The 57,671-nt window shown below is 70.3% G+C and carries 45 protein-coding genes (2 of these 45 cut by a window edge); 18 read left to right on the forward strand and 27 right to left on the reverse strand.

The window, feature by feature from the left end; translation table 11 throughout:
• The 4 genes from mfd to QZ749_RS09065 form a co-directional block, all read right to left on the reverse strand.
• On the reverse strand, positions 1-2,753 hold the 5' portion of the coding sequence (gene mfd, locus QZ749_RS09050) for a transcription-repair coupling factor (RefSeq protein WP_296945662.1). It extends 706 nt beyond the left edge of the window; only the first 2,753 of its 3,459 coding nucleotides appear in the window; the start codon lies at positions 2,751-2,753; its stop codon lies off the left edge, out of view.
• Between the two features lie 104 nt (positions 2,754-2,857).
• Positions 2,858-3,871, reverse strand: coding sequence for an HDOD domain-containing protein (locus QZ749_RS09055; RefSeq protein WP_296945664.1), 1,014 nt, complete (start codon positions 3,869-3,871; stop codon positions 2,858-2,860).
• 130 nt (positions 3,872-4,001) lie between these two features.
• Positions 4,002-4,355 carry a hypothetical protein gene (locus QZ749_RS09060; RefSeq protein ID WP_296945666.1) on the reverse strand — a complete coding sequence of 118 codons (354 nt, stop codon included), beginning with the start codon at positions 4,353-4,355 and terminating at the stop codon, positions 4,002-4,004.
• A gap of 169 nt (positions 4,356-4,524) precedes the next feature.
• A complete protein-coding gene (locus tag QZ749_RS09065) occupies positions 4,525-6,903 on the reverse strand; it encodes a penicillin-binding protein 1A (RefSeq protein WP_296945667.1) in 2,379 nt (792 codons plus the stop codon).
• Positions 6,904-7,097: 194 nt separating this feature from the next.
• Between QZ749_RS09065 and QZ749_RS09070 the strand changes: the two genes are divergently transcribed.
• On the forward strand, positions 7,098-9,353 hold the full coding sequence (locus tag QZ749_RS09070; protein ID WP_296945668.1) for an OPT family oligopeptide transporter: 2,256 nt from the start codon (positions 7,098-7,100) through the stop codon (positions 9,351-9,353).
• A 96-nt stretch (positions 9,354-9,449) separates the two neighbouring features.
• Here QZ749_RS09070 and QZ749_RS09075 read toward each other — a convergent pair whose 3' ends face one another.
• A complete protein-coding gene (locus tag QZ749_RS09075) occupies positions 9,450-10,379 on the reverse strand; it encodes an NAD-dependent epimerase/dehydratase family protein (protein WP_296945669.1) in 930 nt (309 codons plus the stop codon).
• A 145-nt stretch (positions 10,380-10,524) separates the two neighbouring features.
• On the opposite strand from QZ749_RS09075, the gene QZ749_RS09080 reads away from it, so the two are divergent.
• Positions 10,525-11,418, forward strand: coding sequence for a LysR substrate-binding domain-containing protein (locus QZ749_RS09080; RefSeq protein WP_296945671.1), 894 nt, complete (start codon positions 10,525-10,527; stop codon positions 11,416-11,418).
• A 54-nt stretch (positions 11,419-11,472) separates the two neighbouring features.
• Here the strand turns inward: QZ749_RS09080 and QZ749_RS09085 are convergent, their stop codons facing one another.
• The gene (locus QZ749_RS09085; RefSeq protein WP_296945673.1) at positions 11,473-12,975 is read right to left on the reverse strand and encodes a peptide MFS transporter; all 1,503 of its coding nucleotides are present in this window, start codon (positions 12,973-12,975) and stop codon (positions 11,473-11,475) included.
• A gap of 238 nt (positions 12,976-13,213) precedes the next feature.
• On the opposite strand from QZ749_RS09085, the gene ppnN reads away from it, so the two are divergent.
• Positions 13,214-14,584, forward strand: a complete 1,371-nt coding sequence (gene ppnN, locus QZ749_RS09090) for a nucleotide 5'-monophosphate nucleosidase PpnN (RefSeq protein ID WP_296945674.1) — start codon at positions 13,214-13,216, stop codon at positions 14,582-14,584.
• Between the two features lie 122 nt (positions 14,585-14,706).
• Here ppnN and lysS read toward each other — a convergent pair whose 3' ends face one another.
• From lysS to prfB, 3 genes are all read right to left on the reverse strand, one after another.
• On the reverse strand, positions 14,707-16,260 hold the full coding sequence (gene lysS / locus QZ749_RS09095; protein WP_296945676.1) for a lysine--tRNA ligase: 1,554 nt from the start codon (positions 16,258-16,260) through the stop codon (positions 14,707-14,709).
• Between the two features lie 27 nt (positions 16,261-16,287).
• Positions 16,288-16,956, reverse strand: coding sequence for an HAD family phosphatase (locus QZ749_RS09100; protein WP_296945678.1), 669 nt, complete (start codon positions 16,954-16,956; stop codon positions 16,288-16,290).
• A gap of 28 nt (positions 16,957-16,984) precedes the next feature.
• Positions 16,985-18,089 (reverse strand): peptide chain release factor 2 gene (gene prfB, locus QZ749_RS09105; protein WP_296945680.1). Its coding sequence is split into 2 segments (ribosomal slippage): positions 16,985-18,007 and positions 18,009-18,089, totalling 1,104 coding nucleotides; the frame shifts between segments, so codons are not numbered across the junction.
• 168 nt (positions 18,090-18,257) lie between these two features.
• Between prfB and QZ749_RS09110 the strand changes: the two genes are divergently transcribed.
• Both QZ749_RS09110 and QZ749_RS09115 read left to right on the forward strand, forming a co-directional pair.
• Positions 18,258-20,300, forward strand: a complete 2,043-nt coding sequence (locus tag QZ749_RS09110; RefSeq protein WP_296945682.1) for a bifunctional 2',3'-cyclic-nucleotide 2'-phosphodiesterase/3'-nucleotidase — start codon at positions 18,258-18,260, stop codon at positions 20,298-20,300.
• The gene (locus QZ749_RS09115) at positions 20,297-20,734 is read left to right on the forward strand and encodes a hypothetical protein (protein ID WP_296945684.1); all 438 of its coding nucleotides are present in this window, start codon (positions 20,297-20,299) and stop codon (positions 20,732-20,734) included. Before QZ749_RS09110 ends, QZ749_RS09115 begins: the two co-directional genes overlap by 4 nt.
• Before the next feature lie 10 nt (positions 20,735-20,744).
• Here QZ749_RS09115 and QZ749_RS09120 read toward each other — a convergent pair whose 3' ends face one another.
• Positions 20,745-21,488 carry a GAF domain-containing protein gene (locus QZ749_RS09120; protein WP_296945685.1) on the reverse strand — a complete coding sequence of 248 codons (744 nt, stop codon included), beginning with the start codon at positions 21,486-21,488 and terminating at the stop codon, positions 20,745-20,747.
• Positions 21,489-21,758: 270 nt separating this feature from the next.
• Here QZ749_RS09120 and QZ749_RS09125 point away from each other — a divergent pair, with 270 nt between their 5' ends.
• The gene (locus tag QZ749_RS09125) at positions 21,759-23,339 is read left to right on the forward strand and encodes a methyl-accepting chemotaxis protein (RefSeq protein ID WP_296945687.1); all 1,581 of its coding nucleotides are present in this window, start codon (positions 21,759-21,761) and stop codon (positions 23,337-23,339) included.
• Positions 23,340-23,367: 28 nt separating this feature from the next.
• Here QZ749_RS09125 and QZ749_RS09130 read toward each other — a convergent pair whose 3' ends face one another.
• The 5 genes from QZ749_RS09130 to QZ749_RS09150 all read right to left on the reverse strand — a co-directional run bounded on the left by QZ749_RS09130 (position 23,368) and on the right by QZ749_RS09150 (position 27,696).
• On the reverse strand, positions 23,368-23,688 hold the full coding sequence (locus QZ749_RS09130; protein ID WP_373896809.1) for a DUF2288 domain-containing protein: 321 nt from the start codon (positions 23,686-23,688) through the stop codon (positions 23,368-23,370).
• A gap of 24 nt (positions 23,689-23,712) precedes the next feature.
• Entirely contained in the window at positions 23,713-24,396 is a 684-nt protein-coding gene (locus QZ749_RS09135) for an RES family NAD+ phosphorylase (RefSeq protein WP_296945689.1), read from the reverse strand.
• A complete protein-coding gene (locus tag QZ749_RS09140) occupies positions 24,397-24,834 on the reverse strand; it encodes an antitoxin Xre/MbcA/ParS toxin-binding domain-containing protein (RefSeq protein ID WP_296945692.1) in 438 nt (145 codons plus the stop codon).
• Positions 24,835-24,925: 91 nt separating this feature from the next.
• Positions 24,926-26,575, reverse strand: a complete 1,650-nt coding sequence (recJ, locus tag QZ749_RS09145) for a single-stranded-DNA-specific exonuclease RecJ (protein ID WP_296945921.1) — start codon at positions 26,573-26,575, stop codon at positions 24,926-24,928.
• A gap of 44 nt (positions 26,576-26,619) precedes the next feature.
• Complete coding sequence (locus tag QZ749_RS09150; protein WP_296945693.1) at positions 26,620-27,696, reverse strand: hypothetical protein; 1,077 nt, start codon at positions 27,694-27,696, stop codon at positions 26,620-26,622.
• A 148-nt stretch (positions 27,697-27,844) separates the two neighbouring features.
• Between QZ749_RS09150 and QZ749_RS09155 the strand changes: the two genes are divergently transcribed.
• The 7 genes from QZ749_RS09155 to QZ749_RS09185 all read left to right on the forward strand — a co-directional run bounded on the left by QZ749_RS09155 (position 27,845) and on the right by QZ749_RS09185 (position 39,825).
• On the forward strand, positions 27,845-29,110 hold the full coding sequence (locus tag QZ749_RS09155; RefSeq protein WP_296945694.1) for a lipoprotein-releasing ABC transporter permease subunit: 1,266 nt from the start codon (positions 27,845-27,847) through the stop codon (positions 29,108-29,110).
• Entirely contained in the window at positions 29,103-29,852 is a 750-nt protein-coding gene (lolD, locus tag QZ749_RS09160) for a lipoprotein-releasing ABC transporter ATP-binding protein LolD (protein WP_296945695.1), read from the forward strand. The genes QZ749_RS09155 and lolD overlap by 8 nt, the downstream gene beginning before the upstream one ends.
• Before the next feature lie 11 nt (positions 29,853-29,863).
• Positions 29,864-30,664, forward strand: coding sequence for a TatD family hydrolase (locus QZ749_RS09165; protein ID WP_296945697.1), 801 nt, complete (start codon positions 29,864-29,866; stop codon positions 30,662-30,664).
• 180 nt (positions 30,665-30,844) lie between these two features.
• Entirely contained in the window at positions 30,845-33,799 is a 2,955-nt protein-coding gene (locus QZ749_RS09170; RefSeq protein WP_296945699.1) for a type VI secretion system Vgr family protein, read from the forward strand.
• 51 nt (positions 33,800-33,850) lie between these two features.
• Positions 33,851-35,521 (forward strand): triacylglycerol lipase, encoded by a 1,671-nt coding sequence (locus QZ749_RS09175; protein WP_296945701.1) that lies wholly within the window; start codon positions 33,851-33,853, stop codon positions 35,519-35,521.
• Positions 35,522-35,789: 268 nt separating this feature from the next.
• Positions 35,790-37,397, forward strand: coding sequence for a T6SS immunity protein Tli4 family protein (locus tag QZ749_RS09180; protein WP_296945702.1), 1,608 nt, complete (start codon positions 35,790-35,792; stop codon positions 37,395-37,397).
• Positions 37,398-37,404: 7 nt separating this feature from the next.
• Positions 37,405-39,825, forward strand: coding sequence for a DNA internalization-related competence protein ComEC/Rec2 (locus QZ749_RS09185; RefSeq protein WP_296945703.1), 2,421 nt, complete (start codon positions 37,405-37,407; stop codon positions 39,823-39,825).
• A gap of 160 nt (positions 39,826-39,985) precedes the next feature.
• Here QZ749_RS09185 and QZ749_RS09190 read toward each other — a convergent pair whose 3' ends face one another.
• On the reverse strand, positions 39,986-41,473 hold the full coding sequence (locus tag QZ749_RS09190; protein ID WP_296945704.1) for a cell wall metabolism sensor histidine kinase WalK: 1,488 nt from the start codon (positions 41,471-41,473) through the stop codon (positions 39,986-39,988).
• A 2-nt stretch (positions 41,474-41,475) separates the two neighbouring features.
• The gene (locus QZ749_RS09195; protein WP_296945706.1) at positions 41,476-42,162 is read right to left on the reverse strand and encodes a response regulator transcription factor; all 687 of its coding nucleotides are present in this window, start codon (positions 42,160-42,162) and stop codon (positions 41,476-41,478) included.
• Positions 42,163-42,297: 135 nt separating this feature from the next.
• Between QZ749_RS09195 and QZ749_RS09200 the strand changes: the two genes are divergently transcribed.
• The 4 genes from QZ749_RS09200 (at position 42,298) to dcd (ending at position 44,808) form a co-directional block, all read left to right on the forward strand.
• Entirely contained in the window at positions 42,298-42,867 is a 570-nt protein-coding gene (locus tag QZ749_RS09200) for a Spy/CpxP family protein refolding chaperone (RefSeq protein WP_296945708.1), read from the forward strand.
• A gap of 40 nt (positions 42,868-42,907) precedes the next feature.
• Positions 42,908-43,264 carry a hypothetical protein gene (locus QZ749_RS09205; protein ID WP_296945710.1) on the forward strand — a complete coding sequence of 119 codons (357 nt, stop codon included), beginning with the start codon at positions 42,908-42,910 and terminating at the stop codon, positions 43,262-43,264.
• A gap of 66 nt (positions 43,265-43,330) precedes the next feature.
• Positions 43,331-44,167, forward strand: a complete 837-nt coding sequence (locus QZ749_RS09210; protein WP_296945712.1) for an alpha/beta fold hydrolase — start codon at positions 43,331-43,333, stop codon at positions 44,165-44,167.
• A 74-nt stretch (positions 44,168-44,241) separates the two neighbouring features.
• Positions 44,242-44,808, forward strand: a complete 567-nt coding sequence (gene dcd / locus QZ749_RS09215; protein WP_296945714.1) for a dCTP deaminase — start codon at positions 44,242-44,244, stop codon at positions 44,806-44,808.
• A 223-nt stretch (positions 44,809-45,031) separates the two neighbouring features.
• Here the strand turns inward: dcd and QZ749_RS09220 are convergent, their stop codons facing one another.
• The 3 genes from QZ749_RS09220 to QZ749_RS09230 form a co-directional block, all read right to left on the reverse strand.
• Positions 45,032-45,853 (reverse strand): small-conductance mechanosensitive ion channel, encoded by an 822-nt coding sequence (locus QZ749_RS09220; protein ID WP_296945716.1) that lies wholly within the window; start codon positions 45,851-45,853, stop codon positions 45,032-45,034.
• A gap of 118 nt (positions 45,854-45,971) precedes the next feature.
• Positions 45,972-46,349, reverse strand: coding sequence for a lysozyme inhibitor LprI family protein (locus QZ749_RS09225; protein ID WP_296945718.1), 378 nt, complete (start codon positions 46,347-46,349; stop codon positions 45,972-45,974).
• A gap of 70 nt (positions 46,350-46,419) precedes the next feature.
• Positions 46,420-48,675 carry an arginine/lysine/ornithine decarboxylase gene (locus QZ749_RS09230; RefSeq protein ID WP_296945720.1) on the reverse strand — a complete coding sequence of 752 codons (2,256 nt, stop codon included), beginning with the start codon at positions 48,673-48,675 and terminating at the stop codon, positions 46,420-46,422.
• Positions 48,676-48,968: 293 nt separating this feature from the next.
• Here QZ749_RS09230 and QZ749_RS09235 point away from each other — a divergent pair, with 293 nt between their 5' ends.
• A complete protein-coding gene (locus tag QZ749_RS09235) occupies positions 48,969-49,448 on the forward strand; it encodes a hypothetical protein (RefSeq protein WP_296945722.1) in 480 nt (159 codons plus the stop codon).
• On the opposite strand, the gene QZ749_RS09240 is transcribed toward QZ749_RS09235, so the two are convergent.
• The 7 genes from QZ749_RS09240 to QZ749_RS09270 all read right to left on the reverse strand — a co-directional run.
• A complete protein-coding gene (locus QZ749_RS09240; protein ID WP_296945724.1) occupies positions 49,441-49,935 on the reverse strand; it encodes a dihydrofolate reductase in 495 nt (164 codons plus the stop codon). The genes QZ749_RS09235 and QZ749_RS09240 overlap by 8 nt on opposite strands.
• A 25-nt stretch (positions 49,936-49,960) precedes the next feature.
• On the reverse strand, positions 49,961-50,755 hold the full coding sequence (locus tag QZ749_RS09245) for a thymidylate synthase (protein WP_296945726.1): 795 nt from the start codon (positions 50,753-50,755) through the stop codon (positions 49,961-49,963).
• A gap of 35 nt (positions 50,756-50,790) precedes the next feature.
• Positions 50,791-51,873, reverse strand: a complete 1,083-nt coding sequence (locus tag QZ749_RS09250) for a low specificity L-threonine aldolase (RefSeq protein ID WP_296945728.1) — start codon at positions 51,871-51,873, stop codon at positions 50,791-50,793.
• Positions 51,874-51,941: 68 nt separating this feature from the next.
• Positions 51,942-53,957, reverse strand: coding sequence for a methyl-accepting chemotaxis protein (locus tag QZ749_RS09255; RefSeq protein WP_296945730.1), 2,016 nt, complete (start codon positions 53,955-53,957; stop codon positions 51,942-51,944).
• Positions 53,958-54,077: 120 nt separating this feature from the next.
• The gene (locus tag QZ749_RS09260; RefSeq protein ID WP_296945732.1) at positions 54,078-55,943 is read right to left on the reverse strand and encodes an ABC transporter transmembrane domain-containing protein; all 1,866 of its coding nucleotides are present in this window, start codon (positions 55,941-55,943) and stop codon (positions 54,078-54,080) included.
• A 22-nt stretch (positions 55,944-55,965) separates the two neighbouring features.
• Positions 55,966-57,060 carry a carotenoid 1,2-hydratase gene (locus tag QZ749_RS09265; RefSeq protein WP_296945733.1) on the reverse strand — a complete coding sequence of 365 codons (1,095 nt, stop codon included), beginning with the start codon at positions 57,058-57,060 and terminating at the stop codon, positions 55,966-55,968.
• On the reverse strand, positions 57,060-57,671 hold the 3' portion of the coding sequence (locus QZ749_RS09270) for an FtsX-like permease family protein (RefSeq protein ID WP_296945735.1). 1,950 nt of this gene lie beyond the right edge of the window; 612 of the gene's 2,562 nt are visible here — the last part of the coding sequence; its start codon lies beyond the right edge, outside the window; its stop codon occupies positions 57,060-57,062. The genes QZ749_RS09265 and QZ749_RS09270 overlap by 1 nt, the downstream gene beginning before the upstream one ends.

Below are 57,671 nucleotides of genomic sequence, written 5' to 3' on the forward strand. Positions count from 1 at the left end.
TGGTGGTGCGAGCGGCCCACGCGCCCGCGCAGCTGGTGCAGCTGCGCCAGGCCGAACTTGTCGGCGCGGTGCATGATGATGGTGTTCGCGGTGGGCACGTCGATGCCGGTCTCGATGATCGTCGTGCACAGCAGGATGTTGAAGCGCTGGGCCACGAAGTCGCGCATCACCCGTTCGAGGTCGCGCTCGTGCATCTGGCCGTGCGCCACGCCGATGCGCGCCTCGGGCAGCAGCTCGCGCAGCATCGCCAGGCGGTTCTCGATCGTCTCGACCTCGTTGTGCAGGAAGTAGATCTGGCCGCCGCGCTTGAGTTCGCGCAGGCAGGCTTCGCGGATCACGGAGCCGTCCTCGCTGCGCACGAAGGTCTTGATGGCCAGGCGCTTCTGCGGCGCCGTGGCGATGACGGAAAAGTCGCGCAGGCCCTCCAGCGCCATGCCCAGCGTGCGCGGGATCGGCGTGGCGGTCAGCGTCAGCACGTCGACCTCGGCGCGCAGCGCCTTCAGCGCTTCCTTCTGGCGCACGCCGAAGCGGTGTTCCTCGTCGATGATGACGAGGCCCAGCCGGGTGAACTTGACGTCGGGCGACAGCAGCTTGTGGGTGCCGATCACGATGTCGACGGTGCCGTCGGCCATGCCCTTGATCGCGTTGTTGATCTCCTTGCCGGTCCGAAAACGCGACAGTTCCGCGATCTTCACGGGCCAGTCGGCGAAGCGGTCGCTGAACGTCTGCGCGTGCTGCTCGGCCAGCAGCGTGGTCGGCGCCAGGATCGCCACCTGCTTGCCGCCCATGACGGCGATGAAGGCGGCGCGCAGGGCGACTTCGGTCTTGCCGAAGCCGACGTCGCCGCATACCAGGCGGTCCATCGGGCGGCCCGAGGTCATGTCCTGGATGACGGCGGCGATGGCCGCGCGCTGGTCCGGCGTCTCGTCGAAGCCGAAGCTCTGCGCGAAGTTCTCGTAGTCGACGCTCGCGTATTCGAAGGCATGGCCCTGGCGCGCGGCGCGGCGCGCGTACAGGTTGAGCAGCTCGGCGGCGGTGTCGCGCACCTGCTCGGCCGCCTTCCTCTTGGCCTTGTCCCACTGGCCGGAACCGAGCGCGTGCAGCGGCGCGTCCTCGGGCGAGGCGCCGGAGTAGCGCGAGATCACGTGCAGCTGCGACACCGGCACATACAGTTTCGACTCTTTCGCGTATTCCAGGTGCAGGAACTCGGTCTCGCCTTCGCCCAGGTCCATGCTCATCAGGCCCATGTAGCGGCCGATGCCGTGGTTGATGTGCACGACCGGGTCGCCCACCTTCAGCTCGGACAGGTCGCGCACCATCGACTCGACCTGGGTCGTCGCTTCCTGCTTCTTGCGGCCGGCGCGCTTGCCGCCGCCAGCGTACAGCTCGGTCTCGGTGATGAACACCAGGCGCCCGCAGGACGCGTCCATCAGCTCGAAGCCGGCCTGCAGCGGGGCCACGCCCAGCAGCGCGCGCGCATCCGCCGCGCACACGCCGGCATAGCCCTCGACCGGCGCCAGTGCCAGCTTGTATTCGTTGAAGTACTGCTGCAGCGTCTCGCGCCGGCCGGCCGACTCGGCGCAGATCATCACCCTGGTGCCCGGCTCGGCGGCGGCGCGCGCGAGGTAGGCGCGCAGGTTCGCCAGCGGGTCGTCCAGGCGGCGGTTGACGGCCACGTCGGGCAGCGGCGCGGACAGCGCCGACGCCCCGGCCTGGGGATCGCGCGCGATGGCCCAGCGGCCGTGGCGCTTGGCGTGCGAGAAGAACTGCTCGGCGCCGAGGAAGATCTCCTTCGGCTCCAGCACCGGGCGTTCGCGGTCGCTCTTGAGGAACCGGTAGCGCGAGTCGGTGTCGACCCAGAAGCGCTGGATCGCCTCGTCGATGTCGCCCACCAGCGCCAGCGCGGCGTCGTCGGGCAGGTAGTCGAACAGCGTGGCCGTCGCGTCGAAGAACAGCGGCAGGTAGTATTCGATGCCGGCCGAGGCGATGCCGTTGCCGATGTCCTTGTAGATCGTCGAGCGGCTCGGGTCGCCCTCGAAGCGTTCGCGCCAGCGGCCGCGGAACGCGGTGCGCGCCGGCTCGTCCATCGGGAATTCGCGGCCCGGCAGCATGCGCACCTCCTTCACCGGATACAGCGAGCGCTGGGTGTCGGCGTCGAAGGTGCGGATGGTCTCGATCTCGTCGCCGAACAGGTCGATGCGGTAGGGCAGCGCGGAACCCATCGGGAACAGGTCGATCAGGCCGCCGCGCACCGAGTATTCGCCCGGCGACATCACCTGCGAGACGTGGCTGTAGCCGGCCAGCGTGAGCTGGGCCTTGAGCTTTGCCTCGTCCAGGCTTTCGCCCTGGCGGAAGAAGAAGGTGTAGGCGGCCAGGAAGGACGGCGGGGCCAGGCGCACCAGCGCCGTGGTGGCCGGCACCACCAGCACGTCGCAGTGGCCGTTGCGGATCTCGTGCAGCGTGGCCAGGCGCTCCGACACCAGGTCCTGGTGCGGCGAGAACGCGTCGTAGGGCAGGGTTTCCCAGTCCGGCAGCAGGTGGCAGGCCAGCTTGCCCTCGGCGAACCAGGGGATTTCCTCGAGCAGGCGCTGGCCGTCGCCGGCGCTGGCGACGACCACCGTCAGCATGCGCTTGTCCGCCTTCAGGGCCTGGGCGGCGAGGGCGAGGGCATAGGCGTCGCTCGAGCCGTGCAGGTGCGGCAGGGCGAAACGGGTTCCGGGTTTGGGGAGGTGCTTGTTGAGATCGAAAGGCATTGACGCGCGCTGTCCAGAATCGGGAAGACCGGGATCCATTATAGACGAACGGCGTGCCCGGGCGCGGGCGCGCGCGTGGCGCGGACCGGGCGGGGCGGGTCCGTTCAGGCGGCGTCGTCGCCGAGCCGTCCGAACACGTGCGCCTGCGCCGCCGGCAGCGTGGCCAGGCGGGCGTCGTCGGCCCCCAGCGCGCCGGCGTCGAACAGCAGGCGCAGCTTGGCGAGGCGGTCGGCCTGGCCCAGCGCCTCGGCCAGCGGCCGGGTGCCGGCGCGGCCGGCGCGCACGATGGCGCCGGCCACCGGCGCGGGCAGTTCCCAGTGCTGGGCGATGCGCGCCGACAGCGCGCGCGCGCCGTCCAGCGCCGCGGCGGCGAAGGCCACGTCCTGCGGTACGCCGGACGTGCCCAGGAAGCGGTCGAACAGGCGGAACGCGACCACCAGGCCGACGTCGTGCATCAATCCCGCCAGGTAGGCTTCGAACGGGTCGGCGCCCAGGCCCGGCGCCAGCAGCCCGGCGACGCGCGCGCAGCGCTCGGAATGGCGCCAGACCTGGGGCGCCACCCGGTTGGCGCAGGCCCCGGCGCGCATGCCGATCACCGGACGGAAGGCGGCGCGCGCGATCAGCATGCGCAGGCCGTTCTGGCCCAGCACCATGACGGCGGCGTCGATCGAGCGCACCGGGCTGGCCGGACGGTAGAAGGGGCTGTTGGCTTCGCGGATCGTCTCGGCCAGCAGCGCCGGGTCGCGCGCCACCTGGCGCGCCAGCTCGCCGCTGGACACGCCCTCGTCGCGCAGGCTGCGCAGCAGGCGCGGAATGACCTCGGGCACGCGCGGCACCATGTCGGCGGCGGCGCCGGGCGCCGTGGCCAGGCGCGCCACCGCGTCCAGCGCGCGCTGGCGCGCGGCGTCGGTCGGCTCGCCGGCGACGTCCTGGGTGAGCCAGCGCCAGAACGCGGCGTCCAGCACGCGCCGGGCGGCGCCGGCGGCGTCCTCATCGCCAGCGCCGATGGCGGCGCCGGCGCCACTGGCAGCGGCAGCGGCAGCGGACGCGGCAACGGCAGTAGCGGCGCCCGGCGCCGCCGCGGCGCCGCCGAACAGCCGCGCTAACCAGTTCTTCATCGTGGGCCAGGCCTCGCTGCAGTGGACATGCCCGCATTCTACCAAGGCGCCGGCCGGCCGATGCCACGAACGCCACGCGGCGGCAAGCGCTTGCGCGCCTGCCGCCGCGTGGCGTTCACGTCGCTACCGCTCAGCGGGTGCCGGGCGGGTTGGATGCCGGGGCGTTCGGGTCGGTGGTCTGCGTGCTGCCGGTGCCGACGGCCGAGGTGCCGGTCGGCGCCGAACTCGACGTGCCGGAGGCGCCATTGCCCGAGGTACCCATGGTGCCCGACTGGCTGGTGCCGGTGGCGCTGGAACCGGCATAGCCGTTGTTGTTCCAGCTCTGCGCGCTGCCCTGGCCGCTGCCGGTGGTGCCCATCGAGCTGCCCTCGGTGCCGGACGCGGAGCTGCCGCTCATCGTGTCGGTGCTGGTGTCGGTGGTGCTGCAGGCCGCGAGGCTGAACGCCATGATGCCGCCGATGAGAATGCCTTGATAGGTTTTCATGGTTCTCTCCTGTTGGTGGGTAAGACCATGATGGCGCCGATGGCGCGCAATCCAAATAGGATGAGTGCGGCAACGCTTGTAGGACCAGGCGGACGGACAGGCGCGACGCGGGGCGGTCGCCGCGCTTCCCGTCGCCCCGGCCTGCGCCGGGATGACGGGGAGGCGAGGCTCAGAACAGGCTGTTCGGCGCCGGCTGCTGCTGGGCGCCCGGCAACTGGCCCGGCGGCGCCGTGCCGTCGGCCGGGGCGGCGGGCGCGTTCGGGTCGACCTGCTGGTCGAGGTCGACACCGCTGAACGCCGGCGAGTCGGCGTATTCGGCGTACACCCAGTCGTCGTTCTCGCGCACCAGCCCTTCCGGTTCGGCGCGCACGGTTTCCGGCCGCCTGGCGACGGCCACGCGCATGTAGTCGATCCAGATCGGCAGCGCCAGCGTGGCGCCGAACTCGCGCCCGCCCAGCGAACGCGGGTCGTCGTAGCCCATCCACGCGACCGCCACCACGTTGCCGGCATACCCCGAGAACCAGCCGTCGACGGCGTCGCTGGTGGTGCCGGTCTTGCCGGCGATGTCGCCGCGGCCGAGCGCCTTGGTGGCGGCCGCGCCGGTGCCGTAGCGGGTCACGTCGCGCAGCATGCTGTCGGTGACGTAGGCGTTGCGCGCGTCCAGCACGCGGCTTTCCTCGGTGCGCGCGGGCGGCTTGGTTTCCTGGATCACCTTGCCGTTGGCATCCTCGATGCGCGCGATCAGGTAGGGCTGCACCGCGTAGCCGCCGTTGGCGAACACGGCGTAGGCGCCGGCCATCTGCAGGGGCGTCACCGCGCCCGTGCCCAGCGCCAGCGTGTAGTTCTTGGGCTGGCGGTTCAGGTCGAAGCCGAAGCGGCCCAGGTATTCGTGGGCGAACGGCACCGATACCGCGCGCAGCAGGCGCACCGACGGCACGTTCTTCGATTCGGCCAGCGCGCGCCGCATCGTGATCGGGCCGTCCCACTTGAAGTCGTCGTTCTGCGGCGACCAGGTCTTGCCGGCGTCCTCGCCCGCCATGTCGAGCGGCGCGTCGAGGATGCGCGTGGCCGGCGAGTAGCCCTTCTCGATGGCGGCCGAGTAGATGAACGGCTTCATGCCCGAACCGGGCTGGCGCCAGGCCTGCGTGACGTGGTTGAATTTCTGGAAGTTGTAGTCGAAGCCGCCCACCAGCGCGTGGTAGGCGCCGGTATCGGCGTCGATGGCGACGAAGGCCGCCGCCACCTGCGGCACCTGGGTGACCGACCAGCCGCCCTTGGCGTCGCGGGCGACGCGGATCACGGCGCCCGGCGCCAGCTTCAGTGCCTCCCTGGCGTTGGCGGCCAGGCCGGCGGCCGCGAACTTCAGGCCGGCGCCGGACAGGTCGACCACGTCGCCGTCGATGGTCTCGACGCGCACGCTCTTGCCGGAAACCTGCAGCACCACGGCCGGGATCAGGCCGTCGCTGACGGGGCGCCGGGCCAGCGCGTCGTTGATGGCGTCCTCGCGTTCCTGGGCGTCGGACGGCAGGTCGATGCGGCCTTCCGGGCCGCGCCAGCCGTGGCGCTGGTCGTAGGCGATGACGTTGCGGCGCACCGAGGCGTAGGCGGCGTCCTGTTCGTTCTTCAGGATGGTCGTGTAGACCTTGATGCCCTTGGTGTAGGCGTCTTCCTTGAACTGGCTGTAGACCACCTGGCGCGCGAGTTCCGCCACGTATTCGGCGTGCGAGTCGAATTCCTGGCCGCGCGTGTTCACGCGCAGCGGCTCGGCCATCGCGGCCTGGTACTGCGATTCGCTGATGTAGTCGAGCGCGCGCATGCGGCCCAGCACCTGGTGCTGGCGCTCGCGCGCCCGCTTCGGGTTCACCGCCGGGTTGTGGCGCGACGGGTTCTGCGGCAGGCCGGCCAGCATCGCCATCTCGGCGATCGACAGCTGGTCGAGGCGCTTGCCGAAATAGGTGCGCGCGGCGCTCGAGAAGCCGTAGGCGCGCTGCCCCAGGTAGATCTGGTTCATGTACAGCTCGAGGATCTCGTCCTTCGACAGCGCCGCCTCGATCTTGTAGGCGAGCGCGATCTCGTTGATCTTGCGCGACAGGCGCTTCTCGCGCGACAGGAAGAAGTTGCGCGCCACCTGCATCGTGATGGTGGAGGCGCCGCCCGAGCCGAAGCCGCCGCGCAGGTTGGCGCCGACGGCGCCGAGCAGGCGCCGGTAGTCGATCGCGCCGTGCTCGTAGAAGCGCGCGTCCTCGATCGCCAGCAGCGATTTCTTCATCAGCGCCGGGATCTTGTCGATGGGGACGAAATCGCGGTGCTCCTCGCCGAACTCGCCGATCAGGACGTTGTCGGCGCTGTAGATGCGCAGCGGGATCTTGGGCCGGTAGTCGGTGACGGCGTCGAGCGCGGGCACGTTCGGCATCACGCGCAGCATGACGTAGCCGACGGCGCCGGCCACGGCCAGCACGACGAGGACGAGGACGACGGCGAGCGCCGCGAGGAGGAAACCGCGCTGGCCGCGGTGGCGCGGGAGCGCCGGCTTGCTGGATTTTGCCAAAACTGGACTCTCTGGATGCGGCCCCACGGGCCGGGAAATGCCTGGGATTGCCCGCCAGGGACGGGTGGTGGGGGCGATTATAATCCGCTTTGCTTCCACTACGGCATGTGCGATAGTCTTGCTTCCAGGACTCGCGGCATTGTCCGTCGGGTCGCTTCCCACGATACCTCGACGCCACTCCCCGAAGGACATCCATGCCGTACGATCCCCAGCCTCCCGCCTTCAAGCCGTACATACCGGCGTCCGCGCACCTGCCCGAGATGACGCTGCGCGCGCTGGTGATGGGCACCGTGCTGGGCATGATCTTCGGGGCGTCCTCGCTGTACCTGGTGCTGAAGGTCGGCCTGACGGTGAGCGCGTCGATCCCGGTGGCCGTCATCGCCATCACCCTGTTCGGCATGGCCGGCAAGGCCGGGGGACGCGAATCGACGATCCTCGAGAACAGCATCACCCAGACGGCCGGCTCGGCCGGCGAGTCGCTGGCGTTCGGCCTGGGCGTGACCATGCCGGCCATCATGATCCTCGGCTTCGACCTGGAGATCTCGCGCGTGATGCTGGTGGGCGTGCTGGGCGGCCTGCTGGGCATCCTGATGATGATCCCGATGCGCCGCACGATGATCGTCGACCAGCACCGCGAGCTGAAGTACCCGGAGGGCACGGCCTGCGCCGAGGTGCTCAAGGCCGCCGCCACCGAGACCTCGCGCGCGGCCGCGGGCGAGGTGCGCGCCGCGGGGTCGGACGAGGCGCTGGCGGCGCGCCGGCGCGCCTTCATCATCTTCGGCGGCTTCGGGCTGGGGCTGCTCTACAAGATCCTGAACATCTCGCTGAAGCTGTGGAAGGACACCGTCAACTTCGTGTTCGGCGCGCCGCTCAAGGCCGGTTCGGCCGGGGCCGAGATTTCGCCGGAACTGCTGGGCGTGGGCTACATCATCGGTCCGCGCATCGCGCTGACGATGGCGGCCGGCGGGGTGCTGTCCTACCTTCTCCTGATCCCGATGATCAAGTTCTTCGGCGAGCAGCTGGCGGTGCCGCTGGCGCCGGGCACGATGCTGATCCGCGACATGGGACCGGACGACATCCGCAGCGCCTACGTGCTGTACATCGGCGCCGGCGCGGTCGCGGCGGGCGGGTTGATCAGCCTGGTGCGCTCGCTGCCGACGATCTGGAACGGCCTGAAGGGCGGGCTCGCCGGCCTCGGCAAGGCCAGCGGCGCCGACACGTCGCTGCGCACCGAGCAGGACATCCCGTTCAAGTGGGTGGCGATCGGCTGCCTGGGCATCATCGCCGCGATCACCTTCGCCACGCCGCTGCACATGAACCTGCTGGGCGCGCTGCTGATCCTCGTGTTCGGCTTCCTGTTCTCGACGGTGTCGTCGCGCCTGACCGGCGAAGTGGGTTCCTCGTCGAACCCGATCTCGGGCATGGCCGTGGCCACGCTGCTGTTCACCTGCCTGATCTTCCTCGTGATGGGCTGGACCGGCGGGCGCTACTACGTGACGGCGCTGTCGGTCGGCGCCATCGTCTGCATCGCCGCCAGCAACGCCGGCACCACCTCGCAGGACCTCAAGACCGGCTACCTGGTCGGCGCCACGCCGCGCCTGCAGCAGTACGCGATCCTGGCCGGCGCCTTCGCCTCGGCGCTGGTCCTGGGCCCGATCCTGCTCAAGCTGAACGACGCGGGCACCGTCTACGTGCCGGCCGCCCAGGTGGCGCCGGGGCTGCGCGTGGACGCCGCGGCGCTGACCCAGACCGCCCGGCTGCAGGGGCCGCAGGCGGCGTCCGACCAGGCCACCTACAAGGTCTGGCAGAAGACCGACGGCGCCGGCGGCCCGCCCGGCAAGTACCTGGTGCGCGCCGACGGTTCGCTGGCCTACCTGGTCGACCCGGGCATCAACGGCCAGTACCACACGCGCCCGGACGGCACCGAGGTCAAGAAATACGATGCGCCCAAGGCCGTCTTGATGTCCTACATCATCAAGGGCATCCTCGACCAGCAGCTGCCGTGGACGCTGGTGCTGTTCGGCGTGATGATCTCGGTGGTGCTGGAAATGGCCGGCATCCAGGCGCTGGCGTTCTCGGTGGGCGTGTACCTGCCGCTGTTGTCGACGCTGCCCATCGCGATCGGCGGCCTGATCCGCTGGCTGGTGGACCGCCGCAACGACAGGCTGCCGCAGTACGCGAACCTGGACGCGGAACAGCGCCAGGCCGCGGGCGACCGCAGCGCCGGCACGCTGCTGGCCTCCGGCTACATCGCCGGCGGCGCGCTGGCCGGCATCGTCATCGCCATCACGGCCGGCGTGCTGACGGACTTCGACAATGCGATGGGCCGGTGGGCGCAAGCCGCCAATCCCTTCTTTGCGGGGGTGGATGCGGACCTGCTGTCGATCCTGCCGTATGCGGCGATCTGCGTGCTGCTGTACTGGGTGGGGAGGGAGACCGCGAAACGGTAGCCTGGAAGCCGTCGCCCCGGCGCAGGCCGGGGTCCAAGTGTAACGCCAGCAGCAATCAGGCCCCGGCCTGCGCCGGGGCGACGAGGCGTACGCCGTTCAGACGAACGCCAGGTCGTGCTGCCTGATGGTGTCGTCGATCCAGTCGTCCACGTGGCCGAAGCGGTAGCCGAGCGCCCTGGCGCGCGTCGTGTCGAGCACCATCGGTCCCGGCAGGTCGAACGGCGACAGGCGGCCCGGCGCCGGCGGCGGCTGCACGCGGCGCATGGCGACGCGGGTGTCCAGCACGGCGCCGACGCGCTCGTACAGCCGGTACGCCGACAGCGCGCCGTCGCTGGCCGCGTTGACCGGGCCGGTGAAGTCCTGGAAGCCGGCCCAGGCCAGGAAGTCGGCGGCGGACTGCAGCGGCATGAACGACTGCACCGCGCCCGCGTCGGCGTACGCCAGCGTGCCGCCGACGCGCGCCAGTTCGACGTAATGGGCGAGGCGGCCGGTGAAGTCTTCGGGGCCGGCCAGCACGTGGGCCAGGCGCGGCACGACCAGCGGCAGCGAGCCGTCGCGCGCCAGGTAGGCCTCGGCCTGCACCTTGCCGGCGACGTAGCACTCGGTGGCGCGGCACGGGTCGTGCCACGGATAGGCGGTGTCGATCGGCTGGGCGGCGACGGCCAGGTCGTCTTCGCGGATCGGCCGGGCGGCGTCGACGCCGAGCGTGCGGTAGGCGTCGATGGTCGAGGTCATCACGTAGCGCCCGACCCGTCCGGCGAAGGTGCGCACGGCGATCGCCGCGTCCAGCGGGTTGTAGCACATCTGGTCGAACACGACGTCCCACGGGCCGGCCTGGGCGAAGGCCTTGCGCATCGCCGTCTCGTTGCGGCGGTCGACGCGGATGCGCGCGATGCGCGCGCCGAACGGATCGGGCGCGTAGCCGCGCGTGGCGATCGTCACGCGATGACCGGCGCGCAGCAGGCGCTGCACCAGCAGGCGTCCGATGAAGCGGGTGCCGCCGATCACCAGGATGGTCTTGGACATGCGTTTTCCTTGGGCTTGGCCGCCCGGCCATGGGGCGGGCTTGCACGGTCTTGGTGAATCCTGCTATTTTCCATGCCCGTTGCAAATCCTTCAAACAAGAAAAATATGGGTTTATGAATAAGAAAAACTTATGCATGGAGGCGGCGTGAAGCCGCTGCGCAGCCTCTCGGGCCTGCTCGATTTCGAGGCGGCGGCGCGCTGGGGCAGCTTCAAGCTGGCGGCGCAGGAGCTGCACAAGACGCCGGCCGCCGTCAGCCTGCAGGTCAAGCAACTCGAGGAAGCGCTGTGCTTCGCCCTGTTCGTGCGCCATCCGCGCCACATCGCGCTGACGGCCAAGGGCCAGGAACTGGCGATCGCCGTCGGCCGCATGCTGGGCGAGCTGCGCGCCAAGGTGGCGGCGCTGCAGCGCGGCGACGAGGAAGCGGTGCTGCGCATCTCGACCACGCACTCGTTCGCCATCAAGTGGCTGGTGCCGCGCATGCCGCGCTTCACCAAGCTGCACCCGGAACTGGAGCTGCGCCTCGATTCCAACGACGCCCAGGTCGACATCGAGGACGACGCCGTCGACGTGGCGATCCGCTACGGCCCGGTCAGGGACGGCGACCCGGCGCTGCTGTTCCGCGAGCGCCTGGTGCCGGTCTACAGCCCCGACCTGCTGGCGCCCGGCGAGCCGGAGCCGGGCCTGGCCGACCTGGGTCGGTTCCCGCTCCTGTGCGAGCGCACGCCGGAAGCCTGGCTGCAGCTGCTGCAGGAAAACCGGGCATTGAAGGGCAAGTACGATTTCTCCCGCGTGTTCACGCACTGGGGCGTGCTGGCGCAGGCGGCGGTGGCGGGGCAGGGGATCGCGCTGGTGCCGTACGGGATCGCGTTCCAGGACATCCTGGCCGGCAGCCTGCGCGTGCTGCCGTGCCGCAGCGCGCCGTTCGGCAACGGCTACCGGTTGCTGGTCAACCCGCACAAGGAGGGGATGACCAAGGTGCAGCACTTCCGCGACTGGATCCGCGCCGAGATGGAGGCGATGCGCAGGACGCTGCCGTGAGCGGAAACGACGACGGCGGCCCGCGGGCCGCCGTCGTGCACGTCGCGGGGAGGTTTACTTCACGCCGTGCATCAGCTTCTGGATCAGCGGCGCGATCAGGAACAGGATCACGCCCGAGCCGATCAGGGCCCAGAAGCCGAAGGTGTAGCCCGACAGCGCGGACGCCGTGGTCATGCCCGATTCGCCCGACACGTGGCTGGCGAAGATGCCCGACAGGTTGTTGCCGATGCCGGTGGACAGGAACCAGCCGCCCATGCCCAGGCCGACCAGGCGCGTCGGCGCCAGCTTGGTCACCATCGACAGGCCGATCGGCGACAGGCACAGTTCGCCGATCGACTGGATCACGTAGACCATGAACAGGGTCCAGAACGGGATCTTGCTGTCCGGGCCGACCAGGCTCGTCAGGGCGAACATCAGCAGCAGGAAGGCCAGGCCGTTGAACAGCAGGCCCAGGCCGAACTTGCGCGGGATCGACGGGTTCTTGCTGCCCATCCCGACCCACACGGCGGCGACGATCGGCGCGCACACGATGATGGCGATCGAGTTCACCGACTGGAACCAGCCGGTCGGGAAGATCCAGCCGCCGAAGTCGCGGCGCACGATGTTCTCGGCCAGGAAGGTGAACGAGCTGCCGGCCTGTTCGAAGAAGCACCAGAACATCACGTTGAAGAAGAAGATGATCAGCATGGCGATGGTCTTGTCGCGCGCGACCTTGCCGTTGCGGATGCCTTCGACCAGCAGCATCAGGGCCAGGCCGATGAACAGCACCGTCAGGATGATCTGCAGGGTGGCGGCGCCCAGCTTGAGCAGGAAGTACACCACGGGGATCACGAGCAGCGAGCCGATCACGACGCCCGCCAGGCGCGCCGGGCTGGCCAGCTCGCCGACCGGCGCGCCGATGCCCTTCAGGCCCTTGCGGCCGATCTGGAACCAGACCAGCGACAGCAGCATGCCGATGCCGGCGGCGAAGAACACGACCTTGTAGGCCGGCACGCCGGTGGAGCCGGCCATCGACTCGGCCAGCAGGCCGGTAAGGATCGGGGCGATGAACGCGCCGCTGTTGATGCCCATGTAGAAGATGGTGAAGCCGGAATCGCGGCGCTGGTCGCTGATGCCGTACAGCTGGCCGACCATGGTCGAGATGTTCGGCTTGAACATGCCGTTGCCGACGATGATGGTCGCAAGGCCCAGCTTGAACACGTCCTGGTTCGGGATCGTGATGGCGAACAGGCCGGCGGCCATGAAGGCCGCGCCGACCAGGATCGCGCGCTGGTAGCCGATCACGCGGTCGGCGATGTAGCCGCCGAAGACGGCGCCGGCATACACCAGCGCGAGGTAGGAACCGTAGGTGAGGTTGGCGTCGGCCTGGCCCACGCCGCTGCCGCCGTAGAACTGGGCGACGATGTAGAGCACGAGGGCCCAGCGGATGCCGTAGAACGCGAAGCGCTCCCAGAACTCGGTCATGAACAGCATCCACAGGGGCGCCGGGTGGCCCATGATCTGCCTGAATTCCGGGATCGCCTTGTCGCCGGTGGTTGAAGTCGCTGCACCGCTCATGCGGTTCCTCCCCAAATCGTTTTATAAGAATGGTCTCGTCGGCGTTATCCGTGCTGGGTAAGGACGGTTGGCCGATAGCGACGCATTTTAGTGGAAATCGACGCCGGTCTGGCAACTTTTTCCCGCTCATCCGTAAGAGTGCATGCGGCGCGCCGAAAGGGGACGCAAACTCGGCCCGGTTGTCGTATATTGGTGCGGCAGTAGCACCGATAGACAGTAGAAAAAAGGAATGCGAACCATGACTTACGACGTTGTCGATACCCTGATATCCCCGGAAGGCCGGCTCGAAGTGCTGTCGAAGGCGGAGGTGGCGAAGCTGCTCGACACCAGCCAGGGCGGCTTGTACCAGGTGTTCCGCCAGTGCGCGCTGGCCGTGCTGAACTCCGGCAGTTCGATCGACGACGGCAAGGAGCTGCTCGAACGCTACAAGGACTTCGACATCAAGGTGATCCAGCGCGAGCGCGGCATCAAGCTCGACATCCGCAGCGCGCCGGCCCATGCCTTCGTCGACGGCAAGATGATCAAGGGGATCCACGAGCACCTGTTCTCGGTCCTGCGCGACATCGTCTACGTGAGCTTCGAGGTCACCGACAACCCGCGCTTCGACCTGAACCGCCCCGAAGGCATCACCGACGCCGTCTTCCACATCCTGCGCAACGCCAACGTGATCCGGCCGCAGAACAACCCGAACCTGGTGGTGTGCTGGGGCGGGCACTCGATCAACTCGGTCGAGTACGACTACTCCAAGAAGGTCGGCTACCAGCTCGGCCTGCGCGAACTGGACATCTGCACCGGCTGCGGCCCCGGCGCCATGAAGGGCCCGATGAAGGGCGCCACCATCGGCCACTCCAAGCAGCGCCTGCAGAACGGTCGCTACCTGGGCATCTCGGAGCCGGGCATCATCGCCGCCGAGTCGCCCAACCCGATCGTCAACGACCTGGTGATCATGCCGGACATCGAGAAGCGCCTGGAGGCGTTCGTGCGCACCGGCCACGGCATCGTCGTGTTCCCGGGCGGCGCCGGCACGGCCGAGGAGATCCTGTACATCCTCGGCATCCTGCTCCATCCGGACAATGCCGAGCTGCCGTTCCCGCTGGTGTTCACCGGCCCCTCGACCTCGCGCGAATACTTCGAGCGCATCGACGGTTTCATCCGCGCCACCCTGGGCGAGGCGGCCACCAGGCGCTACAAGATCATCGTCGACGACCCGGCCGCCGTCGCGCAGGAGATGCACACCGGGATCCGCCAGGTGCGCGAGTTCCGCAAGGCGCGCAGCGACGCCTACTACTTCAACTGGGGCATCCGGATCGACCAGGAGTTCCAGCGCCCGTTCAAGCCGACCCACGAGAACATGCGCGCGCTGTCGCTGCACAAGGACCAGCCGGTGCACCTGCTGGCGGCCCAGCTGCGGCGCGCGTTCTCCGGGATCGTGGCCGGCAACGTCAAGGAAGAAGGCATCCGCGCGATCGAGAAGCACGGCAAGTTCGAGATCCACGGCGAGAGCGGGATGATGGCGCACCTGGACGAGCTGCTGCAGTCCTTCGTCGAGCAGAGCCGCATGAAGTTGCCGGGCAAGGTGTACGTGCCGTGTTACCGCGTGGTGCGGTGAGACGCCACGGGAACGCATGGTGGGAACGGCGTGCCCACCCTGCGCGCAGGACATGAAAAAAGGCGCCAGCGGCGCCTTTTTCGTCGGGTGCGCACCCCGTGCGCACCGCCGGCCCGCGAGGGTCAGTCTTCTTTGCGCAGGTGCGGGAACAGCAGCACGTCGCGGATGTTCGGCGAGTCGGTGATGATCATCATCAGGCGGTCGATGCCGATGCCGCAGCCGCCCGCCGGCGGCATGCCGTATTCCAGCGCGCGGATGTAGTCGGCGTCGTAGTACATCGCCTCGTCGTCGCCGGCTTCCTTGGCGTCGACCTGGGCCAGGAAGCGGGCCGACTGGTCTTCGGGGTCGTTCAGCTCGGAGAAGCCGTTGGCGATCTCGCGGCCCACCATGAACAGCTCGAAGCGCTCGGTGATGCCCTCGCGGGTGTCCGACGCGCGCGCCAGCGGCGACACTTCGACCGGGTAGTCGATGATGAAGGTCGGCTCCCACAGCTGCGCCTCGGCGGTTTCCTCGAACAGGGCCAGCTGCAGCGCGCCCAGGCCCACGTGGGCCAGCGGCTTGACGCCGAACTTCAGCAGTTCCTCGCGCAGGAAGGCGGGGTCGTTCAACTGCTGCTCGGTGTAGCCCGGCGCGTACTTGTCGATCGCCTGGACGATGGTCAGGCGCTGGAACGGCTTGCCCAGGTCCAGCGCGCGGCCGCCGTAGGTGAGTTCGGCGGTGCCGTGGGCGTCGACCGCGGCCTGGCGGATCACGGCTTCGGTGAAGTCCATGATCCACTGGTAGTCGGTGTAGGCCGCGTAGAATTCCATCATCGTGAATTCCGGGTTGTGACGGATCGACACGCCTTCGTTGCGGAAGTTGCGGTTGATCTCGAACACGCGGTCGAAGCCGCCGACGACCAGGCGCTTCAGGTACAGTTCCGGCGCGATGCGCAGGTACATCTGCATGTCAAGCGCATTGTGGTGGGTGATGAAGGGCTTGGCCGCGGCGCCGCCCGGGATCGGGTGCAGCATCGGGGTTTCCACCTCCATGAACTGGTGCTCCTGCATGAAGCGGCGGATCGAGGCCATGGCGGCGGTGCGCGCCTTGAACGTGCGGCGGGTTTCCTCGCTGACGATCAGGTCGACGTAGCGCTGGCGGTACTTGGTCTCCTGGTCCGCCAGGCCGTGGAACTTGTCCGGTAGCGGACGCAGCGCCTTGGTGATCAGGCGCAGCTTGCTCACCTTGACGGTCAGCTCGTCGGTCTTGGTCTTGAACAGGGTGCCCTCGACGCCCAGGATGTCGCCCAGGTCGTAGCTGCGCAGCGCTTCCATCGCTGCCTCGCCGGTATGGTCCAGCGTGACGTAGATCTGGATGCGGCCGTCGGCGCGCGGGCCGGACGCGTCCTGCAGCGTGGCGAAGGCCGCCTTCTTGCCGGCTTCGCGGCGCAGCATCATGCGGCCGGCCAGCACCACGGCCTGCGGCTCGGCTTCCAGTTCCTCGCGGCTCCAGCCGCCGAACTGCTCGACCAGGTCGGCCGCCTTGTGCTGCGGGACGAAGTCGTTCGGGAAGGGCTGGCCCTTTTCGCGCAACGCGGCCAGCTTGGCGCGGCGCTCGGCGATGATCTTGTTGTCGTCGGCGACCAGGTTCGCGTGCTCGTGCTGCGGGGTGCCTTGTTCTTGGTTGTCGGTGCTCATGGTGTCTATTTCAGGTTGTTCTGGTAATTACATGCTGGCGCACAGGGCATCAACGGACAGGTCGGCATAGTCGTTGACCACGCGCACGACGTTGTCGTACTCCGCGAACGCGGCGGCCGGCAGCGTGGTGGTGATGACGACGGCGCGCATGCCCGCGCGGCGCGCCGCTTCCACGCCCAGCGGCGCGTCCTCGAACACGATGCAGTCCGCGGGATCGACGCCGAGCCGTTCGGCCGCCTTCAGGAACACGTCCGGATGCGGCTTGCCGCGGGCGACGTCGGTCGCGCCCACCACGGTGTCGAAGCGGGCGCGCAGTTCCAGCTCGTCGAGCGTGAACGCGATGTTCAGCGGCGGGGCGGACGTCGCCACCGCCAGCTGCACGCCGCGACTGCGCGCCTGGGCGACCAGTTGGTCGAGGCCCTCGATGGTGCGGCGGTGCGGGCCGTACATCTCGCGGTACAGCGCATCCTTTTCCAGCGCCAGCGCGGCGATCTCCGCGTCCGTCACCTCGGGGCCGAGGCGCGCGCGCAGGATCTCGCGGCCCTGGGCGCCCGCGGTCTCGCGGAAGAACGCGTCGGCCTCGTACAGCCGGCCGCGACGCGCAAAGAATTCCAGCCACGACTTCGTGTGCCAGGCCATGTTGTCGACGATGGTGCCGTCCATGTCGAAGATGAATGCGCGCGCGGGTCTGCTCATCGTGCGGGTCGTCCTTGGTGGGTGGGGATCAAACGCCCTGCTTCAGCGACGCCGAGATGAAGTCGTCGAGGTCGCCGTCCAGCACGTTCTTGGTGTTGCCGGTCTCGAAGCCGGTACGCAGGTCCTTGATGCGCGACTGGTCCAGCACGTAGGAACGGATCTGGTGGCCCCAGCCGACGTCGGTCTTGGAGTCTTCCAGCTTCTGCTGCTCGCTCATGCGCTTGCGCAGTTCCAGTTCGTACAGCTTGGCGCGCAGCATGTCGAACGCCTCGGCCTTGTTGCGGTGCTGCGAGCGGTCGTTCTGGCACTGCACGACGATGCCCGACGGGGCGTGCGTCAGGCGCACGGCGGAGTCGGTCTTGTTGATGTGCTGGCCGCCCGCGCCCGAGGCGCGGTAGGTGTCGATGCGCACGTCCGCCGGGTTGATCTCGATCTCGATCGATTCGTCGACCTCCGGGTACACGAACAGCGACGTGAACGAGGTGTGGCGGCCGTTGGCGGAGTCGAACGGCGACTTGCGCACCAGGCGGTGCACGCCGGTCTCGGTGCGCAGGTGGCCGTAGGCGTACTCGCCCTCGACCTTGATGGTGGCGGTCTTGATGCCCGCGACCTCGCCCTCGGACATTTCCATGACCTCGGCCTTGAAGCCCTTGCGCTCGCAATAGCGCAGGTACTGGCGCATCAGCATCGAGGCCCAGTCCTGGGCTTCGGTGCCGCCGGCGCCGGCCTGGATGTCGATGAAGCAGTTGGCGTGGTCCATCGGGTTGCTGAACATGCGGCGGAATTCCATCGCCTCGATGACCTTCTTGATCTCCTCGGCGTCGCCTTCGACGGCCTCGATCGTGGCGTCATCGCCTTCTTCGCGCGCCATCTCGAACAGGTCGGACGCGTCGGCCAGGTCCGCGCGCGCCTTTTCCAGCGTCAGCACGACGCCTTCGAGGGCCTTCTTCTCGCGGCCCATGTCCTGCGCCCGCTTCTGGTCGTTCCAGATCGCGGGGTCTTCCATTTCCTGGTTGACCTGCTCTAGTTTCTCCGACTTCTTGTCGAAGTCAAAGATACCTCCGAAGTTCGGCTTCACGGCTGCTCAGGTCGTTCAGCAGGGCGGAGAGGGCATTGATGCGTTCAGCTTCCATGGTCGTAATGATCATTCCGGGTTGATTGAATCGAACCCTCGATTATACGCGAACGCGCGCCGATCCCCTATGCCACGGTGAGCGCCAGCCGTGTACGCCTTGCCGGCGGTCATGCTGCTCGCTTATGATCGGCCCCTGTTTCCCACCTTCCGCCCGCCGGTCCAGTCCATGAAGCCCATGTCCCCTTATCGTTTTTGCATTGCCCTGCTTCCCGCCGTCCTCGCGCTCCAGGGCGCCCGGGCCGCCGACCAGCCGCGGGCCGGCGCCAGCGCCACCCTGGCCCTGCTGGAGACGACCGACGTCCACCAGAACGTGCTCGGCTACGACTACTTCAAGCTGGCCGACGACCCGGCGCTGGGCCTGGACCGCACCGCCACGCTGATCGCCCGGGCGCGCAAGGATTTCGCCAACACCATGCTGTTCGATAACGGCGACACGATCCAGGGCACCGCCCTGGGCGACTACCAGGCGCTGGTCAAGCCGGTCGCCTGCGGCGAGCTGCTGGGCATCTACAAGGTCATGCAGCGGCTGGGCTACGACGGCGCCGGCATCGGCAACCACGATTTCAACTACGGCCTGCAGTTCCTCGGCCAGGTCACGGGCGAGAACTTCGACCAGGACGGCGTGAAGGGCAACCAGGGCAACCACGGCGGCAAAGGCGCGAAACGCTGCGCCGGTCCCGGCTTCCCGCAGGTGCTGGCCAACGTCTACAGCGTCAAGACGAAGCAGCCGCTGTTCGCGCCGTACGCCATCATCGACAAGCGCATCCGCGCCACCGGCGCCGACGGCAAGCCGGTCGAGGGCACCGTCAAGGTCGGCATCATCGGCTTCACGCCGCCGACCATCCTGTCCTGGGACAAGCGCTGGCTGGAGGGCCGCGTGTATACCGAGGGCCTGGTCGAGACAGCCAGGCGCTACGTCCCCGAGATGCGCGCGAAGGGGGCGGACGTCGTGGTCGCGATCTCGCACGGCGGCCTGGACGACGCGCCCTACTCGCCCACGATGGAAAACGGCAACTGGCACCTGGCGCAGGTGCCGGGCATCGACGCCATGCTGCTGGGCCACTCGCACCAGCTGTTCCCGAACCCGGCCAGCACGGTGGCGCAGTTCAACCTGCCGCACGTCGACAAGGTCGCGGGCCGCGTGTTCGGCGTGCCCACCGTGATGGCCAACCTGTGGGGCAAGAACTTGGGCGTCGTCAAGCTGGCGCTGCGCCACGACGGCAGGCGCTGGCTGGTGGACCAGGGCGCGAGCACGGTCGAGACGCGCGCCACCCAGCAGGCCGACAAGTCCTACGTGGCGGCCGATCCGGCGATCGCCCGGCTGGTGCAGGCCGAGCACGAGGCCACGATCCGCTACGTCAAGACGCCGGTCGGCACCACGTCCTTCCGCATGTCGACCTATTTCGCCGACGTCGGCGACGTCTCGGCGCTGCAGGTCGTCAACGCCGCCCAGGCCGACTACGTGCGCGCCTACGTCAAGGCCAACCTGCCGCAGTACGCGACGCTGCCGGTGCTGTCGGTGACGGCGCCGTTCAAGAGCGGCTTCGCCGGCCCGGCCGACTACACCGACGTGGCGCCGGGCAGCCTGGCGCTGAACAACGCGGCCGACCTGTACCTGTACCCGAACGCGCTGTACGCCGTGAAGGTCGACGGCGCCGGCCTCAAGGCCTGGCTGGAAAAGGCGGCGATGCGCTTCAACACGATCGATCCGGCCAGCACGGCGCCGCAGGAACTGGTCAATACCGGCTTCGCGGCCTTCAACTTCGATACCGTCACGGCACCCGAACTGCGCTACGAGATCGACGTCACGCAGCCGCCGGGCCGGCGCATCCGCAAGCTGACGCTGCGCGGCGCGCCGGTCGCGGACGACCAGGCATTCCTGGTCGCCACCAACAACTACCGCGCCAGCGGCGGCGGCAATTTCCCCGGCCTGGACGGCAGCCGCACGGTGCTGGCGTCGCCCGACGCCAGCCGCGACGTGCTGATCAACTACATCCGCGCGCGCAAGGAACTCGGCCGCGCGGCCGACGGCGCCCAGCGCAGCTGGCGCTTCACGCCGGTGCGCACGGCCGGTCCGGTGGTCTTCCATTCGGCGCCCGGCAAGCTGGCGCTGGCGCGCGAGGCGGGCCTGGACAACGTGGCCGAGCTGCGCGCCGACGACGGCCTGGGCAAGGGATTCGCCCTGTACGCGATCGACCTGTCGCGATGAGGCGCGGCGCGCTCGTGGTCGTGGCCACGGCTGCGGCGATGGCCGTGGCGCCGGCCGCCGGGTGGGCGGGCGCACACGACACGGCCGCGCCGGCCGGCGTGGCGTCGTACCTGCGCGGCCTGCAACTGCGCAACGGCCTCGGGATGCCGGCCGATGCGGCGGCGGCGCGCCGGGCGCTGGACGCGGCGGCGCGCGCCGGCGTGCCGGCCGCCATGTTCACGCTGGCGCAGATGCTGGCGGCGGGCGAGGGCGGGGCGCGCGACGAGGCGGCCGCGCGCATGTGGATCATGCGGGCGGCGGAGCTGGACTATCCGGAAGCCTTGCAGGAGCAGGCCATGCGCGAACCCGACTCGCGCCGCCAGGCCGACCTGCTGCGGGCGGCGGCGCATGCGCTGGAGCACCGGGCGCACGAGCGCCGCGGGCCGGGGTATTGACCGGCAGGGGTCAGTGGCGGGTCGGCTTGCTACCGGCCTGGATCTCGGACGCGGCGATGTCGGCCAGGTCGATCAGGCCCTGCACCTCGGCCGCGCGCAGCTTGCGCGGCTCGCGGTCGATCACGCACAGGCTGCCCAGCGGCTGGCCGGCCTTGTCGCGCAGCGGCACGCCGGCGTAGAAGCGGATGTGCGGTTCCTGCAGCACCAGGGGATTGTTGCGGAAGCGCTCGTCTTCCAGCGCGTCCTCGATGACGAACAGCTCGTTCTTCAGGATGGTGTGCGAGCAGAACGCCCAGTCGCGCGGCGTCTCGCGCGCCGCCAGGCCCACGCGCGCCTTGAACCACTGGCGCGTGGACGTCAGCAGCGACACCAGGGCGATCGGCGAACCGGTCACCATCGCCGCCAGGCGCACCACGCGGTCGAAGCGCGCCTCCTCGTCGGTGTCGACCAGGCCGGAGGCGGCGAGCGCGGCCAGGCGTGCCCGTTCGCTCGACAGTACCGGGTAGTTCGGCAAGGCGACCGGCTGGTATTCCTTGTCCGTGCTCGGATTCGGCGTATTGCGGCCGTGGTCGTCGCCATGCATCAGCCCTTGCACCAGGCTCAGGCGGGTCCGTCGATGTCCACCCGGGGTCTTCCAGGATTCGATCGCGCCGCTTTCCATCCAGATCTGCACGGTGCTGGTCGCCACGCCGAGCAGGCGCGCGACTTCGCTCGTGGTCAGGATCGGGTCGTCTTCTTTTAAGTTGCTCAACATAAACATCCTCGCATTCCGGGAGTATACCGGATTCCGGCACCAACATTCTCACCAACTATTGCGCGCCCGGCACCGCGGCCGCGCGCGCCGTGCCATGTGGTCGATTCTTCAACTGACATGTCCTCTTGTTCAATCGTGCTGCCCCAAGGAAATATTTATGCCAGAATCACCATCAATAATGTCAGTTCCGGGGAATTCCCGATACCTTTTCGAGAAGAATAGAGAAAAAAAGTGAGCAAACAGGTAGAAAAAGCAGGTATTGCGACAAAATTGACCATCGCTTTCGCGTTGCTGGTCGCGGTAACGCTCGGGTTGGCCGTGTTTTCCATCACCCGGGTCGACGCGATCGAGGCGGCGCTCGGCGCTGCCGAGCATCAGCGCGCCACCCAGCTGGAGCCGCTGTACGACGTGCGCGAGGCGCTCGACCAGACCGGCATCGCGGCGCGCAATGCCTACATCTTCAAGGACGAGGCAGCGGCGCTGCGCGAACTGGCGCTGGTCGACCGCCACGTCGAGGCCTACCGCGCCGGCCTCGCGCGGCTCGATCCGGTGCTCGGCGGCGATGCCCGCTACCGCCAGGTCAGGGAGGGACTGGATGCGATGGCGATCGAACTGCGCCGGCCGCGCGCCTACCGCGCCGCCGGCGACATGGATGGATACGGCGCCTTCCTGGTGAACGATTGCTCGCCGCTGCGGCGGCGCATCGTCGGCGACATCGATGTGCTGCTCAAGGCCCTGCAGGCCGACAGCACCAGCGCCAGCGCCGCCGCCGAAGCCACCGCGTCGGCGGCACGCTACACCATCGCCGGCCTGGCCGCGCTGTGCGTGCTGCTGGCCGCGGCCGTGGGCGTGGCCATCGTGCGCCACCTGCTGGGGCAGCTGGGCGGCGAGCCCGCCTACGCCGTCGGCGTCGCCCAGGCCATCGCGCGCGGCGAGCTGCAGCACTGCGTCGACGTGCGCCGCGCCGCGCCGTCCAGCCTGCTGGCGGCGATGCGCGAGATGCGCGACAGCCTGTCGGGCATCGTCGGCCAGGTGCGCAGCAGCACCGATGCGATCGCGTCGGCGTCGGCGGAGATCGCGTCCGGCAACATGGAACTGTCGCAGCGCACCGACGGCCAGGCGGCCGAGCTGGCGCGCGTGGCCGGCGCGATGACGCAGCTGCTGGCGTCGGTGCGCAGCAATGCCGGCCACGTGATCGAGGCGAGCCGGCTGGCCGAGGATGCGTCGGCGGCCTCGCGCGACGGCGGCGGCGCGGTCGACGACGTGGTGGCCACCATGACGCTGATCCACGAGGCGTCGACCCGGATCGTCGACATCATCGACGTGATCGACGGCATCGCGTTCCAGACCAATATCCTGGCGCTGAATGCGGCCGTGGAGGCGGCGCGCGCGGGCGAGCAGGGCCGCGGCTTCGCCGTGGTCGCGGCCGAAGTGCGCAGCCTGGCGCACCGCTCGGCGGGGGCCGCCAAGGAAATCAAGGCGCTGATCGAGGATTCGGTGAGCAAGGTCGGCGCCGGCACGGCGCTGGTGGGCCAGGCCGGCGCGACTATGCGCACGGTGGTCGAGCGCATCGGCCGCGCCAGCGCCATCATGAACGAGATCGCCGACACCACCCGCGCCCAGGACGCGGACATCGAACGCGTCGACGGCGCCATCGCCAGGCTCGACGAGATGACGGTGAAGAACGCGGCGCTGGTCGAGGAAGCCGCCGCCGCCGCGCAATCGCTGCGCGACCAGGCTGACCAGCTGGCGGGGCTGGTCGGCACGTTCCAGCTGGAAGCGGCGCCGCCGCGCGCGCAGCCGCCGCTGCGGACGCTGGCGCTGCCGGCGCGCCGCGCGCTGGCGGCGTAGCGGCCGGCGCACCGGCGCCGCCGACCGTTCAATGCAGGCGGTTCTTCTCCGGCTGCACCAGCACGAACGGGCTGACCACCGATGCCCACAGCAGGGCGTCGCTGGCCTGCCAGGTCTGCGCCTGGACGTCGCTGACCTTGGCCAGGCGGCCCTCGGCCATCCAGCGGGCGATGCTGGCCTTGTCGTCGTGGGCGACGCGCAGCGCCACCTCGACCAGGTCGAGTTCCTCGCTGACCCAGACCACGACCCCGTGGGCGAAGTGGCGTTCCAGTTCGGACCAGGCGATGAGCGCCGTCTCGCGGTTGATCTTGTCGTGCAGTTCGCTGTCCTTCAGCGGATCGGTGTTCAGGGTATCGGTCATGCTCGTGTCAATTCAGATGGGTTCGACCTGGGGAATCGGCGAACCCGCCCATGTTAACCGATACGCGGCGCCCTTGCGGACATTCCCGACCAGCGCCGGCCGGAAGCACGCCAGGTTGGTGCCCCCGGGGTGGCGCACGCTCGGGTAGACGATGCCCATCGAGCCGGCGTCCAGCAGCGCCGCCGCCAGCCGCTGCGAGGCCACGTAGCTGCCCGGGTCGAGGCAGTCGCGCCAGGCGGCGCTGCCGCGCAGGTCGTGGAAGGTGGCGCTGAAGTCGGCCAGCAGCGACTGGTAGTCGACGCTGTCGTCGAACCGGCCGATCTCCTGGTATTCGACGGCCTTGTGGAAGCACACTTCGGCCAGCGCCGTCTCCGGCGCGAACGCGCAGTACCAGGCGCCGCGCTCGCCGTCGTTGAAGCGGCTGCCCTCCGGCCGCGCATAGGTGAAGGCGGCGTTCACGATGCGGAAGTTGGGAACGCCGAACACCAGCTCGTCCATGCCGATGCCGGGCAGCTGCCCGGATTCGCCGCGCAGGCGGTCGTTGGTGGCGTTGTCGAGGTCGAACAGGTCGCGCAGCACGGCGTCGTCCGCGGCCAGCGGGGCCAGCACGGAATCTTCGAGGTCGGCGAAGCGCGACGGGATCAGGCGGCAGGTATCGAAGCGGCGCAGCGGGGTCAGGCGCGGAACCGTCTTCATTCACAGCCCCCCGCGGCGCGCGTCGAGCAGCCGGCGCACCGTCTGCATGGCCAGCAGGCCGCCCGCCAGCATGTAGGCCAGCGGCGTGCGCCCCTGGAACACGGCATTCGTGTTCGGCAGGTGCACCCACTCGTCGGCCAGCGCGTCGCCGTACAGGATGTGCAGCGCCTTGTAGATGCCCAGCAGGTAGGAGATGCGCGTGATGCGGTCGACCTCGAGCACCCGCTCCGGGTGCTTCTTCCAGTCGTAGAACGCCGACGAGGACAACCCGCCGAGCAGCTCGCGCGCATCGTCGTCGCGCACGCGCCAGGCGGCGGCCAGGCGGAAGAAGCCGAGCAGGGCGGACTTCGACAGGCGCTCGCGCTCGGCGCGCGCGTTCAGGTCGACCAGGGTCGCCGGTTCGAACCGGCTCTTGGGGTAGGCATAGGCAAGACTCATCGCATTCTCCGGTTTCGGTATTTTTATACTCCGATTCCGGATGCGGTGCAAGCGGCGATCCCGCCGCCGCCCGCCGCCGCCGCTGCCGGCGTCAGGCCGGTTCGGCGTGTTCTACCAGCAACTGGACCTTGGTGACGCCGTTGTACTCGTTGGCATCGAGCCGGAACGCCACGCGCGCCTTGTCGCCCAGCGCGTCGGTATGGCCGAACCAGATCGCGTCGTAGCGCCGGCCGTTGCGTTCCAGCAGGAGCTTGAGGTGCTTGTCCTTCAGGATGCGCTGACTGACCACGCGGAATTCGTCGCAGAACACCGGCGGCGCGAAACCCTGGCCCCAGACCTGGCCGTCCAGCAGCTCGATGAACTGGGTCGAATAGAAGTCGTCCTCGAGCGGGCCGTCGGTCTCGACCACCCGTTCCAGCTGCGCCGCGCTCAGCCACGCGCGGCCCACCGCCTCGAAGGCCTGGGTGAAGGTGTCGAAGTGCTCGGCGCGGATCGACAGGCCGGCCGCCATCGCGTGGCCGCCGAACTTGTCGATCAGGCCCGGCACGCGCTTGGACACGAGGTCGAGCGCGTCGCGCAGGTGAAAGCCCGGGATCGAGCGGCCCGACCCCTTGATCCAGCCGTCGCCGGCGGGCGCGAACGTGATCGTCGGGCGGTAGAACTTTTCCTTCAGGCGCGAGGCGACGATGCCGATCACGCCCTGGTGCCAGCCGTCGTCGAACACGGCGATGGTGCTGGCGTCCGCCGGATTGAAGTCGTCCAGGTGCAGCAGCGCCGTGCCCTGCATGTCGGCCTCGATCTCGCGGCGCTTCAGGTTGATGTCGTTCAGTTCCTGGGCGATGGCCCAGGCGCGGCCCTCGTCGTCGGTGGTGAGGCATTCGATCCCGAGCGCCATGTCTTCCAGCCGGCCGGCCGCGTTCAGGCGCGGGCCGAGCGCGAAGCCGAGGTCGAACGGCGAGGCCGTGCGCGCCTCGCGGCCGGCGACGCGGAACAGCGCGGCCACGCCGGCGTGCATGCGCCCGGCACGCATGCGCTTGAGGCCCTGGGCCACCAGGATGCGGTTGTTGGTGTCGAGCTTGACCACGTCGGCCACCGTGCCCAGCGCCACCAGGTCGAGCAGGTTGTCGAGCTTGGGCTGGGTCGTGGCGTCGAACACGCCGCGCCGGCGCAGTTCGGCGCGCAGCGCCAGCAGCACGTAGAACACGACGCCGACGCCGGCCAGGTGCTTGCTGGGGAAGCCGCAGCCGGGCTGGTTCGGGTTGACGATCACGCGCGCGTCCGGCAGCGCGTCGCCGGGCAGGTGGTGGTCGGTGACGACCACGTCGATGCCGCGCGCCTTGGCCGCCGCCACGCCGTCGATGCTGGCGATGCCGTTGTCGACCGTGATGATGATGTCCGGGGCGGTGGTGCGCGCGGTCAGCGCGACGATCTCGGGCGTCAGGCCGTAGCCGTACTCGAAGCGGTTCGGCACGATGTAGTCGACCGTCGCGCCCATCGCGCGCAGGCCGCGCAGGGCGACCGCGCAGGCGGTGGCGCCGTCGCAGTCGTAGTCGGCGACGATGGTCATCTTCCGGCCGGCGGCGATGGCGTCGGCCAGGTAGGCGGCGGCGCCGTCGATGCAGTGCAGGCCGGCCGGCGGCAGCAGGGCCTGCAGCTCGCTGGCGAGCTCGCGCGGGTCGCTCAGGCCGCGCGCGGCATAGACGCGGGCGAGCACGGGATGGATCCCGCCCTGGCGCAGCATGTCGGCGGTGCGCACCGGGCAGGGACGGATGGCGATGCGGGTCTTCAAGTCAGTGATTCCAGGGTCGGACGGCGCCAGAACTGGCGCTGGGCCATCGGGGTGGTGGTGGTTTCCAGGTGGCCGTCGCGGTGCGTCAGCACCAGGCGCAGGCGGTTGACGCGGCCGGCGCGCACGGCCGCCAGCAGCGGCGCGAACAGCGCGGTGTCGAGCCGCTGCATCTCGCGCAGCCAGCCGTCCCAGTCGGCGGCGATGGCCGGCGCGGCGACGTTGCCGCAGGCCAGCAGGACGTCGTTGCCCAGGCCGGACACGGCATCGAGCGCGCCGTCCAGGCCGTCCAGGCGGCGCTCGGCCAGCGCGCCCAGCCAGCCGGGCACGGACCAGGTGGCCAGGCGCGGGACCTGCAGGGTGCGCGCGCCGGCGTTGGCGATCAGGCGGGTGGCGTGCTCGGTGGCGATGCTCGCCTCGCCCCAGGGCCAGACGGCGTTCACCGGCGCCTGGCCGCGCGCCTCGCGCGCCGCGTTGGCCGGATGCGTGTACCAGGTCACCTGCACTTCGTTCTGCAGCTTGCGGAAGGCGCGCGCGGGCGGGCCGGAGGGCATCCAGTCGGTCAGGTTCATGCCCACCGCCGCGTCCGGGCTGGACGTGCGGATCTCGTCCCAGCCGTCGGCGCGCATGAACCAGGTGGCGGCGTCGCCGTAGCGCAGCGCGTGGCCGGCTTCCTCGAAGCACGGCAGGGCGGCGTCGAACAGGGCGCGGCCCTCGTCCTCGCGCAGGTCGAGCTGGCGCACGTCGCCCATCTGCAGGTGCGAGCGGGCGATCTGGATGTGGGCCGGGTTGACCACGAACCAGGTGCCGTCGCCGGGGTCGAGGCCGTAGCCGCGCATGGCGCGCGCCGCCACGCCCGGCGCCAGCGCATGCGGCCCGTGCGCCAGGCCCAGCGCGCGGGCGATCCACAGCTCGTGCGGCAGGGCGCGGGCGGCGCCGTCGAGGGCGTGGCGGGCCCGGCCCGAGGACTTCGACAACAGCGCGGCCAGGGCCGGCGCCTGCAGGGCGCGGGCCAGGTCGGGCGCGAATTCGGGAGCGGGAAGGGCGAACGGCAGGACGAGCGAAAGTTGGGCCATGCCGTATTGTAGGCGAAATGCCGGAGGCGCAGTAGGCGGGCGCCGGAACGCTTCATCCAAGAAAAATTCCTTCCAATTGTGACAAGCCCCCACACGGATGAGCTTTGTGTGGCAAACTGCGGCACCAGCGAGACAACCCGTGGAGTCCATGAGCATCGTCCATCACTTGCCGTACGAATGGCTGGTCGGCTTGCGCTATACGCGTGCCGGCAAGCGCAGCAGCCGCAACAGTTTTATTTCCTTCATTTCCCTGATCTCGGTGTCCGGCATCGCGCTCGGGGTGGCGGCGCTCATCGTCGTGCTGTCGGTGATGAACGGCTTCCAGAAGGAAGTGACGGACCGCATGCTGTCCGTGCTCGCCCACATCGAGATCTTCGACGCGCGCGGCGCCATGCCCAACTGGCAACAGGCCGAGAAGGAGGCGTTCAAGAACCCGGCCGTGCGCGGCGCCGCGCCCTTCGTCGAGACCCAGGGCCTGCTGGTGCGCGACGACACGATGAAGCCGGCCGTCATCCGCGGCATCCTGCCGTCCAGCGAGCAGGCCGTGTCCGACGTGGCCCGGCAGGTGCGCCAGGGCAGCCTGGACAGCCTGCGCCCCGGCGCGTTCAACATCGTGATGGGTTACGCGCTGGCGCGCTCGCTGGGCGTGGGCATCGGCGACAAGGTCAACATGCTGCTGGCCCAGGGCACGATGACCCCGGCCGGCATGGTGCCGCGCTCGCGCGTGTTCACCGTCTCCGGCATCTTCGAGGCCGGCCACTACGAATTCGATTCCGCCATGGCCTTCATCGACATCGTCGACGCCCAGAAGATGGAGCGCCTGGCCGCGCCCTCGGGCCTGCGCCTGCGCATCGCCGACATGCAGCAGGCGCCCGAGGTGGCGCGCCAGCTGAAGGCGTCGATGCCGGGCGACCTGGTCGTGCGCGACTGGTCGAAGCTGAACGCCAACTGGTTCGCCGCCGTCAAGACCGAGAAGCGCATGATGTTCATCATCCTGACCCTGATCATCGCGGTGGCCGCGTTCAACCTCGTGTCCACCTTGGTCATGACCGTCACCGACAAGCAGGCCGACATCGCGATCCTGCGCACGCTGGGCGCGTCGCCGCGCTCGATCATGAAGATCTTCATGGTCCAGGGCGCGCTGGTCGGCATCATGGGCACCGCGCTGGGCGTGGCGTTCGGCGTGCTGGTGGCGCTCAACATCGACGTCATCGTGCCCTTCATCGAACACCTGCTGGGCGTGCAGTTCCTGTCCAGGGACATCTATCTGATCAGCGCGATCCCCTCGGACATGCGCTGGCCGGACGTATACAAGATCGGCGGCGTCTCGGTGCTGCTGGCATTCGTCGCGACGATCTACCCGAGCTTCGCGGCGTCGCGCGTCAAACCGGCGGAGGCCCTGCGTTATGAATAATCCTGTCATCGAACCCGTCCAGACCGTCGCCGCCGGCGCACCGGTGCTGGCCTGCCGCGGCGTCGGCAAGACCTTCCGCCAGGGCGACTATGCCGTGCAGGTGCTCGACAAGGTCGACTTCGCGATCGGCCGCGGCGAGCGCGTGGCGATCATCGGCGCATCCGGCTCCGGCAAGTCGACGCTGCTGCACATCCTGGGCGGCCTCGACACCCCGTCCGCCGGCGCCGTGGCGCTGCTGGGCGAGGATTTCGCGGCGCTGTCGGAGACCCGGCGCGGCGAACTGCGCAACACCTCGCTGGGCTTCGTCTACCAGTTCCACCACCTGCTGCCGGAATTCTCGGCCCTCGACAACGTCGCCATGCCGCTGCTGATCCGCCGCACCGGGCGCGCCGAGGCCAGGCGCCGCGCCGAGGCCATGCTGGCGCGCGTGGGCCTGACCAAGCGCGCCATCCACCGCCCGGGCGAGCTGTCCGGCGGCGAGCGCCAGCGCGTGGCCCTGGCGCGCGCGCTGGTGACCGAGCCGGCCTGCGTGCTGGCCGACGAGCCGACCGGGAACCTCGACCACGCCACGGCGCAGGGCATCTTCGACCTGATGCTGGAACTGTCGAAGACGCTGGGCACCGCCTTCGTCATCGTCACCCACGACCCGGAACTGGCGCGCCGCTGCGACCGCGTGCTGCGCCTGACCGAGAACGGGCTGCAGCCGGAACAGGCGGTGCCGTCCATCAAGGACATGCTGTAAGGGCAAGCGTCATGTGGATCGATACCCACTGCCACCTCGACGCCCACGAATTCGGCGCCGAATCGCTCGACGTGGCGGGCCGCGCCGGGGAGCTCGGGGTCGGGATGATCGTGATCCCGGCCGTCGCGCGCGCCAATTTCGACGTCGTGCGCGACTTGGCCGCGCAGGCGCCGAACGCCAGCTATGCGCTCGGCATCCACCCGATCTACGTGCCCCAGGCCACCGACGACGACCTCGAGGCCCTGCGCGCGCAGGTCGCGCTGGCGCTGGACGACCCGAACTTCGTCGCCATCGGCGAGGTCGGCCTGGATTTCTTCCTCCCGATGCTGTGCGAGCCGGACATGCGCGCCAAGCAGGAGCGGTTCTTCCGTGAACAGCTACGCATCGCGCGCGACTTCGGCCTGCCGGTGCTGACCCACGTGCGGCGCTCGCAGGACCAGGTGCTGAAGCACGTGCGCCAGGTACGCCCGGCGGGCGGCATCGCCCATGCCTTCAACGGCAGCTTCCAGCAGGCGCAGCACTTCATCGACCAGGGGTTCCGGCTCGGCTTCGGCGGCGCCATGACCTTTACCCGCGCGCTGCAGATCCGGCGCCTGGCGGCCGCGCTGCCGCTCGACGCGATCGTGCTGGAAACCGATGCGCCGGACATCGCGCCGAGCTGGATCCATCCGGGCCGCAACAGCCCGGAGCAATTGCCGGCGATCGGCCGCGCGCTGGCCGACCTGCGCGGCGTGCCCGAGGACGTCGTGCGCGCCGCGTGCCGCGCCAGCGCGCTGGCGGCGCTGCCGCGCCTGGCTGCCCTGGTGGACTGACCCGGCCCGCATGCGGCGCCCGGGCGCCGCGCGCCCGTCCGGCGGTGCACGACCATCCGGCCACGCCGAAGTTCGCCCGAACCGCCCGGCGAACGCCATGACGGACCCCAAGCCCGCCCGTGCGAAAGCATGGAAAAATCCCCACTCGTGCCGCGTCGCGGTCAACGGTGAGGAGAGAGCGTGGATAGCGTGCATGGCGTGGATAGTGTGGATGGCCTGCATGGCGCGCAGGGCGCCGGCGACCTGCTGCGGGTGCTGCAGCACGAACATGTCCTGAGCACGGCCCATCGGCCGCTGCGCCTGCGTCTCGCGCACGGCGCCGCGCCGGCCGACGACATCCTGCTGCCGCAGCGCGTGCAGGGCAGCGAGGCCGTCTGCGGCGGCATCGACTACCGGATCGCCTGCCTGGCGGCCAGCCCGGCGCTGCCGCTCAAGGAATTCATCGCGCTGCCGGCCGAGCTGCGCCTGGTCACCGACCGCGGCCAGCTGCGCAGCGTCTGCGGCCTCGTCACCGAGGCGCGCGCCGGCGATTCCGACGGCGGCCTCACGGCCTACGAACTGGTGCTGCGCGACGTCTTCGCCGTCATGGAAAAGCGCACCAACAGCCGCGTGTTCCGCTACCAGAACGAACTCGAGATCGTGCAGGTGCTGTGCGACGAGTGGCGCCACGCCAACGCGCTGCTGGCGGCCGCCTTCGAACTCGAACTCGACCCGCTGTTCGACATGCGCCAGTTCCCGCCGCGCGAACAGACGATGCAGTACAACGAGTCCGACGCCGCGTTCGTGCGCCGCCTGCTGCGCCGGCGCGGCATCGCCTGGACCTTCCGGCCGGGCCGCAGCCGCGCCAGCGCCGTCGACCCGGCGCACGACCGCACGCCGGCGCACACGCTGGTGCTGTTCAACGACCCGAACGGCCTGCCGCGCAATGCCGCGGGGACCGTGCGCTACCACCGCGACAGCGTCGCGGCCGGGCGCGACACCATCTCGTCCTGGACCGGCGCGCGGCGCCTGCAGCCGGGCGCCGTCACCCGCCACAGCTGGGACTACAAGCATCCCGACGGCGCCCAGTTCACGACGGCCGGCGCGCGCGGCGCCGCCGACCAGGGCACGGCCGGCAACCAGGTGGCCGCCACCCTCGACGACTACCTGGTCGAGATGCCCCATGCCGGCAACGACGCCGAGGACCACTGGCGCCTGGGCCAGGTGCGCATGCAGCGCCATGCGCTCGAATCGAAGTGCTTCCATGGCGAGGGCAACGTGCGCGACTTCCGCGCCGGCGAGTATTTCACGCTGGACGGCCACCCCGAGATCGACCGGCACCCGGCGCCGGAGCGCGACTTCGTCATCACCGAACTGCAGGTGGCGGCCGACAACAACCTGCCGCGCGACCTCGATGCGCGCGCGCGCGGCTTGCTGCGCGCGCTGCCGGCCTGGCCGGCGGCACCGTCGGCGGCCATCCCGGCCGCCGGGGCGCCGGCCGCCGGGGCGCCGGCCGGGGAGGGCAGCGCGCGCGTGCAGGTCCGCTTCACGGCCGTGCGCCGCGGCATCCCGATCGTGCCCGCGTTCGATCCGCGCACGGACCTGCCCCATCCGCAGCTGCAAAGCGCGCTCGTGGTCGGCCCGCCGGGCGAGGAAGTGCATTGCGACGAGCTGGGCCGGGTCAAGATCCGCTTCCCCGGCATGCGCGCGCACGACCATGGCCACGCGCACGGCGCCGGCGCGTCCGGTTCGGCATCCGATTCGGCCTGGGTGCGTGTCGCATCCAACTGGGCCGGCAACGGCGCCGGCAGCCGCCACCAGTCCGGCGCGCTGGGCCTGCCGCGCGTCGGCACCGAGGTGCTGGTGGCCTTCCTGGGTGGCGATCCCGACCGGCCGATCGTCCTGGCCCAGCTCTACAACGGCCGCGCCAAGCCGCCGGCCTTCGCCGGCGCCGGCGAGCTGCCGGGCAACCGCTACCTGTCCGGCAGCCGCTCGCGCGAGATCAAGGGCGGACGCGGCAGCCAGCTGCGCTTCGACGACACGCCCGGCGAGATCAGCGCCCAGCTCGCCAGCGACCATGGCACGTCCGAACTCAACCTGGGCTGGCTGGCGCGGCCGCGCAGCGGCGGGACCGGCGCGCCGCGCGGGGAAGGGGCGGAACTGCGCAGCGACGGCGCCGTGGCGGTGCGCGGCGCCCAGGGCGTGCTGCTCAGCGCCGAGCCGAGCCCGCGCGCCGAGGGCGGCCAGCTGGACCGCGCCGGCCTGCTGGGCCTGGCCGAGCTCATGCAGGGCATCCTCGACGAGGTCGGCAAGCTGGCCGACGCGCATGCGGGGGAGCCGAAGGCCGGCGCACCGGCGGCCGGCGCTCCGGCGGCCGGCGCCGCGGCGGCAAGCGCCGCGGCCGAGCCGGCGGGCACGCGCCTGGCCGCGCTGGTCGAGCGCCTGCGGCGCTGGCACGCGGGCAGCAACGTGGCGGAAGGCCAGGCCGGCGGTGGCGAACCGGTGCTGGCCGCCACGGCGCCCGCCGGGATCATCGTGGCCAGCAGCGACAACCTGGCGCTGGGCGCGGCCAGCAAGGTCGACGTGGTCAGCGCCGGCGCGGCCGAGGTCAGCGCCGGCGGCAACCTGTTCCTGCGCGCGGCGCGCGGCGTCAGCATGTTCGCCCATGCGCTGGGGCTGAAACTGACGGCGGCGCGCGGCGACATCGTGATCCACGCGCACCTGGGCAATATCCAGATCCGGTCGGCCGGCCGCATCAGCCTGATCGCGGCCGAGCGCATCGAATTCGACGCCCCGATGGTGCGGGTGAACGCGCCGGGTGCCCAGACCGACTGGGCCAACGGGGTCATCACGCAGCAAAGCAGCGGCAGGCAGGTGCACAAGGCGGCCGAGTTCGTGCAGCTGGGGCCGGGCGGCGCGGCGCCGGCCGGCGTCGACCTGCCGGTATCGCACCTGCACACCGACGAATACGTGGTGCTGGCGCACCAGCAGACCGGCCTGCCGGTGCCCAACCAGCGCTACCGGGCCACGCTGGAGGACGGGCGCGTCGTGACCGGGCGCACCGACGCCCAGGGCCGCACCTCCCTGCTGACCGGTGACATGATCGGCCAGGTCGGCATGGAATTCCTTCCCGACGACGACGCGCCGGCGCCCTGAACCGGCGCCGACCACGACCACGACCACGACCACGAGACCGGAGCGACGCGCATGGCAGATCCGACCCGTCCCTTGCCCAACCTGATCCCGCAACCCGACGGCAGCTGGAGCGGCCGCACGGTGCTGACCCCGACCGCCTTCACCACCCGCGGCAAGTTCACGCTGCCGCCGTCGAAGGTGGTGCCGGTGATCGTCGTGCCGGGCATCATGGGAAGCAATCTGCGGGCGGCCACGAGTCCGAGCAAGCGGGCGAGCCGGGTACTGGACCCTGGCGCCGAGGCCTGGCGGGCGCCGAACGGGACATTCGAAGGGCTGTACGCGGCGCGTGTCTGGAAGGCCCGTGCCCCGGCGCTCAGGCAACAGATCCTCGATCCGGCCACGCTGGAAGTCGACGACCGCGGCGATATCCACCTGCCCCTGGAGGCGCGCACGTATGGCATGTCGGAATCGGAAGTGCGCGAGCGCTGGTGGGGCGAAGTGCACTGGGATTCGTACGGCAACCTGCTGTACGGCCTGCATGTGGGCTTGAACCATACCTTCGACATGGACCCGCTCGACAACGTGCGCGTGCTCTGCCGCCACTGGAAAGATGTCATCGCATGCGACCCCGCGCGCTGGGGCGTGAGAACGATCGAGCGGCTTACCGAGCAGGAACTGGAACGGCACGCCGCCTTCCATTATCCCGTGTACGCCTGCGGGTACAACTGGCTCGAGTCCTGCGGCGCATCGGCCGTCCGCCTGCGCACGCGGATCGAACGCATCATCGCGTTCTGGCGCGAGCGCAAGCGCACGTGCGACCACGTGCTGCTGGTCACGCATTCCATGGGCGGTCTCGTCGCACGCGCCTGTGCCAAGGAGATCCCCGAGCGGATTCTGGGCATTGTCCACGGCGTGATGCCAGCGTTGGGGGCTCCCGTCTGCTACCGTCGAATCGCCTGCGGCACGGAGACGTCGAGTCCGAGCAATGGCGCACTGGCCAACAAGGAGGCCGAGTGCATCGCCGACATCCTTGGCGAACGTCCGGAGGCGACGATGGCGGTGATGGCGACCTCTCCGGGAGCACTGGAACTCCTCCCCAACCACCTGTATCCCCGTCCATGGTTGCACGTGCACACGGTCAGCCGCGTCAACAACAAGGACGTACGACGGCACGTCGTGCAGCTCCCCGCCGGGAATCCCTACGACCTGTATCGCGACATGGACTCCTGGTACCGCCTCGTCGATCCGCGCATGGCGGACCCCGCCGGCAAGTACCTGATGGGGGAGCCCGAGGTGCGAAGGGTCGTCCGGACGGCGATCGCCAGCGCGGAACGGTTCCATTGCCGGACGCTCGATACTTACTATCACCCGAACACGTATGCCTTCTACGGCGCCGATCCCGGGCAAATGGCTTTCGCAAGCGTGCACTGGATCGGCCGCGACCCGGGTGACGGGACCGTATTCACCGAGGCGAACCTGAAGGCGGCATCCTGGCTCGGCTATGCGGCCGCGGGTGGCCGGCGGGTGCGGGTCGAAGGGCGCACCAATCTGCAACTGGTGCCGGCAGGGCAGGATGCGGCGGGCGACGGCACCGTACCGCATCAATCGGGTGCCGGTCCACGGCCACGGGTCAAGCAGCTTTTCGAGATGCGCGGAATCGACCACCAGGGCGCCTTCAACCAGGAAGCCGTGCTGCTGTTGATCCAGCATCTCGTCGCCAAGATCGTCCAGAAGCTGCCATGAAGCGCGCGCGCGACGCAGGGCGACGCAGCCTGCTGCTGGTCGCGGGTGCGCTCGCCGCAGGCGGGCCAGTCGGGTCACCGTCGGACGACGACGCATCGCTGGCCCCATGGGCAGCCATCCCGTCCCGTAGCCGGATGCGCCAGCCATGACGCGGACCAGGAAGATAAGGTGGCGGGAACGCGTCGTTCTCCTGGCAGCCCTGGCTTGTGCGGCAACCTGGGCCGCCGGCCAGTTCCGCAGCATACGGGACAGATCTGAGGTGGCGAACATGACGGAAAACATGAAGACAGTATGCGTCGGACGCTTCCTCGTCGACGTGCCGGCCAACGCAGACATCCGGTTGTCCCACGAGCGCGTGGCCGGATTCGAGATCGACACCGTCGAGGAAAACGAAGCCGCGTTCAGGCAACGTATCGCGGCGCGCGAATCCGATATCGGCGCCCGCGGCCCTGCCACCGACGGCACGGGCGGCATGGTCGAGGCGCGCGACCTGCGCATTGCGGGGATGACCGGACGTACCTTCATGTACGGCTTGAATCGCGGCTACACGATGAAGGGCGACCAGCGCATCGACGATGAGTACGTCTCGGTGGAGGTGCACGGCCACATCGGTGGCCTCAGCTTTTCCCTGTCCGCGAAGTATGGCGACGAAGACCGGGCGCGGCTGGGGGAAGCCATGATGGCGCGCCTGCGCCTGCGCGCCGCGGACGAGATCCCGCCCGACGCCGGCTTTTGCATCTGGCGGGCGATCTTCGTCGAGCCGCTGCCGGTCAGCAAGGCCGAACACGTCGCCCTGCATGTCGGCCTGCCGGCGCATCCCGACGTGGCCCTGACGTTCGCCAGCATGCCCGGCGGCGGCACGACCCCGGATCTCCTGCAGCGCATCGCCGACATCGATGCCGACGCCAGCGCGGACGAATTGCTGCGCGTGACCAAGTTGCGGATCGGAAAGCGCAGCATCAACGGCCTGCCCGGCGACGAAGTGCTCGAGCGGATGCGTGAGCTGAACTTCGCCACGACGTACGCGTTCATGTGGGAGACGCAGGGGGTGGCGGGCGACCCCGTGAAACCCTTCCTCTCCCTCGAACTGCAGGGCGGGATGAGCCCGCGGTCCGGCGGCAAGCCGGTCGACACCAGCCTGCACGAAGATGCCGTACTCGCGTTATGGGACAGGATCTCTTCCAGCATCCGTGTGCGGCCGTCCGGCCCGCCGTCCGTCCCTCCCTCCGAGCCGGAACCGCCGTCGCCCGCACTGGGCACCACCGCGCGGGCGGGCGAGCCCTGTCCCCATTCGGGATGGTGGCGCTGCAACGATGGCGGCCCGGGCCTCGACGTACAGGGCGGCGCGGTCCAGTACGTCCGCAAGGGCGAGCCGCTGCCGCAGGCGTTGTTGCTGCCGCGGCCGACGGTGTGGCAGAAATTGCGCGGCATTCAGCCGAGTATCGAACCGGCGCAGCCGAGCATCTGGAAGCTGGTCGACAAGCGCCAGCGGCCGCGTACGCCAGCAGTCGTCGCGCTGGCGCCTGCGGTGCCGGGCGGGGGCGTGCCGGACGAGGAGGCCGGACGCGGCCGCGCGGCCGCCGTCGGCGACTGCAACCGCACGGGCGAGGCCTGCCCGGCGAGCGGCTGGTGGCGCTGCGAGGAAGCGCATGCCCTCGACGGTGCGCGCTGGTTCCCGCGCGGCAGCCTGCTGCCGGCGGCGACGTTCCTCGTGCCGCGCGGCCTGTTTGGCGGCGCGGCCGGACCGGATGTGATCCAGCGGCGCAGCGCATGGCGCTTGATGCGCCTGGCCGCCGCCGACACCGTGACCTTGCCGTCGAGGCAAGCGCAGGACGATGCGGACCCGACGCCAGCCGGGCCGACGACACCGGCATGATCCACCGATGCGCACGGCAATCCTCGGCTTCGTCGCCGGCGCATTCTGGCTCCAGCACGCCGCAACCCTGCCGCCGGCCTGGCTGCTCGCGCTCGCGCTGCCCTGGTGCGTGGCGATGGCGCTCGCCGGGCGCGGCGCCGCGCGCCTCCGCCACGGCGACGCTCGGGGCCTCGTGCGCGTCGCCAGCGCCGCCCTGGCCGGGCTGGCGCTCGGCTATGCCTGGGCCGCCATCCTCGCGCATGCCGCGCTAGCGCCCCAATTGGACCGGAAGGACGAGGGCCGCGACCTCGACGTCGTCGGCACCGTCGCCAGCCTGCCGTACCGCTTCGACGGCGGCGTGCGCTTCCACTTCGCCGTCGAGACGAGCCTGGCGGCCGATGCGCGGGTGCCGCCGCTCGTCGCGCTGTCCTGGTACGCCGGCCGCGACGGCGCCGCGGCGCCACCGGCGCTGCTGCCCGGCCAGCGCTGGCGCCTCGCGGTGCGCCTGCAGCGGCCGCACGGCAACGCCAACCCGGGCGGCTTCGACTACGAGGCCTGGCTGCTGGGGCAGGGCGTGCGCGCCACCGGCCACGTCCGCACCCGTGGCCCGAACCGCCTGCTCGATGCCTTCGTGGCCAGCGCGCCGGCCGTGGTCGAGCGCTGCCGCGCGCTGCTGCGCGCGCGCATCCTGGCGGCGCTGGATGGACGGGACTACGCCGGCGTGATCGTGGCGCTGGTGATCGGCGACCAGCGCGGCATCGACCAGGCGGACTGGCAGGTGTTCAACCGCACCGGCATCGGCCACCTGGTGTCGATCTCGGGCCTGCACATCACGATGATCGCCGCGCTGGCGGCCATGGGCGCGTCGGCGCTGTGGCGCCGTTCCTTCTTTACCGACGCGCAGCTACCGTTGCTGCTGCCCGCGCACAAGGTGGCGGCGCTGGCCGGCGCCGCCGTGGCGCTGCTGTACGTGCTGCTGGCCGGCTTCGGCGTGCCGGCGCAGCGCACGCTGTACATGCTGGCGGTCGTCGCGCTGGCGCTGTGGCTCGGGCGCCTGAGCGCCGTCACGCACGTGTTGTGCACGGCGCTGTTCCTCGTCGTCCTGCGCGACCCGTGGGCGGTGCTGTGGCCCGGCTTCTGGCTGTCGTTCGGCGCGGTGGCGGCGATCCTGTTCGCCGGCCACGGACGCATCGCGATGCGCGTGCCCGGCCGCCAGCCGCTGCGCGCCGCGCTGCTGGCGGCCGGACGCACGCAGTGGGCCGTGACGCTGGGCCTGGTGCCGCTGACGATGCTGCTGTTCGGCCAGGTGTCGCTGGTGGCGCCGCTGGCGAATGCCTTCGCGATCCCGCTGGTCAGCTTCGTGGTGACGCCGCTGGCGCTGGCCGGCAGCATGGCCCCGGCGCCGCTGTGCGGCTGGATGCTGCAGCTGGCGCACGCCTGCGTGGCCCTGCTGGCGTGGGCGCTGGACGAGCTGGCGGCGCTGCCGGTGGCGGTCTGGCGCGCGCCCGCGCCGCCGGCCTGGGCCTTCCTGCTGGCGCTGGGCGGCACCGCCTGGCTGCTGATGCCGCGCGGCTGGCCGCTGCGCTGGACCGGCGCGCTGGCCTGGCTGCCGCTGCTGGCGGCGCTGCCGGACCGTCCGGCGCCGGGGACGTTCCGGGTGACGGCCTTCGACGTCGGCCAGGGCATGGCGCTGCTGGTCGAGACGCCCGGCCACCGCCTGCTGTACGACACCGGCCCGGCCTATGCGCCCGGCGCCGACGCCGGCAGCCGCGTGATCCTGCCTTACCTGCGCATGCGCGGCATCGCGGCGCTGGACGGCGTCGTCGTCAGCCACGCCGACACCGACCATGCCGGCGGTGCGCTGGCCGTGCTGGGCGAGATCGACAGCGCCTGGGTGGCGTCCTCGCTGGCGGACGCGCATCCGGTCGCGCGCGCGGCGCGGCGCCACCTGCGCTGCGCCGCCGGCCAGCGCTGGGCGTGGGACGGCATCCGCTTCGAGATGCTGCATCCGGCGCCGGACGCCTACGCCGGCGCCGCGGGCCCGGGCAAGGCCAATGCGCTGAGCTGCGTGCTGCGCGTGTCGAACGGCCGGCGCGCGATGCTGCTGGCCGGCGACATCGAGGCGGCCCAGGAAGCGCGCCTGCTGGCGGCGGGCGCCGCGCTGCGCGCCGACGTGCTGCTGGCGCCGCACCACGGCAGCGGCACCTCGTCGACCCCGGCCTTCCTGCAGGCGGTGCGGCCGTCGATCGGCATCTTCCAGGTGGGCTACCGCAACCGCTACCGCCATCCGAAGGCGGAGGTCTACGCGCGCTACGGCGCGCTGGGCATCGCGCGCTGGCGCACCGACGAGGCGGGCGCGCTGCGCATCGAGGCGGGCGCCGCGCCGGACGGCGGCATCGTGGTGCGGTCGTGGCGCCACGACGCGCCGCGCTACTGGCATGGCCGCTGAACGCGCCGGGTGCGTGCGCCGGCCGGGCGCGCCGGTTGAGCGAGCCGGTTGAGCGAGTCTGCCGGGTGCGCCGACCGAGTGCGCCGACCGCGCCCGCCGAGCAAGCGCGCCCGCCGCCGGGCGGGTCGGCGCGCCGATGACGGTCGTGCGGCGCGGCCGCTCAGGCGGCGCGCGCGCTGCGCACGGGCGCGTCCTGGCCGGCCAGCGGCAGCGTGATCGTCACGCGCAGGCCGCCGCCGTCGCGGTTCGCCGCCGCGATGCGCCCGCCGTGGGTCTCGACCACGCGCCGGGCGATGGCCAGGCCCAGGCCGTGGCCGTCGACGTTGTTGCGGGTCGGGTTCGAGCGGAAGAACGGTTCGAACACGTCGCCCAGGTGCGCCTCGGCGATGCCGGGGCCGCGGTCGAGCACCTCGACGTGCACCTGGCCGCCGTCCGGATGGACGACCACGTCGACCTGGCCGTCCGCGCCGCCGTGCTTGACGGCGTTGCGCACGATGTTCTCGACGGCGCTCCACAGCAGGTCGGGCGCGCCGCGTACCGTCACCGGCGTCGGGGCATCGACCGCCACGCGGGCGCCGGCCTCGAAGCGCGCGTCCTCGGCGACCTGGTCGACCATTTCGACGAGGTCGACCGGTTCGAACGCGGGCGGACTCGCGCCGGCGTCCAGGCGGGACAGCGTCAGCAGCTCGCCGACCAGGCGGTCCATGCGCACGCTCTCGCGCTCGATGCGCTCCAGGCTGGGCTGGATCCGCTCGGGCTGCTGGTGCGCCAGGCCGATGGCGGCCTGCAGGCGCGCCAGCGGCGAGCGCAGCTCGTGCGAGACGTCGTGCAGCAGGCGACGCTGGCCCTCCATCAGGCTGCGCAGCTGGGCGCTCATGCGGTCGAAGTCCTGCCCGAGTTCGGCCAGTTCGTCGCCGATCAGGCGCGGCCTGCCGGCGGCGAATTTCGGCGCCAGGTCGCCGGCGGCGGCGGCCTCGAAGGCGTTGCGCAGCGCGCGGATGGGGCGCGAGAAGTACCAGGCCAGCAGCGCCGCGAACAGCAGGCTGGCCAGCGTGGCGGCGACGATCGGCAGCCAGCGGCCGACGTGGTGGCCCAGTTCCGGCGGCATGCCGAACCAGCCCGGCGCCCGGCGCGGACCGCCGCCCACCGCCGGGCCGGGAGGGCCGCCGGGGCCGGCGAAGGGTCCGGCGAAGGGTCCGGGACCCGGGCCGCCCATGCCCATGCCCGGCGGCGGCCCGGGCAGGCGCGGCGCGCGCGACGCGAAGGCGACGTAGCGGCGGCCGTCCGGGCCGGCGAGGTGCGCGACCGCCTGGGACGGCCCGGCGCCGGCGAGGCTGCGCTCGACTTCCTCGCGCAGCTTGGCCGGCACGGTGCGGTCCAGCAGTTCGTGGCCCTGTTCGTCGAGGACGTACAGGCGCATGCGGCGGCTGGTGCCGACCAGTTCGCGCAGCGCGTCGACGCCGCCGTGCCTGAGCGTGGCGCGGGCGGCGTCCATCATGATGGTCGCGGGCGGACTGGCGTCGAGCGTCGGTTCGCTGGCGCGCTGGCGCGCCTGGTCGCGCAGCCACAGCGTGCCGCCGATGCCGATCGTCGCCGCCACCTGGGCGAGCAGGATCGACAGGAAGAACTTCCAGAACAGCCGGCCCATCGTCACTCGCGGATCAGCTGGTAGCCGAGCCGGTACACGGTCTGCAGGCAGGAACGGCCGTCGGACAGCGTGCCGAGCTTGTGGCGCAGGCTGCTCAGGTGGACGTCGATGTTGCGGTCGAAGCGCGCCAGCGGGCGCCCCAGGCCCTGTTCGGACAGGTCGTTCTTGCTCACCGGCCGGCCGGCGTTGCGCGCCAGAACCTCGAGCAGGTTGAATTCGGTGCTGGTCAGTTCCAGCGCCTGGCCGTCCCAGGTCGCGCGGCGTTGTTCCGGCAGCATGGTCAGCTTGCCGACCGTGAGCGTGATGCCGGGACCGTCGTTGCCGCTGCCCTGGGTGCGGCGCAGGATCGCGCGCACGCGCGCCGTCAGCTCGCGCGGCGTGCAGGGCTTGGTGACGTAGTCGTCGGCGCCCAGTTCCAGGCCGAGGATGCGGTCGGCGTCGTCGCCGCGGCCGGTCAGCATGAGGATGGGCATGCGGCTGGCGGCGCGGATGCGGCGCAGCGTCTCGATGCCGTTCATGCGCGGCATCATCACGTCGAGCACGGCGATCGCGTACTGGCCGCTGAGGGCCTCGCGCGCGCCGGTCTCGCCGTCGTGGGCGCAGGAGACCCGAAAGCCCTCCTGTTCCATGTATTCGGAAAACATGCCGACCAGTTCGGCGTCGTCGTCGATGAGCAGGACTTGGTTCATGCTCGCATCTTAGCAAAGGCGGGCGCCGCGGGGGACGGCCCGGCGCCCGCCTTTACGCCGATTTACACCGACGCGACACCGCTTTACATCGCGCCGCCCGAGAATGCGCTCTCCGATTCAGAAAGGATGACCACGATGACTCTCGCTCGCCCCCTGGCGGCCGCGCTGCTGGCCGCATCGTTCGCCGCGGCCCTTGCCGCAGGCCTTCCCGCGCACGCCGCGCCCGGCGCCACGCCTGCCGACGCCGCGCCGCCTCCGGCAGGCTTCGACCCCCACGGTGGCCCCGACGGCGGTCCCCACGGCGCTCCCTATGGCGGCCCCGGCGCCTTCGGCGGACCGGGATGGGACGGACCCGGCCCGGGCATGCCGTTCGGCCACCTGCACGGACTGGCCTTGTCGGAAGCCCAGCAGGACAAGCTGTTCGCCATCCTGCACGCCCAGGCGCCGCAGCGCCGCGACCAGCAGAAGGCGGTGCGCAAGGCCGCCGACGGCTTGCGCGAACTGGGCCGCGCCGAGCGCTTCGACGAGGCGCGGGCGGCGGCGCTGTCGCGCGACCTCGGCCAGGCCGTGGCCGCCGAGGCGCTGCTGCGCGCCCGCACCGAAGCCCAGGTGCTGGCCGTGCTGACGCCGGAGCAACGCGCCGCGCTGCGCCAGCGCCGCGAACGTGGTCCGCGCGGCGACCAGTCCGCAGCGCGACGCCCGTAGTCCCGTGGTCGCCAGCAGCGCAGCGCACCAGGAGCATCCCATGCGATTCCACCGCGACCACGACGCCGGACAGGGCCGTGACGACAGCGACAGCGGCCATGACCACCACCGTGGCCTGCAGTCCGGCGTCCCGTGCCTGCTGGCGTCCGGCCGTGACCCATGCGCGTCGTCGCGCTGGCTGGTCGCCGGCATCCCGGAGGCGACGGCCGGCCCGTGCCCGGGCGAGGGCGGGGGCGAGGGCAGCCACCGCCGCGCCGCCGGCGTCGCCAGCGCGCCGGCGCCGTCGGGCAGCGTGCGCGGCGGCATCCGCGCCGGCATGGCGCCGTCGATCGGCGGAGTGATGGGTTCGGCCATCCAAGCCTCCACGGTCGCGCCGGCCGTAGGTGTTTCCCTCTAATAGCGGTTCGCGGACGTGACGGCGGCATTACAATGGGCGTCGTCGTTTTTGCTGCGTCCGCCCCCGATGACCAAACCACTGCTGCATTTCACGCACGGGAACAGCTATCCGTCCGGCTCGTACGGCCGGCTGCTCGACCTGCTGCGCGACGATTACGATGTCCGTACCACCGACATGCTGGGCCACGATGCGCGCTGGCCGGTCGACGACAACTGGCGCGGCCTGGTCGACGAGCTGATCGCGCTGCTGGAAGCGCATGGCCGGCCGGCCATCCTGGTCGGCCACTCGCTGGGCGGCGCCGTCAGCATGCTGGCCGCGTACAAGCGGCCCGACCTGGCGCGCTGCGTGGTGATGCTCGATTCGCCGGTGGTCGCCGGCTGGCGCGCGCTGGTCTGGCGCGCCGCCAAGGCGCTGGGCCTGCGCTACCGGCTGTCGCCGGGCGGCGTCGCGCTGCGGCGGCGCCACGTGTGGCCGTCGCGCCAGGCCGCGTTCGACCACTTTTACGCCAAGCCGATCTTCCGCGCCTGGGCGCCCGGCGCCCTCGACGACTATCTCGACCATGGCCTGCAGCCCCATCCCGACGGCGTGCAGCTGCGCTTCGACCGCGACGTCGAGGCGGCCATCTACAGCACGCTGCCGCACGACATGGATGCCATCCTGCGCCGGCCGTTCCCGGTGCCGGTGGGCTTCGTCGCCGGCACCGATTCGCAGGAGCTGCGCCAGGCCGGCCTGGAGGCGACGCGCAGGCTGGTCGGCAAGAACCTCGTGACCATTCCCGGCACGCACCTGTACCCGATGGAGTCGCCGCAGCTGACGGCCCGGCTCACGCACGAGATGATCCTGCGCCTGCTGGCCCAGGGCGCCCAGGCGGCCGCGCCGCGGGACCGGGCGCTGGCCGTATAAAAAGCCGCCCGAATCGCGTAGAATTGCGGGATTCATATCCCGCAATCAGCAAAACAGGAACGGAAGCCCCAGCGATGAGTATCAAGAGCGACAAATGGATCCGCCGGATGGCGGAGCAGCACGGCATGATCGAACCGTTCTCGCCCAAGCAGGTACGCGAGTCCGACGGCCGCAAGATCATCTCGTGGGGTACCTCGTCGTACGGCTACGACATCCGCTGCGCCGACGAATTCAAGGTGTTCACCAACATCAACAGCACCATCGTCGATCCGAAGAACTTCGATTCGAATTCCTTCGTCGACGTCAGGAGCGACGTCTGCATCATCCCGCCGAATTCCTTCGCGCTGGCCCGCACCATCGAGTACTTCCGCATCCCGCGCAACGTGCTCACCGTCTGCCTGGGCAAGTCGACCTATGCGCGCTGCGGCATCATCGTCAACGTGACGCCGTTCGAGCCGGAATGGGAAGGCTATGTGACGCTGGAGTTCTCGAACACCACGCCGCTGCCGGCCAAGATCTACGCCGGCGAGGGCTGCGCGCAGGTGCTGTTCTTCGAGAGCGACGAAGTGTGCGAGACCTCGTACCGCGACCGCGGCGGCAAGTACCAGGGCCAGCACGGCGTGACGCTGCCGAAAACCTGATACGGTTTTACGGGCCTGGTGCGCCAGGCCGTATCATGTTCGACGTCGATGTCGAACGCCGTTCCGGCGCAGGCCGGAACCCGGGGCGCTTCCGGCAACGGGACCCCGCGACCCTGGGACCCTGCCTCGGCCGGCGCCAGCGCGATAATGTGTCGCCCGCGCGCCCGGCACCGGGCCGATGCTCTTTTTCGTGACGCGTCACGCCCGACTTCGCCGCGCCGGCTCAGGTGGCCGCGCGCCGTCCGTTCGGATTGCTGCGCCGGTCCCCCGGCGCATGGCGTTGCTCGACACCCGTGTAGCCGACGCGGCCCGTGCGTTCCTGCGTGCCCAGCGACGCGCCGTAGGCCGGCGGGCTGGCGCCGCGCTGGCGCTCGTAGAAGTGGCGCACGATCATGCCGGCCGTGTCGCGCCCGCCGAGGCCGAAGGACAGGCCCAGCGCCAGCGCCACGGCGCCCACGATCGCCATGAACAGGATCGTCACCAGCGAGCTGGCGATGCCGACCTGGTTGATCGCCACCAGGATGGCGAAGGCCCAGACGACCCACCTGGCGGCCGTGCCCAGCCCGTCGATGGCGCCCATGCGGCTGCGCGCGGCGGCGCGGCGCACCAGGTCGCCCAGGGCATTGGCGGCGATGCCGCCCAGGACCAGCACGACCAGCGCCACCGCCAGGTTGGGCAGCCACAGCAGCAGCTGCTGCAATACCTGGGACACGGCCGGCACGCCCAGCGCGTCGAAGGCGGCCACCAGCACGATCAGGCGCACGAACCACTTGGCGATCAGGCCCAGCAGGGCCGACGGCTCGCGCCGCAGGGCGCGCAGCAGGCCGCCGGGACCCGCCATGCCGGCGCGCTCGGCGAAGCCGTCGAAGTGCACGGCGCGCAGCACGGCCACCAGCAGGCGCTCGAGCAGGGTCGCCACCAGCCAGCCGATGCCGACGATGACTAGGAATCCCAGTATGCGCGGCACGGCCGCGAACAGCAGGGACATGGCTGCGGACAGCGAGGCCATCAGCGAATGGCCCCAGTCGGTGAGTTGCGGATCCATGGCGTCCTCCGGGTGCGAGCCTGTCGAATGCCAGTTCGACCGGGGGGAGGGCGCCGGGTTCGGGGCGGGCGGTGGCGCGGGCGTCATGCTTGCGCGCCGTCAAACGGACGCCGTCCGCTCAGCCGCCCGCGCCGAAGTCTTCCAGCTCCTTGATGCGCTGCTCGGCCCGGCGCTGCATGCAGCCGACGAACATCGTGCCGCGGATCGTGCCGCCGCTCCATTTTTCATAGACGGCATCGCAATCGGCCTTGCGGAACGCGATCCAGGCGCGCTGGGCCGACTGCAGCTTGCGCCGCACTGCGGCATCGTCCCTGCCGGCCAGGCGCCGCATGACGTCCTGGTAGACCGTGTTCAGCTTCGCCTCGACGGCCTTCTGTTCGCGCGCCGCGCATTCCTCGATGGCGCGCGTGTTGCTGGCATTGGCGCAGTCGGTGGCGGCGGACGCGTCGAGCGACAACGCCAGCAGGGCGACGGCGGCGGTACGGAAGCATGGCATGGCGGACTCCTCGTTCTCGGTTCGAAAAAAAAGCCCGGATCGCTCCGGGCTCGCGCGGCGGCGCCGCCGCTCAGTCCTGCCTGACGCAGTCGACGAAGTAGCCGCGCTTGCCGTCGACCTCGCGCTTGACCAGGCCGTGCACGTCGGTCTCGAAGCCCGGGAAGCGCTCGTTGAAGTCGCGCGCGAAGCGCAGGTAGTCGACGATCGTCTTGTTGAAGCGCTCGCCTGGGATCAGGAGCGGGATGCCCGGCGGGTACGGGGTCAGGAGGATCGCCGTGATGCGCCCTTCCAGTTCCTCGATCGCCACGCGCTCGATCTCGCGGTGCGCCATCTTGGCGAAGGCGTCCGACGGCTTCATCGCCGGGACCATGTCCGACAGGTACATCTCGGTGGTCAGGCGCGCCACGTCGCGCGACTTGTAGAAGTCGTGGATCTGCTGGCACAGGTCGCGCAGGCCCCAGGATTCGTAGCGCGGGTTGGCCGCGGTGAATTCCGGCATGATGCGCCACATCGGCTGGTTGCGGTCGTAGTCGTCCTTGAACTGCTGCAGCGCGGTGACCAGCGTGTTCCAGCGGCCCTTGGTGATGCCGATCGTGAACATGATGAAGAACGAGTACAGGCCGCACTTCTCGATGATCACGCCGTGCTCGGCCAGGTACTTGGTCACGATCGAGGCCGGGATGCCGGAGGCGCCGAACGAGCCGTCCAGCGACAGGCCCGGCGTGACGATGGTGGCCTTGATCGGGTCCAGCATGTTGAAGCCGTCGGCCAGCCTGCCGAAGCCGTGCCAGTCGTCCTCGGCGTGGATCATCCAGTCGGCCTGGGTGCCGATGCCCTCGGCGCTGAAGTCCTGCGGACCCCAGACCTTGAACCACCAGTCGTCGCCGTACTCGGCGTCCACCTTCTGCATGGCGCGGCGGAAGTCCAGCGCCTCGTAGATCGATTCCTCGACAAGCGCGGTGCCGCCCGGCGCTTCCATCATCGCGGCGGCGACGTCGCACGAGGCGATGATCGAGTACTGCGGCGACGTCGACGTGTGCATCAGGTAGGCTTCGTTGAAGGCGTCCTGGTCGAGCTGCACGGTCTCGGATTCGCGCACCAGCACCTGCGAGGCCTGCGACAGGCCGGCCAGCAGCTTGTGCGTGGACTGGGTCGAGAAGATCATCGACTGCTTGGCGCGCGGGCGGTCGCGGCCGATTGCGTGCATGTTCTTGTAGAAGTCGTGGAAGGTCGCGTGCGGCAGCCAGGCTTCGTCGAAGTGCAGCGTGTCGATCTCGCCGTCGAGCAGCTCGCGCAGCGTCTCGACGTTGTACACCACGCCGTCGTAGGTCGACTGGGTGATGGTCAGGATGCGCGGCTTCTTGTTCTTGGCGTCGCGCGCGAACGGGTTCGCCTCGATCTTCCTGCGGATCGACTCGGGCGAGAACTCTTCCAGCGGGATCGGGCCGATGATGCCCAGGTTGTTCCGGGTCGGCATCAGGAACACGGGGATCGCGCCGCACATGATGATCGAGTGCAGGATCGACTTGTGGCAGTTGCGGTCGACCACGACGATGTCGCCCGGCGCCACGGTCGAGTGCCAGACCATCTTGTTCGACGTCGAGGTGCCGTTGGTGACGAAGTAGCAGTGGTCGGCGTTGTAGATGCGCGCGGCGTTGCGCTCCGACTTCGCCACCGGGCCGGTGTGGTCGAGCAGCTGGCCGAGTTCCTCGACCGCGTTGCAGACGTCGGCGCGCAGCATGTTCTCGCCGAAGAACTGGTGGAACATCTGGCCGATCGGGCTCTTCAGGAAGGCGACGCCGCCCGAGTGGCCCGGGCAGTGCCACGAGTAGGAGCCGTCGTTGGCGTAGTTGACCAGCGCGCGGAAGAACGGCGGCGCCAGCGAATCGAGGTAGGCCTTGGCTTCGCGGATGATGTGGCGCGCCACGAACTCCGGCGTGTCCTCGAACATGTGGATGAAGCCGTGCAGCTCCTTCAGGATGTCGTTCGGGATGTGGCGGCTGGTGCGGGTCTCGCCGTAGATGTAGATCGGGATGTCCGAGTTCTTGTGGCGGATCTCCTGCACGAAGGCGCGCAGGCTGGCCAGCGCGATCTCCGCTTCCTCGTGGGTGCCGCCGCCGAATTCCTCATCGTCGATCGACAGCACGAAGGCCGAGGCGCGCGACTGCTGCTGGGCGAACTGCGCGAGGTCGCCGTAGCTGGTCAGGCCCAGCACTTCCATGCCTTCTTTTTCCATCGCGGCGGCAAGCGCGCGGATGCCGAGGCCGGACGTGTTCTCGGAACGGAAATCCTCGTCGATGATGACGATGGGGAAACGAAATTTCATGGACAGCTCCAAAGCGAAGCGCCGTGCACGCCGCCGTCCAGGTCATGGGCGAAGGCCGGGCACGGCACCGGGGAAAAAAGAGAAGCGGATTTTCGCAGAATTTGCCTGATCCCGTGCAGAATTTTTTGTCAGGTTAGCCAGATGCCCGATATTGTGGCGCACTCTTGTTTAACCGCCATGACAGCGGACCGGGTGCCGGTTTATGTTAGCGGCATAACGGAGCCGATGGCGGCCCCGGCGTTACCCTGCCAGGGTGCGCGGTTGCGGCGCACGGTCCGAGCGAGGAGTCCACCATGAGTACGGTACGCGTCACATTCGAAAGCAAGCTGCCCCGCACGCCCGGCGAACTGTGGCGCTGGAGCACGTCGGTACGGGGCGTCGACGCGGAAATGGCGCCGGTCCTCAAGCTCGATTTCCCCGAGGGCATGCGCGAGGTGCCGCAGGATCCGGGCAGCCTCGGCAAGCCCCTGGGCAACTGCAAGTTCCTGCTGTTCGGCGTCGTTCCGGTGGACCTGTCGCGCCTGACCTTCGTCGAGATCGAGCCGGGCCGGCGCTTCGTCGAGCAGTCGCCGCTGCTGTCGATGAAGGCCTGGCGCCACGAGCGCGCCATCGTGCCGGCGGCCGACGGCACCCGCGTGGTCGACACGCTGGAATTCACGCCGCGCTTCGCCACGCGCATCGGGGCCTGGTTCATCTCGCGATTCTTCAGCCACCGCCACGAGGGGCTGCAGCGCCAGTTCCGCGAGCGCCGCGCGGCGGCCAGGGTCACTTGACCCGGTCGTAGGTCACGAACGAGAACGCCACGTCCTCCGCCTGCGAGCGCTGCGGCGCGCTGGCCACGGCCGTCCAGCGCGCCGTGTCGATCTCCGGGAAGAAGGTGTCGCAGGCGTAGGTCTTGTCGATGTGCGTGATCACCATGCGGTCGGCCAGGTCGAGCGCCTGCGCGAAGATCTGGGCGCCGCCGATGATGCTGGCGCCGCCGCCATCGGCCCGCGCCAGCGCCACCGCGTCTTCCAGCGACGCGGCCACCTCGACGCCGTCGTGGCGCCAGTCGGGGTTGCGCGTGACGACGATGTTGCGCCGGCCCGGCAGCGCGCGGCCGATCGAATCGAAGGTCTTGCGCCCCATGATGATCGGGCGGCCGAGGGTGACGCGCTTGAAGTGCGCCAGGTCCTCGGGCAGGTGCCAGGGCAGCTTGTTGTCGATGCCGATGCCGCGCTGGGCGTCCATGGCGACGACGAGGGTCAGGTGCTGGGTCATCGGGAGTCTCCGGAAAGGGCTTGCATCAGACCGCCACCGGCGCCTTGATGGCCGGATGCGGATCGTAGCCGACGACCTCGAAGTCCTCGAACTGGTAGTCGAACAGCGAGTCGGGCCTGCGCTTGATGACCAGCGACGGCAGCGGGCGCTCCTCGCGCGACAGCTGCAGTTGCACCTGCTCCAGGTGGTTCGCGTACAGGTGGCAGTCGCCGCCGGTCCAGACGAAGTCGCCCACTTCCAGGTTCGCCTGCTGCGCCATCATGTGGGTCAGCAGCGCGTAGGAGGCGATGTTGAACGGGACGCCCAGGAAGATGTCGGCGCTGCGCTGGTAGAGCTGGCAGGACAGCTTGCCGTCGGCCACGTAGAACTGGAAGAAGGCGTGGCAGGGCGGCAGCTTCATCTGCGGGATGTCGGCCACGTTCCAGGCGGAGACGATCATCCGGCGCGAATCCGGGGTGTGCCTGATCTGGTCCAGCACCTGGGCGATCTGGTCGATGTGCGCGCCGGACGGCGCCGGCCAGTTGCGCCACTGGTAGCCGTAGATCGGGCCCAGGTCGCCGTTGGCGTCGGCCCACTCGTCCCAGATCGAGACGCCGTGCTCTTTCAGGTAGGCGATGTTGGTGGAGCCGGCCAGGAACCAGATCAGTTCGTGGATGATCGACTTCAGGTGGACCTTCTTGGTGGTGACCAGCGGAAAGCCCTGCTGCAGGTCGAAGCGCATCTGGTAGCCGAACACGGAACGCGTGCCGGTGCCGGTGCGGTCGGTCTTGACGGCGCCGTGCTCGAGCACGTGGCGCATCAGGTCGAGGTATTGGCGCATCGGGTACTTGCTAATGACGGTGACAAAAGCGCATTTTAACCGATCGCCCGGGCCAGGGCGGCCACGGCCTCGCGCACGCGGCCGTCCGGCATGTCGAGCAGGTTGTCGCCCACGTACACCTCGAAGTAGGAGGTATCCGGCAGCACGCCGTGGTTGATGCGGTAGAAGATCCAGGTGCCGTGCTCGCGCGCGATCTCGCGCCGGATCTCGAGCGCGCGTTCGCGCCCCACCGGCAGGTGCACGTGCAGCATGTTCGCCTGCGCACGCGCGGGGTTGACCTTCAGTGCCGGGTGGTCGGCCAGCACGCCGTACAGGAATTGCGTGCGGCGGAAGTAGTCGGGCATGGCGGCCAGGCGCGCGTCGAACTGCATCGCGGCCGCCGCCACGTAGGGGGACTGGTGCACCAGCCGGCCGCCCTGGCGCGCGAACCAGCGCGCCGCCTGCGCGACGAATTGCGCGCTGCCCAGCAGCATCGCGCCGCCCAGGCCGCCGATGCCCTTGTACAGCGACACGTAGACCGAATCGAAGCCGGCGGCGATCTCGGCCACCGGGCGGCCGTAGCCGGCCGCGGCTTCCCACAGCCGGGCGCCGTCCATGTGCAGGTGGATGCCGCGCGCGCGGCAGTGCGCCTTGATCGCCTGCAGGTCGTCCCATGGCGTCAGCTGGCCGCCGATCTCGCGCATCGGGATTTCCAGGCCGACGGCGGCCAGGCGGTCGGGCACGGCGGCGATGTCGGCGGCGCTCCACGGACGGTGGCGCTCGCCGATCCACAGCGCGTCGAAATGGTCCAGCAACTGGTGGTTCGAGCCTTCGTGCACGAAGATGTGCGAGGTCGGGTGCAGGGCCACCGGCGCGCGTCCGCGCTCCATGCTGGCCAGGCGCAGCGCCGTCACCTGGGCCATGGTGCCGCTGATGCAGAAGGCGGCCGCCTCGAAGCCGAGGACGGCGGCGACCTTGCGCTCGAAGTCCTGCACGAGGGCGCCTTCGCCGTAGACGTCGTGGGCGACGCCGTTGGCGTCGCACCAGGCGGCCATGGCGGCGAAGGTCTCGGCGGGGGACAGGGCGCGGTGGCCCGGGAGGATGGCGGTGCAGCGGGCGAGCAGGTCGGTGTCGTTCAAGGTGGCTCCGTAGCGGCGGCCGGCTTGGCCGCCGCTACTCTACACCGAACGCCGCCGCGGCGGGGGACTCAGTAGCGCGCCAGGGCCGCGCGCGCGCCGGCCCCGGATGCCTCGTCCAGCTTGAACAGGCGCACGGCGCGCGCCAGCTGGTCGGCCTGTTCCTGCATCGCCTGGGCGGCGGCGCTGGCTTCCTCGACGAGGGCGGCGTTCTGCTGCGTGACCTCGTCCATCTCGCCGACCGAGCGGTTGATGTGCTCGATGCCGGCGCTCTGGTCGGTGCTGGCCGCGCTGATGCGCGCCATGATGGCGGTGACCTGCTCGGTGCTGGACAGGACGTCGTTCATCGTGCTGCCCGCTTCCTGCACCAGGCGGCTGCCGGCGTCGACCTCGGCGCTGGACGCCTGGATCAGCGTCTTGATTTCCCGCGCCGCCGCGGCGCTGCGCTGGGCCAGGCTGCGCACCTCGGTGGCGACCACCGCGAAGCCGCGGCCCTGCTCGCCGGCGCGCGCCGCCTCGACGGCCGCGTTCAGCGCCAGGATATTGGTCTGGAAGGCGATGCCGTCGATCACGCCGATGATGTCGTTGATCTTGCCGGACGAGGCCTTGATCGTGTCCATGGTGTCGATCACCTGGCGCACCATGCGGCCGCCTTCCTGCGCCACCAGCGAGGTGTTCAGGGCCAGCTGGTTGGCCTGCTGGGCGTCGCCGGCGTTGCGGCGCACGGTCTCGGTCAGGTCCTGCATCGCGTTCGCCGTCGAGGCCAGGTTGGCGGCCTGCTGCTCGGTGCGCGAGCACAGGTCGAGGTTGCCGCTCGAGATCTCGCCGGACGCGCTGGCGATCTGCTCGGCGCCGCGCCGCACCTGGCCCACCACCGCCGACAGGCCGTGGCTGATCTCGTTCATGGCGTCGGCCAGCAGGCCGATCTCGTCGCGCCGCGCCACGTGCATGGCGGCGGTCAGGTCGCCCTGGGCGATGCGCTGGGCGGTGTCGCGCGCCTGCTTCAGCGGGAGCGTGACGGTGCGTTTCATGACGGTGTGCAGGATCGCCGCGAACAGTCCCAGCGCCGCCAGGCCGATCATGATGTAGCGGTCGCGCAGGCGCGCGGCCTCCTGGGTGATCTCGTCCTCGTAGGTGCCGCCGGCGATGACCCAGTTCCAGTCCTTGAACAGGGTGTAGGCGGTGACCTTGGTGCGCGCGGCCGCCTCGCCCGACTCGGCGTTCTGCCACGGGTAGGTGATCAGGCCGTTCTTCGTCTCCAGGATCTCCTGGATGAATGCGCGGCCGTCGGCGTCGCGGCTGGCCAGGATGTTCTGGCCTTCCTTGGTGGGATGCACCAGCAGGTCGCCGTAGTTCTTGCCGGGCGCGGCGTTCAGCACGTAGTAGTAGCCGGTCTGGCCGACCTTCATCGTCTTGATGCGGTCCTTCAGCATGGCGATGTCGGCTTCCACGTCCAGGCCGATGTACAGGATGCCGATCACGCGGCCGGCGCGGTCGCGGATCGGTTCGTAGTCGGTGACGAACTGCTTGCCGAACAGGCGGGTCAGGCCGACGTAGGGCTTGCCGGCGCGGATGGCGGCGTAGGCCGGGCTGGCGCGGTCCAGCGCCGTGCCCACGGCGCGCTCGCCGTTTTCCTTCTTGACCGAGGTGCTGATGCGCACGAAGTCCTCGCCGCTGGCCACGAAGATGGTGGCGTTGCCGCGCGTCTGGCGCGTGAAGCGGTCGGGCAGCGTGAAGTCGAGGTTCAGCGCGTGCTCGCCGTCCTTCAGCGTGGGCACGGTCTTGTCGCCGACCGTCACCATGGTCGTCTCGTCGAGCGTGAACGCGCCGTCGAAGTTGGTGGCGAAGATGCGGCCGAAGCTGGTCGCCTGGCTCGTCATCGCCTGGTTGAACAGCGCGACGGCGTTGACCACGCTGCGCAGTTCGTTCTGCATATTCGCCACGGCGCGCGCGTGCAGCATCGTGGACGTCGTCCAGCTGATGGTGAGGACGAGGGCGGCGAGGATGACGCTGAGCAGGCCGAAGGTGAACGCCGTGATCTTGGAGCCGACGGTCCAGTTGTCGAAACTGAACGATTTTCTGTTCATGGGAGTGTGCAAGAAGGTCACAAACCCGCATGTTACGTTATGTATCCACGAAGAAACAAAACTTCCTACCGGCTTGCGATGTTTCCGCGCAACAGAAAGTTATTCGAACCTGCACGGCGGCTATGCCTGCGCGGCCGCCGTCACCTGCACGTTGTGGAACTGCAGCGCCGCCAGGTTGGCGTAGATGCCGCCCAGCGCGACCAGCGACGCATGGGTGCCGGTCTCGACGATGCGGCCGTCCTCCATCACGATGATGCGGTCGGCGCGCTGCACGGTGGCCAGCCGGTGCGCGATGATCAGGGTGGTGCGCCCGACCATCGCCGCTTCCAGCGCGGCCTGCACCAGGCGCTCCGATTCGGCGTCGAGGGCGCTGGTGGCTTCGTCCAGCAGCAGCAGCGGCGGGTTCTTCAGCAGCGCGCGCGCGATGGCGATGCGCTGGCGCTGGCCGCCCGACAGGCGCACCCCGCGCTCGCCCAGGAAGGAGCGGTAGCCTTCCGGCAGGCGCTCGATGAATTCGTGGGCCGCGGCCAGCTTCGCCGCCGCGATCACTTCCGCGTCGGTGGCGTCGGCGCGGCCGTAGCGGATGTTTTCCAGCGCGTCGGCCGAGAAGATGACGGTGTCCTGCGGGACGATGCCGATGGCGCCGCGCAGCGTGTGCAGGGGGAGGTCGCGGATGTCGACGCCGTCCAGGCGGATCGCGCCCGCCTGCGGGTCGTAGAAGCGCAGCAGCAACTGGAACAGCGTGGTCTTGCCGGCGCCGGACGGGCCGACGATGGCGACCGTCTCGCCCGGCCGCACGTCCAGGTCGAGTTGCGCCAGCGCGGCCGACTCGGGCCGCGACGGGTAGGAGAAGTCGACGCCGGCCAGCTGGAGCGCGGCGCCGCCGGCGGCGCGCGCGGGCAGGGCGCGCGCCCGGGCCGGGTCCTGGATGCTGGAGCGCACGGCCAGCAGCTCGAGCAGGCGCTCGGCGGCGCCGGCCGCGCGCTGGGCCTCGCCCATCACCTCGGACAGCGCGCCGATGGCGCCCGAGACGATCGAGGCGTACAGGATGAACTGCCCGAGGTCGCCGCCGGTCATCGATCCCTCCAGCACCGCGTGCGCGCCGAGCCACAGCACGAACACGATGGCGCCGAACACCAGCACGATGGCCAGCATGGTCAGCACCGAGCGGGCGCGGATGCGGCGCATGGCGGTGGCGAACGCGCCCTCGACCGAGGCGCCGAAGCGGCGCGCCTCGATGCGCTCGTGGGTGAAGGCCTGCACGGTCGGCATGGCGTTGAGGATCTCGCCGGCCAGCGCCGAGGCGTCGGCGATGCGGTCCTGCGAGTCGCGCGAGAGCTTGCGCACGCGCCGGCCGTACAGCACGATCGGCACGACGGTCAGCACCAGCAGGCCCAGGATGATCGAGGTCAGCCTGGCGCTGGTCACGAACAGCATCGCCAGGCCGCCGGCGAACAGCAGGGTGTTGCGCAGCGCCAGCGAGATGCTGGTGCCGACCACGGTCTGGATCAGCGTGGTGTCGGTGGTCAGGCGCGACAGCACTTCGCCGGTGCGCGTGGTCTCGAAGAATTCCGGGCTCTGGCCCACCACGTGGCCGTATACGGCGCTGCGGATGTCGGCGGTGACGCGCTCGCCCAGCCACGACACCATGTAGAAGCGCGCGGCCGTGGCCACGCCGAGCACGGTGGCCACGCCGAACAGCGCCAGGAAGGTGGCGTTGACGTTGTGCGGACTGGCGTTGCCGGCGGCGGCGCCGAAGCCGTGGTCGATCATCTGCTTGAAGGCGTAGGGAATCGCCAGCGTGGCGCCGGCGGCGACCAGCAGCGCGATCCCGGCCAGCACGAACTGGCGCCGGTAGGGGCGCAGGAAGGGCAGCAGGCCGCGCAGGGCGGCGAGCGTGCCCTTGGCGGGCGCGGCGGGCGCGGCGGCCGCGTCGGCGGCGCGGGGAGCGGTGGTGTTCGGGGTCGGGGTACTGCCGTCGTTCATGTCGATGTCTTTTCTTGTCTCGTTACAGCTTCATGGCCGCCACGTAGCCGGTGAGCTCGAGGTAGCCGCGTCCCACCGTGCGGCCGTCGCGCGCCAGCGTGACCGCCCCTTCCCAGTACACGGCGCCGGTCGAGCGGCGCGAGTCGAGTTCCTGGTCCGGCTGCAGCGCGTCCAGGCGCCAGCGCGTGGCGCCCAGCACCAGGGTGGCGCCGACGGGATAGGTGGCGCCGGTGCGCGGCGAGGTCCAGCGCGCGCCGGGCTCGAAGCGCACCGCGTCCGCGCCGTACTGCGTGACGCGCCCGGCAGCGTCGCGCAGCGCCGCGTGGGCCCATAGTGTAGCACCTGCCTTGTCGCGGATCCGGAAGGCCATCAGGGCGCCGCCGTCGTCCAGGTTGATGCCGGTCCAGTCCCAGCCGGCGGCGTCCGGGTCGAGCACCTGGCTGGACCACTCGTGGTCGAGCCAGGCCGTGCCGGTCACCTTCAGCGGCTTGCCGCCGCTGCCGGCATAGGCGACTTCGCCCTCCACCCCGAGCTGCGGCTCGCTGTAGTAATAGCTGGCGTGGCCGGCGCCGCGGCCCTTGCGCGAATACCCGCGCTCGCCCTGCAGCATCGGCGCCTGCGTGGGCGCCAGCACCAGCGTGTACGACAGCGCGCCCGAGCGCACCTCCACGCGGTAGCGGCCGTCGGCGCCGCGGCGCATGCGCCAGTCGTCCAGCTTGACGTCGGTGTCGCCGGCGTTGGCGTAGGCCAGCCCGAAGCCGGCGCGCGCGCTGCGCTGGTCGTGCACCAGGCGGCCCAGGGCCGGGTCGGACAGCGCCGCGTGGCCGATGATCAGCTGGGTGGGCGCGAACGCGCTGGGATTGGCCGGATCGTGGCTGCCGCGGCTGCGGAAGAACGTCACCTGGAAGCCCAGCGGCTTGCCGCCCGGCCCCTGCAGCCAGCCGGTCACGTACCACCACTCGGTGCGAAAGTCCGGATGCGCGCCGAAGTCGGCCGGGAAGGACAGCGCGCGCCCCGGCAGCACCGGGGCGTAGGCGGGCGGCGCGGCGGCGGCGGCGCCGGCCAGCAGCAGGAAGGCGGCCAGCAGCAGCCGCCAGGCCAGGCGCGCGGCCGGCATCACCAGTCCTCCCGCACGGCGCGCACCGGCCCGCCGGACAGCGCGTAGCGGCCCGACACCAGCGCCGTCGCCACCGAGGCCGCCACCAGCACGCCGGCCACGGCGCCCAGCAGCGGCCAGGGCAGGTGCAGCTGCATGGTCCAGTGGAAGGACTGCGGATTGACGACGTAGACCAGGACCAGGCTGATGGCCAGGCCCAGCGCGAAGCCGGTCAGCACGCCCAGCAGCGTCAGCGCGCCGCCCTCGACGGCGAGGATGCCCAGCACCTGGCCGCGCGTGACGCCCACGTGGCGCAGCATGCCGAACTCTTTCGCGCGCGCCAGCGTCTGGGCCGAGAACGTGGCGGCCACGCCGGACAGGCCGATGACGATCGCGATCGCCTCCAGCAGGTAGGTCACGGCGAAGCTGCGGTCGAAGATGCGCAGGCTGACGGCGCGGATGTCGCCGGGCCGCGCCAGCGTGAGTGCCGCGCCGAAGGGCAGGGCGCGCACGCCGGCCTCCAGCCGCTCGACGTCGGCGCCGGGGGCGGCGTACAGCGCGGCGTCGGTGACGTCGGCGTCGCCGGTCAGGGCGCGGTAGTCGCTGCGCAGCACGATCACGGCGCCGGACTG

Source organism: uncultured Massilia sp. (assembly GCF_913773735.1).
In the GTDB taxonomy this organism is placed as follows: Bacteria; Pseudomonadota; Gammaproteobacteria; order Burkholderiales; family Burkholderiaceae_D; genus Telluria.

What these genes read in the sequence shown, in the direction of transcription:
- QZ749_RS09055 (WP_296945664.1), bottom strand. Translation starts at nt 3,871, where the DNA reads ATGAAGAACTGGTTAGCGCGGCTGTTCGGCGGCGCCGCGGCGGCGCCG.
- QZ749_RS09060 (WP_296945666.1), bottom strand. Translation starts at nt 4,355, where the DNA reads ATGAAAACCTATCAAGGCATTCTCATCGGCGGCATCATGGCGTTCAGC.
- QZ749_RS09070 (WP_296945668.1), top strand. Translation starts at nt 7,098, where the DNA reads ATGCCGTACGATCCCCAGCCTCCCGCCTTCAAGCCGTACATACCGGCG.
- QZ749_RS09075 (WP_296945669.1), bottom strand. Translation starts at nt 10,379, where the DNA reads ATGTCCAAGACCATCCTGGTGATCGGCGGCACCCGCTTCATCGGACGC.
- QZ749_RS09085 (WP_296945673.1), bottom strand. Translation starts at nt 12,975, where the DNA reads ATGAGCGGTGCAGCGACTTCAACCACCGGCGACAAGGCGATCCCGGAA.
- ppnN (WP_296945674.1), top strand. Translation starts at nt 13,214, where the DNA reads ATGACTTACGACGTTGTCGATACCCTGATATCCCCGGAAGGCCGGCTC.
- lysS (WP_296945676.1), bottom strand. Translation starts at nt 16,260, where the DNA reads ATGAGCACCGACAACCAAGAACAAGGCACCCCGCAGCACGAGCACGCG.
- QZ749_RS09100 (WP_296945678.1), bottom strand. Translation starts at nt 16,956, where the DNA reads ATGAGCAGACCCGCGCGCGCATTCATCTTCGACATGGACGGCACCATC.
- QZ749_RS09110 (WP_296945682.1), top strand. Translation starts at nt 18,258, where the DNA reads ATGAAGCCCATGTCCCCTTATCGTTTTTGCATTGCCCTGCTTCCCGCC.
- QZ749_RS09115 (WP_296945684.1), top strand. Translation starts at nt 20,297, where the DNA reads ATGAGGCGCGGCGCGCTCGTGGTCGTGGCCACGGCTGCGGCGATGGCC.
- QZ749_RS09120 (WP_296945685.1), bottom strand. Translation starts at nt 21,488, where the DNA reads ATGTTGAGCAACTTAAAAGAAGACGACCCGATCCTGACCACGAGCGAA.
- QZ749_RS09135 (WP_296945689.1), bottom strand. Translation starts at nt 24,396, where the DNA reads ATGAAGACGGTTCCGCGCCTGACCCCGCTGCGCCGCTTCGATACCTGC.
- QZ749_RS09140 (WP_296945692.1), bottom strand. Translation starts at nt 24,834, where the DNA reads ATGAGTCTTGCCTATGCCTACCCCAAGAGCCGGTTCGAACCGGCGACC.
- recJ (WP_296945921.1), bottom strand. Translation starts at nt 26,575, where the DNA reads ATGCTGCGCCAGGGCGGGATCCATCCCGTGCTCGCCCGCGTCTATGCC.
- QZ749_RS09150 (WP_296945693.1), bottom strand. Translation starts at nt 27,696, where the DNA reads ATGGCCCAACTTTCGCTCGTCCTGCCGTTCGCCCTTCCCGCTCCCGAA.
- QZ749_RS09155 (WP_296945694.1), top strand. Translation starts at nt 27,845, where the DNA reads ATGAGCATCGTCCATCACTTGCCGTACGAATGGCTGGTCGGCTTGCGC.
- lolD (WP_296945695.1), top strand. Translation starts at nt 29,103, where the DNA reads ATGAATAATCCTGTCATCGAACCCGTCCAGACCGTCGCCGCCGGCGCA.
- QZ749_RS09165 (WP_296945697.1), top strand. Translation starts at nt 29,864, where the DNA reads ATGTGGATCGATACCCACTGCCACCTCGACGCCCACGAATTCGGCGCC.
- QZ749_RS09175 (WP_296945701.1), top strand. Translation starts at nt 33,851, where the DNA reads ATGGCAGATCCGACCCGTCCCTTGCCCAACCTGATCCCGCAACCCGAC.
- QZ749_RS09180 (WP_296945702.1), top strand. Translation starts at nt 35,790, where the DNA reads ATGACGGAAAACATGAAGACAGTATGCGTCGGACGCTTCCTCGTCGAC.
- QZ749_RS09185 (WP_296945703.1), top strand. Translation starts at nt 37,405, where the DNA reads ATGCGCACGGCAATCCTCGGCTTCGTCGCCGGCGCATTCTGGCTCCAG.
- QZ749_RS09190 (WP_296945704.1), bottom strand. Translation starts at nt 41,473, where the DNA reads ATGGGCCGGCTGTTCTGGAAGTTCTTCCTGTCGATCCTGCTCGCCCAG.
- QZ749_RS09195 (WP_296945706.1), bottom strand. Translation starts at nt 42,162, where the DNA reads ATGAACCAAGTCCTGCTCATCGACGACGACGCCGAACTGGTCGGCATG.
- QZ749_RS09200 (WP_296945708.1), top strand. Translation starts at nt 42,298, where the DNA reads ATGACTCTCGCTCGCCCCCTGGCGGCCGCGCTGCTGGCCGCATCGTTC.
- QZ749_RS09205 (WP_296945710.1), top strand. Translation starts at nt 42,908, where the DNA reads ATGCGATTCCACCGCGACCACGACGCCGGACAGGGCCGTGACGACAGC.
- QZ749_RS09210 (WP_296945712.1), top strand. Translation starts at nt 43,331, where the DNA reads ATGACCAAACCACTGCTGCATTTCACGCACGGGAACAGCTATCCGTCC.
- dcd (WP_296945714.1), top strand. Translation starts at nt 44,242, where the DNA reads ATGAGTATCAAGAGCGACAAATGGATCCGCCGGATGGCGGAGCAGCAC.
- QZ749_RS09220 (WP_296945716.1), bottom strand. Translation starts at nt 45,853, where the DNA reads ATGGATCCGCAACTCACCGACTGGGGCCATTCGCTGATGGCCTCGCTG.
- QZ749_RS09225 (WP_296945718.1), bottom strand. Translation starts at nt 46,349, where the DNA reads ATGCCATGCTTCCGTACCGCCGCCGTCGCCCTGCTGGCGTTGTCGCTC.
- QZ749_RS09230 (WP_296945720.1), bottom strand. Translation starts at nt 48,675, where the DNA reads ATGAAATTTCGTTTCCCCATCGTCATCATCGACGAGGATTTCCGTTCC.
- QZ749_RS09235 (WP_296945722.1), top strand. Translation starts at nt 48,969, where the DNA reads ATGAGTACGGTACGCGTCACATTCGAAAGCAAGCTGCCCCGCACGCCC.
- QZ749_RS09240 (WP_296945724.1), bottom strand. Translation starts at nt 49,935, where the DNA reads ATGACCCAGCACCTGACCCTCGTCGTCGCCATGGACGCCCAGCGCGGC.
- QZ749_RS09245 (WP_296945726.1), bottom strand. Translation starts at nt 50,755, where the DNA reads ATGCGCCAATACCTCGACCTGATGCGCCACGTGCTCGAGCACGGCGCC.
- QZ749_RS09255 (WP_296945730.1), bottom strand. Translation starts at nt 53,957, where the DNA reads ATGAACAGAAAATCGTTCAGTTTCGACAACTGGACCGTCGGCTCCAAG.
- QZ749_RS09260 (WP_296945732.1), bottom strand. Translation starts at nt 55,943, where the DNA reads ATGAACGACGGCAGTACCCCGACCCCGAACACCACCGCTCCCCGCGCC.
- QZ749_RS09265 (WP_296945733.1), bottom strand. Translation starts at nt 57,060, where the DNA reads ATGCCGGCCGCGCGCCTGGCCTGGCGGCTGCTGCTGGCCGCCTTCCTG.